55 protein-coding genes, 16 tRNA genes and 1 rRNA gene (2 of these 72 running past the window's edge) are annotated in these 57,671 nt (G+C 44.1%); 9 read left to right on the top strand and 63 right to left on the bottom strand.

What is annotated here, in order from left to right:
- The 22 genes from MKX68_RS16355 to MKX68_RS16250 all read right to left on the bottom strand — a co-directional run.
- Window positions 1-3,282: the 5' portion of an RHS repeat-associated core domain-containing protein gene (locus tag MKX68_RS16355; protein ID WP_340912952.1), read on the bottom strand. 1,554 nt of this gene lie to the left of the window's left edge; only the first 3,282 of its 4,836 coding nucleotides appear in the window; its start codon is at window positions 3,280-3,282; its stop codon lies off the left edge, out of view.
- Between the two features lie 12 nt (window positions 3,283-3,294).
- Window positions 3,295-3,654, bottom strand: a complete 360-nt coding sequence (locus MKX68_RS16350) for a WXG100 family type VII secretion target (protein ID WP_339298013.1) — start codon at window positions 3,652-3,654, stop codon at window positions 3,295-3,297.
- A 12-nt stretch (window positions 3,655-3,666) separates the two neighbouring features.
- A complete protein-coding gene (locus MKX68_RS16345; RefSeq protein ID WP_150364197.1) occupies window positions 3,667-3,942 on the bottom strand; it encodes a WXG100 family type VII secretion target in 276 nt (91 codons plus the stop codon).
- Complete coding sequence (locus MKX68_RS16340; protein WP_340912948.1) at window positions 3,943-4,752, bottom strand: hypothetical protein; 810 nt, start codon at window positions 4,750-4,752, stop codon at window positions 3,943-3,945.
- A gap of 21 nt (window positions 4,753-4,773) precedes the next feature.
- On the bottom strand, window positions 4,774-6,132 hold the full coding sequence (locus tag MKX68_RS16335) for a protein kinase domain-containing protein (protein ID WP_340912946.1): 1,359 nt from the start codon (window positions 6,130-6,132) through the stop codon (window positions 4,774-4,776).
- Between the two features lie 38 nt (window positions 6,133-6,170).
- Window positions 6,171-6,452, bottom strand: coding sequence for an EsaB/YukD family protein (locus MKX68_RS16330; RefSeq protein WP_076210973.1), 282 nt, complete (start codon window positions 6,450-6,452; stop codon window positions 6,171-6,173).
- Between the two features lie 18 nt (window positions 6,453-6,470).
- Complete coding sequence (locus MKX68_RS16325; protein WP_145153652.1) at window positions 6,471-7,220, bottom strand: vWA domain-containing protein; 750 nt, start codon at window positions 7,218-7,220, stop codon at window positions 6,471-6,473.
- Between the two features lie 74 nt (window positions 7,221-7,294).
- Window positions 7,295-7,564 (bottom strand): WXG100 family type VII secretion target, encoded by a 270-nt coding sequence (locus tag MKX68_RS16320; RefSeq protein ID WP_190945006.1) that lies wholly within the window; start codon window positions 7,562-7,564, stop codon window positions 7,295-7,297.
- 128 nt (window positions 7,565-7,692) lie between these two features.
- Window positions 7,693-11,697 carry a type VII secretion protein EssC gene (essC, locus tag MKX68_RS16315; protein ID WP_340912941.1) on the bottom strand — a complete coding sequence of 1,335 codons (4,005 nt, stop codon included), beginning with the start codon at window positions 11,695-11,697 and terminating at the stop codon, window positions 7,693-7,695.
- A gap of 30 nt (window positions 11,698-11,727) precedes the next feature.
- On the bottom strand, window positions 11,728-12,711 hold the full coding sequence (locus MKX68_RS16310) for a hypothetical protein (RefSeq protein ID WP_017692345.1): 984 nt from the start codon (window positions 12,709-12,711) through the stop codon (window positions 11,728-11,730).
- Window positions 12,698-13,246 (bottom strand): hypothetical protein, encoded by a 549-nt coding sequence (locus MKX68_RS16305; RefSeq protein WP_145153661.1) that lies wholly within the window; start codon window positions 13,244-13,246, stop codon window positions 12,698-12,700. The genes MKX68_RS16310 and MKX68_RS16305 overlap by 14 nt, the downstream gene beginning before the upstream one ends.
- Before the next feature lie 13 nt (window positions 13,247-13,259).
- Entirely contained in the window at window positions 13,260-13,640 is a 381-nt protein-coding gene (locus tag MKX68_RS16300; RefSeq protein WP_340912938.1) for a hypothetical protein, read from the bottom strand.
- A 32-nt stretch (window positions 13,641-13,672) separates the two neighbouring features.
- Window positions 13,673-14,167 carry an ABC transporter permease gene (locus tag MKX68_RS16295; RefSeq protein ID WP_145153664.1) on the bottom strand — a complete coding sequence of 165 codons (495 nt, stop codon included), beginning with the start codon at window positions 14,165-14,167 and terminating at the stop codon, window positions 13,673-13,675.
- Window positions 14,168-14,194: 27 nt separating this feature from the next.
- A complete protein-coding gene (locus MKX68_RS16290; protein WP_145153667.1) occupies window positions 14,195-14,671 on the bottom strand; it encodes an ABC transporter permease in 477 nt (158 codons plus the stop codon).
- 18 nt (window positions 14,672-14,689) lie between these two features.
- Window positions 14,690-16,762, bottom strand: a complete 2,073-nt coding sequence (locus MKX68_RS16285) for a hypothetical protein (protein WP_150364189.1) — start codon at window positions 16,760-16,762, stop codon at window positions 14,690-14,692.
- Window positions 16,759-18,666, bottom strand: a complete 1,908-nt coding sequence (locus MKX68_RS16280) for an ATPase, T2SS/T4P/T4SS family (RefSeq protein ID WP_340912931.1) — start codon at window positions 18,664-18,666, stop codon at window positions 16,759-16,761. The genes MKX68_RS16285 and MKX68_RS16280 overlap by 4 nt, the downstream gene beginning before the upstream one ends.
- Before the next feature lies 1 nt (window position 18,667).
- Window positions 18,668-19,507 carry a hypothetical protein gene (locus tag MKX68_RS16275; protein WP_017692338.1) on the bottom strand — a complete coding sequence of 280 codons (840 nt, stop codon included), beginning with the start codon at window positions 19,505-19,507 and terminating at the stop codon, window positions 18,668-18,670.
- 1 nt (window position 19,508) lies between these two features.
- Window positions 19,509-20,192 carry a hypothetical protein gene (locus MKX68_RS16270; protein ID WP_017692337.1) on the bottom strand — a complete coding sequence of 228 codons (684 nt, stop codon included), beginning with the start codon at window positions 20,190-20,192 and terminating at the stop codon, window positions 19,509-19,511.
- 14 nt (window positions 20,193-20,206) lie between these two features.
- On the bottom strand, window positions 20,207-21,241 hold the full coding sequence (locus tag MKX68_RS16265) for an SAF domain-containing protein (protein ID WP_340912926.1): 1,035 nt from the start codon (window positions 21,239-21,241) through the stop codon (window positions 20,207-20,209).
- A 32-nt stretch (window positions 21,242-21,273) separates the two neighbouring features.
- Window positions 21,274-22,533, bottom strand: coding sequence for a hypothetical protein (locus MKX68_RS16260; RefSeq protein ID WP_340912924.1), 1,260 nt, complete (start codon window positions 22,531-22,533; stop codon window positions 21,274-21,276).
- A 14-nt stretch (window positions 22,534-22,547) separates the two neighbouring features.
- Window positions 22,548-23,612, bottom strand: a complete 1,065-nt coding sequence (locus MKX68_RS16255) for a hypothetical protein (RefSeq protein ID WP_340912923.1) — start codon at window positions 23,610-23,612, stop codon at window positions 22,548-22,550.
- A 480-nt stretch (window positions 23,613-24,092) separates the two neighbouring features.
- Window positions 24,093-25,250, bottom strand: coding sequence for a Gfo/Idh/MocA family protein (locus MKX68_RS16250; RefSeq protein WP_340912921.1), 1,158 nt, complete (start codon window positions 25,248-25,250; stop codon window positions 24,093-24,095).
- Between the two features lie 108 nt (window positions 25,251-25,358).
- On the opposite strand from MKX68_RS16250, the gene MKX68_RS16245 reads away from it, so the two are divergent.
- On the top strand, window positions 25,359-26,234 hold the full coding sequence (locus MKX68_RS16245) for an AraC family transcriptional regulator (protein WP_340912919.1): 876 nt from the start codon (window positions 25,359-25,361) through the stop codon (window positions 26,232-26,234).
- 73 nt (window positions 26,235-26,307) lie between these two features.
- On the opposite strand, the gene MKX68_RS16240 is transcribed toward MKX68_RS16245, so the two are convergent.
- Both MKX68_RS16240 and MKX68_RS16235 read right to left on the bottom strand, forming a co-directional pair.
- Window positions 26,308-27,057 (bottom strand): DUF3600 domain-containing protein, encoded by a 750-nt coding sequence (locus MKX68_RS16240; protein ID WP_340912916.1) that lies wholly within the window; start codon window positions 27,055-27,057, stop codon window positions 26,308-26,310.
- Window positions 27,044-27,631: a sigma-70 family RNA polymerase sigma factor gene (locus MKX68_RS16235; RefSeq protein WP_340912913.1), complete on the bottom strand. Its 588-nt coding sequence runs from the start codon at window positions 27,629-27,631 to the stop codon at window positions 27,044-27,046. The genes MKX68_RS16240 and MKX68_RS16235 overlap by 14 nt, the downstream gene beginning before the upstream one ends.
- Window positions 27,632-28,485: 854 nt before the next feature.
- Here MKX68_RS16235 and MKX68_RS16230 point away from each other — a divergent pair.
- Genes MKX68_RS16230 through MKX68_RS16210 form a run of 5 tightly spaced genes read left to right on the top strand, consistent with a single transcriptional unit; the run spans window position 28,486 to window position 32,033 of the window.
- The gene (locus tag MKX68_RS16230) at window positions 28,486-28,989 is read left to right on the top strand and encodes a DedA family protein (RefSeq protein WP_340912910.1); all 504 of its coding nucleotides are present in this window, start codon (window positions 28,486-28,488) and stop codon (window positions 28,987-28,989) included.
- A gap of 45 nt (window positions 28,990-29,034) precedes the next feature.
- Entirely contained in the window at window positions 29,035-29,601 is a 567-nt protein-coding gene (locus MKX68_RS16225) for a class I SAM-dependent methyltransferase (protein ID WP_340912906.1), read from the top strand.
- Window positions 29,602-29,658: 57 nt separating this feature from the next.
- The gene (locus tag MKX68_RS16220; protein WP_340912904.1) at window positions 29,659-30,339 is read left to right on the top strand and encodes a response regulator transcription factor; all 681 of its coding nucleotides are present in this window, start codon (window positions 29,659-29,661) and stop codon (window positions 30,337-30,339) included.
- A gap of 49 nt (window positions 30,340-30,388) precedes the next feature.
- Window positions 30,389-31,432, top strand: coding sequence for a sensor histidine kinase (locus tag MKX68_RS16215; protein ID WP_340912901.1), 1,044 nt, complete (start codon window positions 30,389-30,391; stop codon window positions 31,430-31,432).
- 34 nt (window positions 31,433-31,466) lie between these two features.
- Window positions 31,467-32,033: a class I SAM-dependent methyltransferase gene (locus tag MKX68_RS16210; RefSeq protein ID WP_340912899.1), complete on the top strand. Its 567-nt coding sequence runs from the start codon at window positions 31,467-31,469 to the stop codon at window positions 32,031-32,033.
- 55 nt (window positions 32,034-32,088) lie between these two features.
- Here the strand turns inward: MKX68_RS16210 and MKX68_RS16205 are convergent, their stop codons facing one another.
- The 6 genes from MKX68_RS16205 to MKX68_RS16180 all read right to left on the bottom strand — a co-directional run bounded on the left by MKX68_RS16205 (window position 32,089) and on the right by MKX68_RS16180 (window position 37,493).
- Window positions 32,089-32,871: an SDR family NAD(P)-dependent oxidoreductase gene (locus MKX68_RS16205; RefSeq protein WP_339788979.1), complete on the bottom strand. Its 783-nt coding sequence runs from the start codon at window positions 32,869-32,871 to the stop codon at window positions 32,089-32,091.
- Window positions 32,872-32,958: 87 nt separating this feature from the next.
- Complete coding sequence (locus MKX68_RS16200) at window positions 32,959-33,537, bottom strand: TetR/AcrR family transcriptional regulator (RefSeq protein WP_340912897.1); 579 nt, start codon at window positions 33,535-33,537, stop codon at window positions 32,959-32,961.
- Between the two features lie 61 nt (window positions 33,538-33,598).
- Window positions 33,599-34,597: an NADP-dependent oxidoreductase gene (locus tag MKX68_RS16195; protein ID WP_340912895.1), complete on the bottom strand. Its 999-nt coding sequence runs from the start codon at window positions 34,595-34,597 to the stop codon at window positions 33,599-33,601.
- 191 nt (window positions 34,598-34,788) lie between these two features.
- On the bottom strand, window positions 34,789-35,859 hold the full coding sequence (locus tag MKX68_RS16190) for an alkene reductase (RefSeq protein ID WP_340912892.1): 1,071 nt from the start codon (window positions 35,857-35,859) through the stop codon (window positions 34,789-34,791).
- Between the two features lie 60 nt (window positions 35,860-35,919).
- Complete coding sequence (locus MKX68_RS16185; RefSeq protein ID WP_340912889.1) at window positions 35,920-36,678, bottom strand: SDR family NAD(P)-dependent oxidoreductase; 759 nt, start codon at window positions 36,676-36,678, stop codon at window positions 35,920-35,922.
- Window positions 36,679-36,989: 311 nt separating this feature from the next.
- Window positions 36,990-37,493, bottom strand: coding sequence for an SMI1/KNR4 family protein (locus tag MKX68_RS16180; protein WP_340912885.1), 504 nt, complete (start codon window positions 37,491-37,493; stop codon window positions 36,990-36,992).
- Between the two features lie 565 nt (window positions 37,494-38,058).
- On the opposite strand from MKX68_RS16180, the gene MKX68_RS16175 reads away from it, so the two are divergent.
- The gene (locus tag MKX68_RS16175) at window positions 38,059-38,187 is read left to right on the top strand and encodes a hypothetical protein (RefSeq protein WP_340912883.1); all 129 of its coding nucleotides are present in this window, start codon (window positions 38,059-38,061) and stop codon (window positions 38,185-38,187) included.
- Here the strand turns inward: MKX68_RS16175 and MKX68_RS16170 are convergent.
- Both MKX68_RS16170 and MKX68_RS16165 read right to left on the bottom strand, forming a co-directional pair.
- Window positions 38,180-38,971, bottom strand: coding sequence for a TrmH family RNA methyltransferase (locus MKX68_RS16170; RefSeq protein WP_340912880.1), 792 nt, complete (start codon window positions 38,969-38,971; stop codon window positions 38,180-38,182). The two genes, MKX68_RS16175 and MKX68_RS16170, sit on opposite strands and share 8 nt — an antisense overlap.
- 26 nt (window positions 38,972-38,997) lie before the next feature.
- Entirely contained in the window at window positions 38,998-39,699 is a 702-nt protein-coding gene (locus tag MKX68_RS16165; protein WP_076211287.1) for a potassium channel family protein, read from the bottom strand.
- A gap of 128 nt (window positions 39,700-39,827) precedes the next feature.
- On the opposite strand from MKX68_RS16165, the gene sspI reads away from it, so the two are divergent.
- Window positions 39,828-40,061, top strand: a complete 234-nt coding sequence (gene sspI, locus MKX68_RS16160; protein WP_036673259.1) for a small acid-soluble spore protein SspI — start codon at window positions 39,828-39,830, stop codon at window positions 40,059-40,061.
- 227 nt (window positions 40,062-40,288) lie between these two features.
- Here sspI and MKX68_RS16155 read toward each other — a convergent pair whose 3' ends face one another.
- The 13 genes from MKX68_RS16155 to MKX68_RS16095 form a co-directional block, all read right to left on the bottom strand.
- Window positions 40,289-41,872: a peptide chain release factor 3 gene (locus MKX68_RS16155; RefSeq protein ID WP_091037965.1), complete on the bottom strand. Its 1,584-nt coding sequence runs from the start codon at window positions 41,870-41,872 to the stop codon at window positions 40,289-40,291.
- Window positions 41,873-42,223: 351 nt separating this feature from the next.
- Entirely contained in the window at window positions 42,224-42,622 is a 399-nt protein-coding gene (locus tag MKX68_RS16150) for a DoxX family protein (RefSeq protein WP_024634146.1), read from the bottom strand.
- A 355-nt stretch (window positions 42,623-42,977) separates the two neighbouring features.
- Window positions 42,978-44,528 (bottom strand): glucose-6-phosphate dehydrogenase, encoded by a 1,551-nt coding sequence (zwf, locus tag MKX68_RS16145; protein ID WP_074096424.1) that lies wholly within the window; start codon window positions 44,526-44,528, stop codon window positions 42,978-42,980.
- A gap of 214 nt (window positions 44,529-44,742) precedes the next feature.
- A complete protein-coding gene (locus MKX68_RS16140; protein ID WP_340912873.1) occupies window positions 44,743-45,492 on the bottom strand; it encodes a YwmB family TATA-box binding protein in 750 nt (249 codons plus the stop codon).
- A 450-nt stretch (window positions 45,493-45,942) separates the two neighbouring features.
- Window positions 45,943-46,611: a response regulator transcription factor gene (locus MKX68_RS16135; protein WP_091020933.1), complete on the bottom strand. Its 669-nt coding sequence runs from the start codon at window positions 46,609-46,611 to the stop codon at window positions 45,943-45,945.
- Window positions 46,553-47,668, bottom strand: a complete 1,116-nt coding sequence (locus tag MKX68_RS16130; RefSeq protein WP_339788953.1) for a sensor histidine kinase — start codon at window positions 47,666-47,668, stop codon at window positions 46,553-46,555. Before MKX68_RS16130 ends, MKX68_RS16135 begins: the two co-directional genes overlap by 59 nt.
- A 31-nt stretch (window positions 47,669-47,699) precedes the next feature.
- On the bottom strand, window positions 47,700-48,347 hold the full coding sequence (gene liaF, locus MKX68_RS16125; protein ID WP_036605686.1) for a cell wall-active antibiotics response protein LiaF: 648 nt from the start codon (window positions 48,345-48,347) through the stop codon (window positions 47,700-47,702).
- 150 nt (window positions 48,348-48,497) lie between these two features.
- Window positions 48,498-49,205, bottom strand: coding sequence for a PspA/IM30 family protein (locus MKX68_RS16120; RefSeq protein WP_017692315.1), 708 nt, complete (start codon window positions 49,203-49,205; stop codon window positions 48,498-48,500).
- A gap of 1 nt (window position 49,206) precedes the next feature.
- Window positions 49,207-49,710 (bottom strand): PspC domain-containing protein, encoded by a 504-nt coding sequence (locus MKX68_RS16115; RefSeq protein ID WP_340912870.1) that lies wholly within the window; start codon window positions 49,708-49,710, stop codon window positions 49,207-49,209.
- 17 nt (window positions 49,711-49,727) lie between these two features.
- Window positions 49,728-49,961: a PspC domain-containing protein gene (locus MKX68_RS16110; RefSeq protein WP_017692313.1), complete on the bottom strand. Its 234-nt coding sequence runs from the start codon at window positions 49,959-49,961 to the stop codon at window positions 49,728-49,730.
- A gap of 4 nt (window positions 49,962-49,965) precedes the next feature.
- Window positions 49,966-50,637: a PspA/IM30 family protein gene (locus MKX68_RS16105; RefSeq protein WP_340912865.1), complete on the bottom strand. Its 672-nt coding sequence runs from the start codon at window positions 50,635-50,637 to the stop codon at window positions 49,966-49,968.
- A 35-nt stretch (window positions 50,638-50,672) separates the two neighbouring features.
- Window positions 50,673-50,981: a LiaF transmembrane domain-containing protein gene (locus tag MKX68_RS16100; protein ID WP_017692311.1), complete on the bottom strand. Its 309-nt coding sequence runs from the start codon at window positions 50,979-50,981 to the stop codon at window positions 50,673-50,675.
- 222 nt (window positions 50,982-51,203) lie between these two features.
- Entirely contained in the window at window positions 51,204-51,416 is a 213-nt protein-coding gene (locus tag MKX68_RS16095) for a hypothetical protein (protein WP_340912863.1), read from the bottom strand.
- A 120-nt stretch (window positions 51,417-51,536) separates the two neighbouring features.
- On the opposite strand from MKX68_RS16095, the gene MKX68_RS16090 reads away from it, so the two are divergent.
- Window positions 51,537-53,927: a helix-turn-helix domain-containing protein gene (locus tag MKX68_RS16090; protein ID WP_340912860.1), complete on the top strand. Its 2,391-nt coding sequence runs from the start codon at window positions 51,537-51,539 to the stop codon at window positions 53,925-53,927.
- Between the two features lie 56 nt (window positions 53,928-53,983).
- Here MKX68_RS16090 and MKX68_RS16085 read toward each other — a convergent pair.
- From MKX68_RS16085 to MKX68_RS16000, 18 genes are all read right to left on the bottom strand, one after another.
- Window positions 53,984-54,060: transfer RNA gene (locus MKX68_RS16085), tRNA-Asn, on the bottom strand.
- Between the two features lie 298 nt (window positions 54,061-54,358).
- Window positions 54,359-55,285: a class I SAM-dependent methyltransferase gene (locus MKX68_RS16080; RefSeq protein ID WP_340912857.1), complete on the bottom strand. Its 927-nt coding sequence runs from the start codon at window positions 55,283-55,285 to the stop codon at window positions 54,359-54,361.
- Window positions 55,286-55,449: 164 nt separating this feature from the next.
- A tRNA-Leu gene (locus MKX68_RS16075) sits at window positions 55,450-55,528 on the bottom strand.
- A gap of 6 nt (window positions 55,529-55,534) precedes the next feature.
- Window positions 55,535-55,608: transfer RNA gene (locus MKX68_RS16070), tRNA-Cys, on the bottom strand.
- Window positions 55,609-55,615: 7 nt separating this feature from the next.
- Window positions 55,616-55,690, bottom strand: a tRNA-Gly gene (locus tag MKX68_RS16065).
- A gap of 4 nt (window positions 55,691-55,694) precedes the next feature.
- Window positions 55,695-55,769: transfer RNA gene (locus tag MKX68_RS16060), tRNA-Gln, on the bottom strand.
- A 22-nt stretch (window positions 55,770-55,791) separates the two neighbouring features.
- Window positions 55,792-55,864: transfer RNA gene (locus MKX68_RS16055), tRNA-His, on the bottom strand.
- Window positions 55,865-55,892: 28 nt separating this feature from the next.
- A tRNA-Trp gene (locus MKX68_RS16050) sits at window positions 55,893-55,966 on the bottom strand.
- 6 nt (window positions 55,967-55,972) lie between these two features.
- Window positions 55,973-56,058: transfer RNA gene (locus MKX68_RS16045), tRNA-Tyr, on the bottom strand.
- Between the two features lie 9 nt (window positions 56,059-56,067).
- Window positions 56,068-56,143, bottom strand: a tRNA-Thr gene (locus MKX68_RS16040).
- A gap of 19 nt (window positions 56,144-56,162) precedes the next feature.
- Window positions 56,163-56,238 (bottom strand) — tRNA-Phe (locus MKX68_RS16035).
- 95 nt (window positions 56,239-56,333) lie between these two features.
- Window positions 56,334-56,411 (bottom strand) — tRNA-Asp (locus tag MKX68_RS16030).
- A 26-nt stretch (window positions 56,412-56,437) separates the two neighbouring features.
- Window positions 56,438-56,511: transfer RNA gene (locus MKX68_RS16025), tRNA-Met, on the bottom strand.
- 17 nt (window positions 56,512-56,528) lie between these two features.
- A tRNA-Val gene (locus tag MKX68_RS16020) sits at window positions 56,529-56,604 on the bottom strand.
- A 67-nt stretch (window positions 56,605-56,671) separates the two neighbouring features.
- A tRNA-Glu gene (locus MKX68_RS16015) sits at window positions 56,672-56,743 on the bottom strand.
- Window positions 56,744-56,752: 9 nt separating this feature from the next.
- Window positions 56,753-56,844: transfer RNA gene (locus MKX68_RS16010), tRNA-Ser, on the bottom strand.
- Window positions 56,845-56,847: 3 nt separating this feature from the next.
- Window positions 56,848-56,923, bottom strand: a tRNA-Asn gene (locus MKX68_RS16005).
- Window positions 56,924-56,989: 66 nt separating this feature from the next.
- Window positions 56,990-57,671: ribosomal RNA gene (locus tag MKX68_RS16000) — 23S ribosomal RNA — on the bottom strand (it continues 2,244 nt past the right edge of the window).

The raw sequence follows: 57,671 nt of genomic DNA, 5'->3' as shown, positions 1-57,671 counted from the left end.
CAGGAGATGCCCAAATCCATCGGTTCGCGTAAGCAAGCGTCCTGCCGCATCGTAGGTTCGTTCCTCATGCTGCTCGGCTTCGAGCACACGGGTCACCTGTCCATCCGGCGTGTAGGTCAGCACGATTTCTCCTGCTTCATCCGTGGCACGGATCAGGCGGCCCGCAGCATCATACGCATACCGAGTTTCCTGTCCCTTGGCATCTAGCTTAGCGCTTAACCAGCCACGATTATCATACGTATACGCCGTCCGTGCGCCTGCCGCATTCGTTTCCTGCAACAAGCGGCCACTGCGGTCATACGTTAGACGGGTTTCGTTTCCACTGGCATCGGTGTAGCTCGTATTCCGATCTTCCCCATCCCATGTCTGGCGATAGGTCACTTCATCTGCGCCTTCGCCTTGAATGACTTCGGTCAGACGGTGCGCGGCATCGTAGCGATAATGGCGGGTATGCCCATCCGCGTCAGTATCTTCGACGCGTTGATGGAGGGCATTGAACCGTAGCCGCGTCATGTGGCCGAGCCCATCCTGCCATGCCACGGGGCGACCAGCCGCATCATAGGTCAGTTGCTGGACGGTCCGACCTTCGCCATCGATGACGGAGACCAGACGACCTGCGCCATCATAGTGATACTTCGTGATGTGTCCTGACGCATCGGTCACGGTCTGCAATCGACCAGCGGCGTCATAAGATAACTGCGTGGTTTCGCCGAGGGCATTCGTTTCGGCGATCAGGCGGTTTTCGGCATCATAGGTATACTGCCGGGTGTGACCGAGCGCATCGGTGATAGTGGCCACTTCCCCGTTCAGCGTATACGTATACTGCACGGAGGCTCCAGACGGACGGTTCTCCCGAATGCGCTGCCCACTGGCATCATACACGGTCTGCCAGGTGAGGCCCAGCGGGTCAGTGATGGATGTCAGGCGATCTGCACCATCGTAGCTCCGGCGACTCACACTTCCTGCGGCATCCGTCAGTTCGACCAGTCGGCCTGCTTCATCCCAGCCAATCTGTAAACGTCGACCTTCCGGATCCAGCGTATGCTGCAGCTCGCCTGTCTCGCTGTAAGCATAGGTCCAGATGGCTCCCGTGAAGTCCTGGTACGTAGCCGTTTGTCCGGTTTCGGTGTAGGTCCACTTGGCTGTACTGCCATCTGGACGGCTCACTTCGGCCAGTCGTCGTTGTTCATCGTACCGGTAGCGGGTTACACCGCCTTCGGCATCCGTTTCACGCTCAACTTGGTGGTGCGCAGTATAACTATATTCCGTTTCATGACCTAACGGGTCGATTTCGCGGATCAGATGTCCCTCTTCATCGTAGACATACGTTGTTGTTTCGCCCAGTGGGTTGGTGACACTTTCCATCTGTCCCTGCGGCGTGTAGGTGTATCGAGTTATACCGCCATCTTCGGCATGCACTTCGAGGAGCTGCAAGGCGTCATCATGCACGAGGATGCGCGCCTGACCCAGCCGATTGGTCACAGTGGTCCTCGTCTGACCCGGATGACTCTCGGTATCATACTGGAACTGGAATTTACTTCCGGCCGCATCCGTCTGTTCGACAATTCGGTAAGATGCGTCGAAGGTGTTTGTGAACTGGAGAATGCCACTCTCCGTCAGGGAGATCAACCGTCCATCCTCATCCGAAACCAAGTCGGTTACTACATCACCCGGCTCGATCACGCGAACCAATACGCCCTTCGGGCTATATTCAAATGTTACACGCCGCAGGGCATCCTTCACTTCTTTCAGTTCGCCTGTCGAGGTATAGTCCAGATGCAAGGATCGCTGGGTTGCCCGATCGGTTAGGGTCATCAAGCGACCCGCTACCTGATAAGACATGTCCAGGGTTAGGCCACTGGATTGCGTGTGACTGAGCAGTTGTCCTTCTTCGGTAAATCGATAGATCTCACGCGGCTCACGCGTTGTCAGTTTCCAACCCTCATCTTCCCGTTCGAGCACGTCCCAATACACATCGAGATCTGAACTTCGATAGGTTCCATCGGCTTGATGGACAAATTGGTTATGACGTCCTGCTGTCCAATAGACGTCCACGGCAGGCGCGTGCTCAGCTGAATCTTGGATTGAAGAATGAACATGCAATCGCAGTCCGTATTGGTGCGTCCAGGCAGGTCCCAGTTCCCCTCGTTGCAGCAGGCCTGAGTGGTAGGTCAAGGTCAAGGGCCAATCGGTAGCCCCATGCAGCGTCAAGATATCATGGTTCATAAACTGATAACCGGTAGCCGCATGGATCGGATCACCCGGACAGCTTTCTTTGTTGGATTTGGTTACATTCTGCGTTTCGGTGTTTCGACCCGTAGAGGGGGATTGCGACGAAGTTTCGATATCCTTCGACTTGGGCGTCGTGGTCGTTTCTACGCCTTTGGCGCCTCCAGTATTCGGTTTTTTGTCCAATATCTTGGCTGCAGCTGCACCAGTTGTACTTGCAACGCCAGCCATGCCTGCTTTCTCCCCATCGGTCAGGCCTGAATCGTGGCGTGTGGACCCGGCATCACTTGGCGCATCGTCTGCTTTGCCCGTTGGTTTGTTACTGGTCATCGGCGCATCACCTGTATCCCTGGAGCCCGCAGGGGCTTCGCCTGCCTTGGTCGACTTCGGCGTCGCTCCGGCAATATCCTCTCCGGCTTCTCGGGTCGAGTTCCCGGGCACTCCCGCCTTGTTCGGGCCAGTCGGGATCGCATCGATCGCATCATCGGCGTTGCGACCGACGGTTTTTGCTGCATCTGCGGCGTCGTCCGCATGCTTCACCGCTTTCCCGGTCAGATCCATAGCTTCATCCGCATATTTAAAGAGCGAAGCCGCTTTATTGGCTCCTTTCCCCAGCGGTCCCAGTACAGAGAGTCCGCGCTCATACCATGCGAGCTTCTCTCCCGTGAGCAGATCCCGACCCGTGATGGCCTCGATGATCCCTTTCACATTGCCGACGACAGGCAAGAAATCTAGCACCGTCCCCAATGCAAAGGTGAGGAAGCTCGCCAGCTTCCCCCAGTTGAATTTTTTGCCCTCCCGATCCGCTTGTTCATATTCTTCTCGTTTGCGACGGGTCAACTCCGACAACAGTTCCAGCTTGCTTTGCAAGCCGTCCAGTTCCCGCATCAGGTGGGTGAACGTACTTTGTACCCCACCTTGGCTGAGGGTTTTATAGCTTAGGCTGTTCATGGACCGATTCAGGTCCGCGCGCAGATCCCCCATCTCATCCGCGGCTCCGTTCAGACTTTTTGAGGTCCGCTTCAGGTCAGATAGGCTGACTTCCAATTTCACATTGCTTCCCCCTTATTTCTTCTTCGCAGCAGCAGCGGCTGCCGCTGCGGCCGCTCGTTGTCTTTCGCGCTCCTGACGCTCACGTTCCTGGCGTTCTCTCTCTCTGCGCTCTTCTTCAAGATCTTCCTGCATGAACTGATTGGCTAACGCTTCCAGTCGTCGTGCGAATTGTTCCATTTCATCCGCTGTCTGCCTCATCCGTTGAGTTGTGTCTCTGAAATCATCCATAAAGTGTTGATACACTCTCCCCTTCCAGATCATGGACTGTACATTACTATTAATACTGGAGCGTTCATTCTCCAGCTTGTTGCTGTTGTTGCGTAATTTGGAGGCAATGCTCCGCAGTTTACCGACGTCAGGCCGAATTGGCATATGTACATCTCCTTACTTTATTGAATCTGCCTTACTGAATCTCTCGGAAATGGCTTTAAGCTCGTCCCCTACATCCTTCAGTACAGTTGATACACTTTCCAGCTGAACATGGGCATCTTTGTAAGAGGAATAGAAACGCTCTTGAGATTTCCCCTCCCATTCCCCGGTAATTCCATCGATCAATGACTTCAACTCTCTGGACAAAGCAATACTTTCCTGACTGCTGGCCAGAAATCGGGTAGCGATCTCCTTAATACGTTCAGGTTCAATTTTGATACGGTCTGCCATTTATTTGACCCCTTTCCCATCCAGTTTTTCGATTTGATCCGCAAATCGTAATAATGCTTTTTTCAATATGGCCGGCTTGTATGGCTGGAATTGAAGCGTACCCTCCGTCAATTCAACCGCCAAATACAGCTTGTCTCCCCATTGAGCATAGTGATAATCCTCCTGATGCCACATCAGTCCATGCCTCTTCATAAACATCATGGAGCCTGAGCGCTCCCCATTACTGAAGATGTCTAATGCAAGCTCTGCCTGTTCTTCCGTATGCCCTGCTTGAACCAGTCTATTACGCTGGTCTACTTCGGTAAGCTGATTCCATTGATCCCACGTGCAGTCTTTGATGACCGCCTTTTTGGCCGCACTCTTATATTGAAGTGTCAGTGGAAAGAACCCTTTCATAGCTTCTAACGTTAACTGGGCGTCTGCCACAGGAACAAGGACAATGCCTCCTGATTCATCTACTGTTTGTTCAACAACGATTCGAGGAGTGAAATAGTAGTGACCTGCGTATTTCCCAGTGCCTTCAATCTTCTTACTCACATGCATCACATCGGCACTGCCGCATGCAGCAATGCAATAAGCGAGCATTTCATTCATATCATAGCCAGCCCCCTCTTGCTTCGGAACCAGATATCCTTTGTCTACAAATGTCTTTTCGATCACCTTATATTCCGCTTCCAATTCCTTAGCCAGATACCCGCGATAAGGATCATCAAAGTTAGCTATATGACGGACTCCTACCAACTGAGTCAAAAAGAAAAACTCTTCAGGAGAGAGTTGAAATGACCACTCTTCCGTTAATTCATTTTCCAAGATAAAGCACTCCTTCAATCACTATTTAAATAGACCAATAACATAAATAATCAGTGCAAAAACCAGCGCACCAACTGAAGCACCTATTACATAAATCCACATACGGTCATAGGTGGACTGTTTATTCTGTTGGATCAGTTGATTCCAGCCTTTTTTTACGAGAGTCTGCTTAGGTTCAGGGTTAAAGACAGTCTGATCTATGCCTTCTTGCACCTGCTCCATGGCAATGGAGATTTCAACATGAAATGGCGAACGATCGTTAAATTGCTCAATCAGCTTGCCATATTCCCAGAAGGCCGATGTCAGATTCCCCTGACGTTCCAATTGACGGGCTCGAGCCAATTGATTCTCTTGGGCGTGACTCAAAGCGTTAACAGCATACTCACTCGGCAAGTGATTAGATTCCTCTGCTGGTTGCTCCAACTCTTTTTCCATTTCAGATGTTGGAATCGCCTCTTGCTCCACGAATTGCTTCGCTGAAGCCAGTGCAATCTGCCATTCTCCAAAGGTTGGGCATTGCTGTAGTTGCTCTGCATTCCACAACCGATCTAGCAACGCTGCTACTTCAGGGCCATACTGTTGCTCGAGCGTCGCTTGAAGAAGTACATAGCGCTCACTTTGTTGCTGGATTTCTTGTGGATCAAAATAACTATCTCCCCACGCTTGCTTACATATGTCTGTACTCGACCAAGCCAGCATCTCGGCAAGCAGGATTCCACCAGCAAATCGATCCGCAAGAGGACTCCAGTCCCCATACTCTCTAAGGAAAGTTGCCGTATATCCCGTTGCACCCTCTGGCAGATTATCGGGTTCCTCCAATTGCTTAGCGTACATTCCTTCCACATCAACTAATTCAACAGACATGTCCTCCGCCTCTTGATTAGCGTTGACGATCAGCAGATTAGAAGCTGACAAGTCGGCATGGGCTATGCCAGCTTGCTCCAATACAGCCATGGTAGATACCAAAACCATTGCCAGTTTCATTGATTGTTCCCGAGATAATGCTTCTCGGCCAAGCATTAATTCACTCCATGTCACACCATCAATCCATGGCATATGTGCACCGTAAAGTAATTCAGGATACTGTCCGAGCAACTCCATATCTTCTATCGGATTCAATATCGTTCGTGACCATACGCTCAGTCCCGAGTGGACTGTGAGGTCTGCCATGAGCTCTGTCAACTTCATGACAGATGGCTGTCGGAAGGCTGGGCGGAACACCTTCAAGGCACTGTTTTCTCCCGAGCTGTTAATAAGCTTGTATACTGTGCCTTCCCTGCCCTCCTGACCATAAGGCATGCCTTCGAATTGAGGGTGCTGGACCAGTCTGTAAACTTGGTTTCTGATTCGTAGTTCTGTATTTATATCAGGTGGAAACACGATTCTTGCTCCCCTTTGCACAAAAAAATGATTCGAAATTATATTGTTGAGAAGGAGTTAACCTGCTCAATGCGCAGATAGCTTCCATCCATTGCTTTTACATCCTCCAGAGACTGCTGAAGGTCCATGCTATTCCACTCGCTTCCATCACTGCTAAGATAGTAGCGATAGTTGGATGCTTGAAACGTAAGGGCCATACCTTCATTTAATCCTTTGAGCATGGGTTCAAGTAATTCATGCAAAGGTATCGTATTAGGTAGCTCTATATCTGTCTTTTTTCCAGTAGCATCAATAATTAAGGTCAATAATGTTCGATCCATGTGTTCTCCTCCTTACGGTTACATCGGGGTAGAAGCAGACATCTGCAGCCCTAGTGAAATTAGGTCTTTACTTGTACCAGGCAGCATCATAAGTGCACCCTTCTGAATCGAATATCCGGATTCCATCATCATTTCGCGATAGCTTTCAGGTACAACCGAAGACATTCGTTTTAATTTCTCCGAATAGGGATCCACCACGAAGGAATCCGGCATCATCCCTTTCCAAGCTCGTGTATCGCGAATCCGGCTAGTGGAAGCATCCTCTGTAATAAAAATATTTTCGACCAGCACTTGTCCATCAGGGACAGACATGGTTTTGATCCGTTCAACAATCGGTTCAGGATCTTCCCCTGTGTAAATGCCATCAGTCATATGACAGATCAGAGGGGCAGGACAGTGCTCCATGTTACGAAGCTCAGACTGAATAATCTTCTCCGCTTGTTTGAATGCCTTCGCCGTGTCTGTGAATCGTTTCGGGTATAGCGGTGGCAGACTTCCACGATTAGCAATACGATCAATAGATTTAACACCGTCTAGTAGATCGTATACTTCATCACTGTAGGCAAGAATCGCGATTCGATAACGAGGAGACACTTTTGATCCTTTCGTTGATCGGTAGACGATCTGGCGAATAATCGTCTGAAGTCCCTCGTTAACGATATCCATCCTCCGTTGCCCTTCAAGCTCAAGTGTCATTGAACCGCTAATATCAATTAAATAGATTAGTAGAGCGGGGGTGCTTCCCGTCGCATGTACTGAATAACTCATAGGAATAACCTCACATTTTCATACTCTGGATATAGAAAAAGCCAGGTAAGTTTACCTGGCTTCTTATGTAACTACTACTGTTGGTCTGCTTGTCTGAAGCGAGTTGAGATAGCTTTTAATTCTGTTCCTACTGCACGAAGCATTTCAACATAAACGGTCATGTTCTTCTTATCGGATTCAAATCTGTCATAGAATCCTTGGGAAGTCATACCTTCCCACTGGGAGCGCATGGATTCCATCAAGGAATTCAATTGCTGAGCCAACTGCTCGCTTTCTTGTGCTGCTTGGTCAAACTTCGATCCTGCGTTATCAATTTCTTCTGGTGTAATTAAAATCTTTGCCATTCTTATCTTCCCCTTTATACCATTTTTATAAATTTTACCCATTAACTATTGTATACAAAGAACTAGTGAATTGCCAAACATTTTTTGGGAAAAAAGACTCATATATGAGTCTTTTTTCCTTTAATGTCTTAGTTTACGACAAGAACTGCGTTTCTATTTATTTCTGCTACTTGTTCTTCAACCTGAGCAACCCCATTGGCAAATGCATGTACTGCTTTCACACTTACGAATTTCCGCTTAATATAGTAACCTTCTCCATCCGGCAGTACTCGACTACCTGAGACAAAAGGAACTTTAATATTAAACAGCTCAGTATCTGTAGATTCAGCCGTACCCAACAACCAACCGATCTGACCGGATTTAATCTCTTTCATCCACTCATCATAATTACGGTTAATGGCATTGGCTTGCCCAGAAACGATAATATAGACACCGTGCTCTCGTCCGTTTCGGGTGATGTATTCCAGATGAGCTGTGATCGTTCTGGAGATACGCTTAGCTAGGAAATCAACATCATCCATCATTAGAACCATCTTCGGAGCGAATTCATCTGGATCAGCAACTCTCTCTTCCAGTTTCGTACGTAGATTTTCGATCATTTCTTCCATCGTTGCCTCATTGGTTGCAAATGCCACCGTATGATTTAATTCCTTCAGTGCTCCCAATCCTTGAGGCGTGCGTCTAAAGTCGCATAGATACAGTTCAAGCTCATCCGGCGAATACTTCATGGCTGATATCAATCCTATTGTGACGAGCAATGACGTTTTACCAGATTCCATTCTTCCGGCAACTATGAAATATGGACCATCCGCTTCCATATCCCATCCCAACATTCTCAAACTATCAATGTTCATATGAACGGGTAGCGTAGGGGCAGACACAATATTAATATCTTTCAACACTTCTGTAATAGCAATGACCTCAGGTAATACTCGAATGGACTCTGGTTTAGCAGTCTTACAAGCAGCATCAAGTTCTGCAAACTGTTCTCGTAATAACTTGGCACGGGAAGACTCATTCACCGCATTAATGGATAACGCTGTTTGGAATTCATATGGAGGGATTGTTCCCTTCACAAAGGCCCTTCCTTCCGGCATCTGTGTTGGTGCTTTGTTCAGCCTTCCTACGGCATAGTTATAGTCCCCTGCATCTGCAAGCATATATGAGACAGCATTCGGAAAGTTACTGCGGATTCGTTCCAACATATCGGAAATACGGTTGATCGTTGCTACAAAGTATATGCCTAGTCCCGGACCTTCACGCAGCAGAGGATCCAGCTTCTCATGAAGCTTCTCGAACTGCCCTCGGAAACTAACATAGCTATCGATAATGACTAGTATGGCCGGCAGCGTATTTCCTGTTTCAGCACAGTAAGACAGTCTGGATTTCACTCCTGTTTCAGCAAACAGCGTTTTGCGCTTACTAATGGTCTCTTCCAGATAATTGAACAATCGGTTCATCTTCTCTTCCTGATCATCCTGAATGACATCCGCTACATGAGGTAATAGAGTATAATCCTTCAGCATTCTTCCGAAATCGAGCGCATAGATATTCACATCATCAGGTGTGGTTTCTATTGCCAGTGAATAGAGCAAGGTCTGGATAAATGTTGTTTTCCCCGTACCTGGCATACCATATATTAGCCAATGTCCTGATTCGAGATCGATCCGAAGTGGAAATTGTCTTTGGTTCACTACATCATCAATAAGTCCAACTTGCGGATTCAAAATTTTACCTGGTTCACTGGAACTAACAGCCAGATCTTCCAAGGTCAGATGATTAGGCAATGGCTCCAGCCAAGGACCTGGTAGACGCTGAATACCTTCGCGTTCTGCTTTCATCGCGATATGCTCAATAAGAACGTTTAATTGTTTTTTACTGAGTGTCTTTTCTTCAGCAGGTTTTGTTTCCTGAAGCAACTCGAGCTGGTCTCTTAACTTGGTCTTGCGTCCATCTAATTCATAAGCATACATATTGCGGTCAGATTGCGTAATACTCTGATCTGGTCGATACGGAGCACCGCTCCATGCGAATTGAACGGATTCAAATACTTCATTACTACCGACTTGTAGAAAACCACGACCCGGGTTTGTAATATGAGCAGCATCCGGAATTCGGATCATCTCACGACTATCACTTTCGTCCTGAACTCGAAGGCAGACTTTATAACGGGAGTTACTCCAGATTTTATCATCTACAACGCCGCCTGGTTTCTGGGTTGCCAAGAGCAGATGCACTCCCAATGTCCGACCAATAGCCGCAATGGAAACCAATTCACTCATGAACTCCGGTTGGTCTTTTTTCAGTTGGGCAAACTCATCGATGACGATGAATAGATGCGGGAGAGGATCCCGATCTTTCCACTCTGTAAGATAATATTCGTCAATATGCTGTACATTACCAGCAGCAATGAATAACCGCTGTCTTCGTTTAAGCTCGGCTTTAAGGGAAACCTTAGAACGTTCGATTAATCCTTCTTCTTCGAGATTGGTTACTGTGGCAATAACATGAGGCAATTCCTGGAACGTGTTGGACATGCCCCCACCCTTATAGTCAATCAGCATAAACGCCATATCATGGGGATGATATTCAACCGCGAGTGATGCAATAATGGATTGAATAACTTCACTTTTACCTGAACCGGTCGTCCCTGCCATGAGTCCGTGAGGACCATGCCCTTTACGTTCGATCTTGTCATGAAGGTTCAGAAGAACCGGTTTTTTCCCCCCTCTAACACCCACAGGGAAAGGAAGGGTATTGGGATAACGTGACTTCTGCCAATTGTTTTCCACATGAAACTGTTCTATATTCTGTATTCCAAATAGTTCAAACAACGTCAGTACATTTACAATCTCATCCGCAGAATTCCGCTTGATCCGATACGGAGCAATCTGACGTGCAAATTGATCTGCTTGTTCCAGTGTCATCTGATCTGATTTGAAGGGTTGTACAAATGGGATCTCATCCTTAGGCTTGGCATAGGTAGCATCGCCAGCAGAACCACCCGTTACATTCGTTGAACGCATGACCCCTTCAGCCGAATGTAAATCAATAACAAGTTCACATTCCTTCGGAAGAACGTCCTTGCTCGGTGCAAGTACGATGCTGCAGACACCAATGACCTCTGAGCTCTTCATCATCAAAGGAAGAATAGGTTCATGCTCCAGCATCTCAATGAACGGCAGGAAACAGACGTAAAACGGGAGTGCTTTCTCGCCCTTGTTTAACCATTGACGACGCTGTAACATCGTAAATAATTGCTCCATCAATTGAGGTTGATATCCACGTTCTTCGAACAGATATCTGCCCGAACGGGTGTCGTTCCACACATGGGGAATCCACCTCATCCAGTCCCAATTTTCTCGCTGTATCTTATTCATAAATACGGCCATTTTAAGCTCGTCCGGTGCATGATGTGCCGCAAGTTGGGTCACAACAGTACGACAGAACATATTTAGTTCTTCTTCGTTGCCAACAAGTCCGATAATGCGATATTTACTCAAGTCCAACAAGGCGGGAGCATTCGTAATTGTAGTGAATTTCTCCGTCATTTCCCTCGCTTTTTCAAGCATCGGATCCTTCTCTACCCCGTTTTGCTTAGGTATTGTAATGTCGAAGTTACTTGGCACGGTTCCAATGCCTACGCGAACTTTCAAAAAGTCGAAATCCTGTGGAATTCGCTCCCATACCGAAGAGCTTCGCTCCTTGACCATATTGATACAAAATTGTGGATCCAAATGGGTTTGGTGCCAATTCAAAATCAATTCGTTCTTCCAGTTCTGCAGCGTTTCCCTGTTCTCATTGATATGATTGTCGTATAAACGTTCACGATCTTTAATTTTCTTGCGATGCTTTGCTTTACTCTGAAAATGAACCAGTACAGGAACAAAATACGAAACGACCATCATACAGAGGGAAATCATCTGCACAGTTACAAATTGCCCATTCCCCCGACTTTGGTAAAAAGTCATCATTGCCGCTCCACCTGCAACTGTAACCATGATGGGAACCATAATCGAGATAATGTTCAGTTGTGGTGGTTGAGGAAGTGAAGGCGGGGAGAAAATTTCCACTTCCTCTCCCGATGTTTCCTTAATAATCCTAGGCGATCTCTTATAAAAAAAATGGGACATGCTCAGTCTGCCTCCTCTTCAACGTATTTTTTAGCGATTCATGCAACCCTTCGGATAATAACCTGCTGCTGCTGCATCTCTTTCACTTGAGAAGGTCTCATCTTCCCGATAACCATAAGAACATGTACTAGGGTAGTAGTATTTAATACCGGTTGTCAGATCGACAGCGCCTTTAATCTCTGTTTTCTTGACCAGTCGGCCTCCACCAAGAGCATAGTTGTTATAGAATTGGTCCCCTATCGGAATTCCTTGGATAAATGCCATAATTCCAATGTCATCGATGGAGTTGATCCATTCTTCCTGTGAAATTTGTGGAAGGCTAAAGGTATAATGGACTCCGTACCGAGTCGCGTACTCATTATGTTTGTTTATATAATAAGCCAGATCCTGTTGAATACTTTTCACGATGACACTTTTTCGCATCGCTTCAAAATTGGCTGCATTGTCTAATAAAGGAATGTTGGTTGTGCCCTCCAAATCTTCACGGAACCCTTCAACCCAAGCCTTTGCGTAAGAATCATACGCATATACATAACTGTCCAACGTGAAATTAATACTGTTACCTCTGTCGTCCGAGTACGAATATGGTTTCTTCGGTCTCCACATATGCTTGAATACCCTCTCGCCATTGGCATCCCTGTACTCATCCACTGCGTACAAGTCATAGCCATCGTAATCAATGACGGCAACTGCTGGAATATATCCGGCAAGAGCTCCCTGTCTAACAGGGTCATTGACAACATCAAAATTCAAATAGAGTGTGCGAAAGAAAGTGTCCAGCGCTCTCTCTTTATTCGCAAAGAAGAATTTTCTCGACTGATAACCCGCCTCATATTCTTGGAGTACATTCATATTTAACATCTGAGAAGCATCCTGAACTGCAGTATGCAGTGAAGCTGAATATTGATCAGATAAGGCCTGAGCCGTTTTTTGGTCTCCTGTTCGAAAATCCATGACTAGATAAAAAGGGACAAAGATACAGATAAACAATATTGCCAGATTAGTAATCTTCATTGATTACCATTCCCCCGTAAGGAACATAGACCTTAACGTTGCCATCCGTGATGCCTCCAGTAAAAACATCACTAAGGATTGTAGCCATGGTGCGATTAACATTTTTCACTTTCACGGTGAAGAAGTCACCTACCGCCATGACATATCTACGATTTAGATCAGATGCTGGGCTATTGGGAAACAACCTCTGCATAATTTCCTGATTATAATGACCATCGAAGTAGGTCGTGAAACTATCACGGAATGTAGCCGGATTAGCCGGATCGGTATATTCCGGATTATATTTCTTGTGTAAATGTTCCATCTGGATGTCATACTGATTCCCCGTAGCTCCGAGCTTTTGGTTGAACTCTAGATACATCTCAGGAGTGATATACCCCTTGGTTCTAGCGGAATCCACGAATGTAGTCACAGCTGAGTGAATAACAATCTGAGACAAGTCATCCTGTCTTTGAGCCTGTTGGAACAACGGATACAAGAATAACAACACGATGGCAATGAAAATGCCTAATATTTTGGAGAAAGAGTTTTCCACACTAGCTCACCCTTTATGTAAAAACAATGGTTTGTACTTTGCCTTGACTGTCTCGAATATATGAAACAACATAGGTTCGATTGAGATCGACTCCTGATACATCAATACTTTCAATATCATCTGAACTATAGAAGTATTTATTAACTACACGAATATTGGCGTCCAAGGTTTTCATTTGTCTTATGCTTTGAAGAACCTCTGCACCCGTATAGGTAACTTGCTCCGTAATTTCAAGACTTGTGAACAACCTTCGCTCTTCATTTACTGCGGATTTATGCGTAACGTTAACTGCCGCATCCTGAGACTGAATGCCTCCAAGAGCGAACATACAAGCCACGATCAGAATGCTGATTTCAGCAGCGACCAGTATGAACTTTTCCATCGTTTCGCTCATTGGAGACCTCCTTCGAATTGAGTCAGAACTATCTAATTTTGTTGCACAAATTTAATAGCTCTAATCATATTATTACCATCTCTCACTATACTAGATATAAATTTCCCACTTGGATTAATATATTGGGGACTCGCCTGATCCTCGGCATTCACTAAACTTGTCTTTTTATCTTGATCAATATTCATAGTACTTACTATTCCATTTTCAACTCCAAAAGTATTACCATAATAGTTACCTACGGAGTCACCTGCAGCTCTCTGTTTCCCCGTAATAACCTGGATACCAAACTGTTCCTGATTCATGTATTGTCTAACTGCATTTAGAACCTGACTACCTGATAAGACAGTATTGCTATACGTCTGATACTCCGTATCCGATAGTTGTGTCGTAATCGCGGCCATCTTGGTCTGTCCCTGTTTTGCTGCATCCTGCGATGAAATCGTAATAATAACTACAATTGTAATCAACATAATTGTTAGGAATATGCCCGCCGCCACTCGAATACCGACGCCTGTATTCTCTTCCAAGTTTATCAGCCCTCACTTTTATTTTGGCTATTCTTGTTCAAAAACAATGCCTCTAATCATATTATTCTTATCTCTTACAATAGAAGATCTAAACTTCCCACTTGGATTAATATATTCATTAGCAGATTGCTTCTCAGCATTAGCAAGGCTCAAAATACCACCACTATTGGGAGTTATCTCTCCGATGTCGTTAAATACATCGCCGTAAAAAGTACCTTTAGGCTGTGTAGGTTTTTGTTTTCCCGTTATGACCTGCACACCAAATTGCTCTTGATTCATATATTGCCGCACTGCATTCAGCACCTGGCTACCTGACAAAGTGGTATTGCTATACGTCTGATACTCCGTATCCGACAACTGCGTCGTGATTGCAGCCATCTTTGTCTGTCCTTGTTTCGCCGCATCCTGCGATGAAATCGTAATAATAACTACAATTGTAATCAACATGATGGTGAGGAATATCCCGGCTGCGACCCGTATACCGACGCCTGTATTTTCTTCCATGAAAAAATCAATCCCCTCTTAGATGGTTTGTAATTGTGTTGATATATCACTTAGTTGTTTGAATGACATGTAAAGGAATGGGAAGACCAGATATAGTGCAATCAGCAGTGCACCTGGTGTCCAGCCAAATAACTTGCCATACGATGTTTTCTTTCGAATCAAACGCTCAAGGCGTTCCTTCTTCTGCTCAGCATAGTACTCTTGTTCCATCTCCAGATCGTCAAACGCTTCACGTAACGAAAGCTTATCTACCGCTTGCATTAGACGCTTCACGATTCTACCAAACGAATCGAACGGGGCATCCGATTTCAGCATTTTCAAGGCTTCCTCTGCACCACTATCATAATTGAGCAGACATTTTTGTAGCGCTGGTCTGAAAATGATACTGTATCGTTCCATCCACTCAAGTACGGTCTCCACAGAGATCCGTTCAAATTCACACAGAATCGAGATTAACACATGGAATTGGTCCACTTCATTTTGCATTTCCAATGCGCGTAACCGACGCTGAAATTGTAAAATCCATATGGTGATGTAATACCCTGTAACTCCAAAGCCTATAGCGATAAGGAGTTCCCACCATTTTAGATACTCGTTGTTCACAACAGTTACTTTACCGATAATCCGATTGACAGTATTATTCATAGCCACATCTGTTAATGGCTCATTTGAATGAGTTTCTATGGACTGAACAACCTGTTCTCGCGTCAAATCTTTATTCGTCCGAAGATCTTCGATAATTTGGTTGTCCATTGTCGTTACCTGATTAGCACGCTCCAATTCATCCGCATTCATATATCCAAGAATGTTCGTTGCTTCTGACGTCGGTTTGCTGAATATATGGTGTACGCTGTTGTAATGTAAAAACACAGAGAACACAATTACACCAATAAACGCGGAGACAGAGATAACGATTCGGTGGATATACAACCATTCCAATGTTAGATGAGAGTTTGCCTCTTTGAGGAGCATGTTGGTTCGATGATGCTTCCTCGTATTTGGTGACGGGACCAATCGATCCACGATCCACTTGACCCAAGACCAAGAATATGCTTTCTTTTCCCACTCTTTTCGCGGACCTTTAGCTACATATTTGGCTTCATCATTCTCCGATAATTTACGAATTAGCAAGTAACAGATTACAGCTGAAGCGTATATGAACATTCGAACTAAAAAACCAATTCTGCTGTCATAGAACTCTGTCGTAATTGGAAAATAGTTTTCCGCCCAACGCTGCAACGGAAACGACAGCAGGATTGGAATAAGTGCAAGTAAGGTCAATCCGCCTAATTTGTAACGTAATTTTTGCCTTCTCATCAGGTCATATCTGATCTCTTGCACAAATTTATTAATGGCATTCAGATACATGGAGCCCTTTTGAACGTTGCGATCACCATACTCCATAATTAAATGAGACACTCCGGAAAAAACTTTCAAATAACGGTTAGGCGCAACCGCATAGTATTTTTCCAGCTCTCGAGCAGGGTCCTTGGATGTTAATACTTCGTGAATCCTCTCCGTCTGAAGCTTGATGTCATGCGGTGACGATTGTGCAGCCTGGTACAAGGCCTCATCAACCATCCGTACTTCCTGATAATGATGACGATCATCCTCCAGAACATTCGAGAACTGTTTTAACAGACGATCTTCAACCCGGTTCACAAAAATATCAATGCACAATTCGTTTATAACGATAGCTGCTAACGCTCCAAAGAATAATGCCATCCAACTTTTACTGATTATTGCCAGTACAATAAGACCAATAATGATAGATCCTAGCGTCAAATAGGTAATTCGCATCGTTTCTTTACGCAATGAATACTCATCGTAGGTGTTGATCGCAGTCAGACGTTTACGAATCTTCAGAATCTGTGACTTGACGATCGGAACCTTGATCAGTTGATGATATGATTTCTGGTAAAACACCAACAATTGTCGTGGTGTTTTTCCTGTTACATTTTTAGAAGAAGGCCATACATTCTCACGATTCTTCTTCCGCTTGCGATCTTTGAGAATAAGATAAAGAAGTATTCCGCCCGAAATAAGCAGGGCACCGCCCGCAATGGCAAAAATCCATATCCACTTATTCATTGAGCCTGCCCCCAGTGTGCATTCAGAAACTGTCCGAAGTTCTCACGATCTTCCTCGTTCATGTTAAACAACATTTTTTCGATTTTTTCAGGAGAGATTGGAGACACAGCAACGTATTCACCATTATGGTATTCAATGATATTTCGTGCATTCCATACTCTTCCGCTATTTCTTCTGTACACTTCTCTTTGAAGATTGACCAAAGCGTCCAACTTGCTCTCAATAGAATCATCTTTAGATAACACTTCTTCATGCTCCAACGTATCCGATTCAAATCGAACAGGTGTGATCTCAGTTATTCGCTCAATGTAACGTTTACCGTTCATTTCCTTACGCATGTGAACATCCCATTGCACCGCATTTGCTACCTGTTCTTCTGCGATACGCTCATTCTGGAACACACCGGTTTTGAGCAATGAGTTCCGCAAAGACCATACCAATTCTCGTGCAGAGGTCGCATGATGTGTAAAGATCGTAAACAAACTTGCTACCTGCGACATCTGAATCATCCAAGCTGCCACGGGGTCCGTAGCGACCTCCCCCAGAATGTTTACGGAACCGTCCGTTTTCTTCTGAAGGTCTAGTCCAGCTTGTCCAGCAATGTTCTCGGTTTCTCGCAATGCTAGTGAGTTACGTTGTGGATATAGTCTTCTTAGATGCAGCTCAAATGTCATCTCTTGAATCCTCAAAGTTAACGTAGCGTATATGTATTTAACTGAGGCCATGACCAAAGATGTCTTTCCTGAACCCTGAGGTCCAGTAAATGCAGTAACCTGCGCACCTTTCATCAGATACTTAATCATATCTCTAGCTAATTCAGCATTTACGGCATCTTTGGATGAGATCAGATGATCTAATTTCATATTTGGTAGATCAAACTTCCTAACAAAAAATGCCCAACTCTCTGCAAACGGCGGTCGAACAACCACGACCCTGGATCCATCTTTCATCTCATTTACTTTAAAACCGTTCGTCTCCGTTAGTTGACCTGGATTGTCATACTTATAGATGTTCTGACATACCCTTTTCAATTCTAGGTCGGTTTCAAAACTTAAAAACGATAAATGTATAGATTTACCTCGAAAGAAAATCCATACGCTCTGGTACCCTGGGTACTTGTATTGCTTCATTCCTTGCAGTAATGAAATCTCATCTTCCACAATCTGCATATTGGTAGGAACACCAGATACCCCACCAGATACGCCATCAATGGACATATCACGAATTTCGTCAATAACGCCAAACCCTTTATAATGCTGGTATACACGCTGCACAACGATAGCTAACTTGTCATCAAACTCCAAACCACCACGTGCTTCTTTGACAAAAATGGAGTCAATCTCATCACCCGTAATTACATATGAATCTACCGTTCCATCTTCAATAACTTTTTTTGGTTGATCCAATTGATACTTATCAATTAACTTGGATAGACCTTGAAATCCGTGCTTCTTTTTATATATATGAAGCAAAATATCAAATTTATCTTGTTGTGTTAATTGATCTTCATCCTCAAAAGGAATGATTCTATCGATATTATCATCGTTAAAACCATAATTACGTTCCAAAAGATCAGATATAAATTGCTTAAGATAAATCTTCTCTTGTATGTCACCTGAAGTCGCATTTTTCATGGCACTTCTTAGCTCAGCTACAACTCCCAGACGACGATTGTATTCCTCGCTTGTCATTCCCATATCCAACAAGTTACTGTTTACGTACTCATTAATCATGGTTTTAACGTATTCAAGAAGATAATCAAATTGGAACCGTTCTTCATTTTCATTTTTCTGACGTGTTCCAACCTGACCAGGTTTTCTGTTCAACTTCAAGAATAAATACGCAATTAAAACAGCTACGATCAAAACAATTGCGAGGAAATTAATGGTGAAATTCAGTCCCATCTTAATTCCCTCTTTCAATTCGCTTCAGTTTGGTGTTAATACCAATCTCATGCAGTATTGTTTTTGCAGCACGGCCAACTTCCTGTATAAAGTAATGATTTTCATGACTGCTGCCGACAAATCGATTTCTAGCAAAGAAACCTTTAATGTCACCATCATTTAAATGATCTTTGAAGCTTGTATTATAGGGAATTGTCAATATAGGAGCTTTGAGCTTGTACTTGTTGGCTATATTTTTGATCTTATATTTTGACATAGGATCATACTGCGTCATAAGAAGCAGATGTGGCTTTTCTTCAAGTACCTCTGGCCAATGCTTCCTTTGATTGTCAAAATATTTTTCTAGTACACTTATATTTTGATTCACACAGATAACCACCAAATCTGCATCCCTGATCAGGCTGTTAGAGACCTCGTTATCCTGCCCACTTCTAGCATCCAAAAGTGAAATGCCATAGTATTCTGCCGCCATACGAAATACCATATTCACAGCTTCGATAGAACCCTGTTGTGGTCGATTAAGACGTTCACTTCCCCAAAGAAGGTCCAAACGATTCCGCTCTACCATTAGTGTATAATTTTTAACACTATTGCGTTCAAGCTTACTACTCTTCGCAACACGCTCTAATGAGTCGAGCCCCAATCCACCAATGGCAAAAAATTGCCGATTATATTGATTAATTGTTTTATTGAAAAACCGCTCCATATCCCCGTCCGTCCGCTGCGGCTGAGATACTAAAGTTCTCACATCATACTCCAACCCGATAAATGCAGCCAAAGCAGCGGTTGCACTGGTTACGCCTAATCCATGCTGCATACCCCATAATGCAATTTTACCCATGTTAATTACTCCTTTCGGCCCGCTTCCATAATGCGTTAACTTTTGACGTTTCCAACCCAAGGATGAACTCTATCGCCTGTTTAATGACTAGCTTGTATGAACTGGACATACGTTTGACCATGACTGTATTTTTATATTGATTAATAATCTTCAGTGTCTGATCACGTTCATCAGGATAATAAACAAGACTCTCTTTCCACAATAAAGGTAGTTCATCCAGCAAACTATCCATATATTTTTCGTCCAGATGATTACTAACCTCATAAATAATTTTCGTTACCGGAAGGTTAACAGAGGATAACTTTTCTCCCTGGAAGTACGCGCGAATAAGGTTAACGTTTTTCTGAATAACAGGATTCTCATAGGAAGTCACAACATAAACAAAATCCACTTCTGGCCAATCAACCAACGAAGCCTCGTCATTACAATCTATGAGTACAAAATCATATTTCTGTTCTTCCAGATTATGCATCAGGTCCTCATATGAATGGACATCTTCCATAACATCAAATTGATCATGAGTGTTCATCGTGAGAGAATGATCAATTTTAGGGAATACGAACTCATAATCCTTATTTTGCGTTGCATCTACAATCAGAACCCGATGATCCATTGACAACAATTTACCAAGGTACATCATAAAATCCGTTTTATCATAGTGGCCCATAACAAGTATTTGTTTCATCTTGGTCTCCTTATTTACTGTGCAGGTTCACGTGTATTGCTATCTTTGAAAATACTACCTGAGTCTGAAGTTGAATTTGGTGTATTTCCAGTATTACTTTGCTGATTCATATCCTCTGAATTTTCATTCATCAGAGAATTATCTTGCTGGGATGTTGTTCCGTTCCCTTGTCCTTCTGTCTCAGTAATGTACTCCCTTGAGTTCATCTCCGTCGTATTACGTCCACTGATATACTTTTGTCTATCTTCATCACTCATGGACTGAAGATCTTGTTCTAATTTTGCTCTTACTTGTCGTTCGAGAGCCGTTGTTGCCAATCCAACAATATTAGGATTAGATTCAATGAGATCCAATACTTTAGGATTAGATGGATAGTTGATGATTGCACCATCTTGCATGTAAGGATCAACATAACTTAATGCATAGATAGAGGCATCATTGATGTAAGCATCTACAATAGCACTTGACATCGTCAAAATTTCTTTTTCAGTCATTTTGTACCATATTGTTCCATTATTTAAATCTTCTACTTTTTTCTTAGAAAGTACTATGTAATCCTGACCTGTTGCAAAACGAATCCGAACATCTACAAATTCATCTTTTTTCAACTTTAAAGGAAGCTGTACTAGACTAAACTCTTGGTTTCTAAGGTCATTCGGTGTTATTCCATCTTCAAACAACATTGGTGTGGTGATAATAGAGTTTTTCTGAACATCAATCTTAATCCTTTTCCCTACAATCTCTGCTTGCTCTACTGTATTTTGGGGTACCGTACTAACCGGTACAACTAGAGAACTCACGTCATCTTCTGTAATTAAATCTCCGGCCTTATGATCATCATTCAGTACGATCACTTTCATCTTATCTTCATTCAACTTCTTCTGTGCATCTTGAAGTTGTTGCTCAATCTGAAGTGTTCGCTCAACATATCTTCCTTGAATATAGTCAATAATAAAATAGCCAGCGATAACACATACAAATAAAATGATTGCCCCCCCAATGGAAGCTGACAGAAGCAACTGCTTCTGCCTAAAACGAATCTTAGACATAACGAACTCCTCTCAATCCAACATGATTAAACTTAATTATTCACGACCAATAATATTACCAAAACAATAATAATAACGATGCACAGTCCAAGGACACCATACAATAATGCTTTTGAAGATATCTTCTTAGAGTCCCCCATGTAACTTTTCATCAACTTGTTTAATACCGAGTCTGTATCTCCTTGGTGTTTATAGGGATCAGCATGTGGTGGAATTCGATATACGAGATTCCCTGGAAGATCTTTTCGAATATCTTGGATACTGAGATTTTCAACAAATGGTACACAATAAACCCAATTAGACTGATCCATTTTTTTATGTAAATCTCTAAATCTTCTAATTTTCCCTTGTCGCCACTCGCTACCCGCACCCAACACAATGTTTACACTCGCTCTGTAGAACTCTTTACTCCAGTCACTCTCTTCAAAGCTCCCGATATCTAAAATTAAGTAGTCATGTCCTGCTGTAATCAGATGGTTAATATCCAATTTGTTATTATTCTTGTAATACTCCACGCCCTCTATAGAGAAGTGAATGTTATTGCTTTTGAAATCCTGTGTTCCTTCATACGCGTTCTCAATACTTGTAAAGTCACTTGAACTATTTGCCTCTACTAAACCTACTGAGTAGCCTTTACGTTTTAAATAGTTTGCAATTAATATACTTTGATGAGTTGAACCGACTTTAGATTCAACACCCATAACTCCAACTAAAATCGTTCCGATGATTCGATCTTTTAGAATGATTCTTTCTTGGATCGGCACATCTGGAAGTTCCAAATCCATGACATCTGATGAGTCAAAACTGCCTGCAGAGGTTAATTTCGCTGTATATCGATAAATGCGATCCTTAATCTTCTCAAGATCAGAATCTGTTGATTCCCAATCCTCTTGTCCATTTCCAGTTACCTCGCTTTGATTTGGCAATAAATTGCGCAGTGCTGGAATAATGGACTTTGGCTTCGTTCCTGGCGAGGTTGTAACAACGTTGATCCCCATGTCTGCCAATTCATGAACGACTCCGTCATCCTCATAACGATCAAGAGCAATGACAATAATTCGAGTATTTGAACGCACTGTTCGATATTGACTAATTCCACGTAGAAAAGTATTTGAATCGGTGCAGTCTAAATCAGTTATAAATGCATTGATGTTAATTCTAGCTACAGCTTCGCAAAATTCGATAAACTGACCACTCTCAAAGCGACCTACTTTTTCAAAACTAACATCTGTATTCCCTATGGCTTCATGTACTAGTGTAGAAGCTTTACTGGAAATGATAACCGCATTCACTATGTTTGCCTCCATTAATCCGCTAAAATTTTACTTTGGTCTAGATCAAAGATTCTATTAAGCCCACTTTGCTTCGTTCGAATAGCTCCTTCTTTCGCCTCACGGATATGATCATCCAGTGTAAATTCAGGCTTAGTGTCAATATACCCAATCAGTACAGTACTTGAGGCTTCAACATCAATTTTCATCCTTATGGAGTTAGCCAGCTCTGCTAATGGTAAATTAGAACTTGTTATAAGAGCTACAATGACATCACTTTGGTAACGTCCAGCAAATCCACTACCTTCCAAAGCCCTGCCCACGGCTCTTCCCGCTCTCTTAAAGGACTCTTCCTCCGAAATGTGGGTTGGATTCTGAATTTCTATGTATAATACCCCTACTGTCTTCCCTTTGGATAAAGCTTGATTAGCTTGATGAATAAAATGTTTTTGCGTGAACAAACCTGTTACTTCATCACGTGTTGATGTGTATGTCGCTGCTTGCATAACCCCAATAATTTTTTCGAAAATCATCGTGAACACTATGAAGCTAACAAAAACACTCAAAATCAAACTAAGTTCTGCCAATAGTTCATAACCTGTAAATGCGCCCGAAAGATGCAACAATAGCTGCATTGCAAAAAGGATCGTTACCATAAAATACTGTGGATTTAGCCCGACATCCGGAAAAATCTTGATGAGTGTGTACAATGTCACACCTACTACAGAGAGAAACACTAAAAAGGAACTCATTTGTACGGGTAAGAACAAAGACATTGCGGCAGTAATCAAAGTAACCGCAGTTCCGCCTAAATGTACATAAAGTTTGTCTGTTCGTTTGTTGTAGTAAAGTCGAAATATCCCGATTTGAGCAATTATCATTCCAGCTGCATAGAGTGATATGAAAAACATATATGCAGACATGAGCTTATGAGGCATCAGAGCCATACCCGCATTTGCGAATAACATTAAAGAAAAAGCTCCCAAAAACTTTAAGTATGTTGGGTTTCGCCATTTCCTGTACATTAAAAATCCAATGATAAATAAAACAATATTAATAGACAACATAGAACCGATTGTTAACTTCCCAAAATCCCCCATGTAGTTCTTTTAACCCACTTTCTTGAAAATTATGTAATTTCATGAATTTTACAATTCCAATTTTTCATTCATTTTTCCCATTTTAAATATAATCAAATTCTTATCTAATTTGGTTCTTAGTACCTAGCATTTGGATAAATAAGTAACAGTAGATTAAATAATAGACCCATTTCAGCAATTTTACAACATATTTTTGTTATATATGACCAATTGTACCTAAGAATATAGTCCTTTATTTTCACAACAGTCCTAGACATTGTTTAGTTCAGATCCGAAATTCCCTTTTTCATTTCCAATTAAATTGAGAGGTAATGAAAAACAAGAAAATTTCCAAGTATGTAGCCAACCAGAAAAAACTGCCAGATCAATTGATCTAACAGCGTTTTCTTGGATATATCACCCACTTGTTCTATAGTTTTTCATATTGCTCTTATCACAAAAAAAATGATTAAATAGTCTAAAAAATACTAGAAATTTGCATTAAAAATCCAACTTGCTCCCGGGTGTAATACTCGAATCCTCGAAGTTGTCCACCGTCGTCTTTTTTTCATAAAAGTGTACGGCATGTTGCATAATTCCTTCTCTTGTGTAAAACGCGTCTTCCGCCCCTATTGGAAATATAACCTTTTCTCCTGTGCTTGCCGACTTATAGATACCCACAATCAGTTCAAGCGTATTTCGACCACTTTCTCCGTCCACCAGAAGGGGAGATCCTGTCTCAATAGCATTTAACAAATTCTCAACTTGCCCAGCGTGACCGACATGAGTAACATCCGGTAATTCGTCAGCGAACTTCTGAATCTGGTGTTCCAACTCTCGATTCGGTTCCGGAAATCCGTTATTTCGCGCGGTAGAAGCAACCACTTTCCAAGGTGCAGATACCCGGGCTTTTTTCCCCTGAAAAATTAACTGCTGCTCCTCTCCGTGATGTACAACTGAACTGGTAATCATGCCAAGCGCCCCTTCCTTGAAGCGAAGCATCGCCATGGATATATCCTCAACTTCGGCATTATCATGTGCGGTATTCGCCATCATGGCCTGCAATTCCACTGGAGGTCCCATCATCCAGAGCATGGCATCAATATGATGCACCGCATGATTGAGGGTGCAGCCTCCGCCTTCTTTTTCCCATGTCCCGCGCCACCACAGATCATAATAATTGTGACCCCGCCACCAGAAAGAATCAACCTGCACATGTACGATGGGGCCCATCCGTTTACTGTCCAGCACACCTTTCAGTTTCATCATTGGTGTTGTAAACCGGTTCTGTGCTACTACAGATAGTAACTTGCCACTTTCTTGCGCTGCTCTCAACATCAGATCCGCTTCCTCCAGGGAAGAGGCCATCGGTTTTTCGACTAACACATGCGCACCTGCATGCATGAAATCACATGCAATTGGGGCATGGGTATACGGCGGTGTACAGACTGATACCAGATCAATGTTTTGAGCAAGTAACTCTGTGTAATCCGTGATAGCTTGTGCACCTTTCAGACCATATTCATTAATTCGCTTCTGTGCTTTTTCCACGTAGATATCGACCACAGCAACAATCTGACATCGCTCAGGGAACGCCAAATATGCTGAGATATGTGCTCCACTAATTGCACCTGCTCCGATAATCGCTACTTTTAACATCGTTGTATACCTCCCTTATTCCCTTCACAATACACAATAATAAAGCGCTTTTATGCGTTCATCTTGTGCTAAAATAAAACTATCTTGCGCATGATAAGGGAGGCATTCATGAAGTCCATCTTTCTGGGAGAACAATTTAATCTGGTCTGTCGTCGTACATCCAACACTACGTCTCGCGAAGTGTTCCATGCTCATTCGCAGCTGGAGATAACCTATATTCACGAAGGATATGGGCAGTTGATAACCGAAGGTCAGGTTTTCTCCCTTGAACCCGGTATACTCATGATTTTTCGACCTTTTCAATTGCACCACATCCAGATTCAAGTATCCAGACAGCAGCCTTTCATTCGAAATGTACTCATGGTTGAACTTGATCTACTGAAGGCACATTGGCCCCAATTTATTGTTACTCACGACTTCATACAGGATCTGCTGGAAAAGCAATCCCCCATTCAGCCCATCCGACTTGCTGCGACATCCCCACTCGTTCAACGAATGGAACAATATGCAGATACGTATCCAGGTCTGCTTCCTCACGAAATAGAAGAGGATACACGCCTCTTTTTATTGGATCTGCTCGCACAACTTCGCTATCTGTGGCAAGACGGGCAGCAAAGCCGTTCCCAAGATGTACTTTCGTCCAGTGCAAACGTTCTTCACCCTCATGCCGAAGCCATCATGCAATGGATTGAGCAGCATTACCAAGAGCCTTTTCGTTTGGAGCATATCGCAGATACACTTCATCTATCCCCCTATCATCTATCTCATGTATTCAAAAAAGCGACTGGCACCACAATTGTTGCTTATGCTCAAGCCACCCGCATTCGTCATGCCTGTGTGTTGCTCACCCGTTCCTCGCTCACCGTTCCCGAAATCGGTCACCGTGTTGGTATGACCAGCCCCTCCTACTTTTGCAAAGTATTCCGTACTACCACAGGCTCTACACCGCATCAATATCGGCTGAAGGTGCAGGGGAGGAAGTAACAGTCACAACAACAAGATCGAAGCGAAAAAATTCACTTCTCCGCTTCTTCTCCACTTTCACAGTTCACCCGAATTAACGCAAATTGAGCTCTAACCGTTTCAAATAGGGGATTAGGCGTCTCTCTAGCTGGTTTAAATCATCCTTCTGCTCCGCCGACAAACGTTCCTCATGAATACTTCCATCCTTGTCCATCACCATAACTTTGTATTTCTTCATTTGTTCATAGACAGACTTGAACTCACGATATTGTTCCTTGGTAAATGTCTTCTCTGCCTGTTCCAACTGTTCCGTCCAAAATTGCTCCTCGTCCATCCGTTTTTTGGAGGACCCTACACTCACAGCTTCCAGCTTCTCGAAAAACGGTTCCAGCTCAGCTGCAAGAAGGTTATATCGTTCCTGCTCCACTGTACTCCACTGCTCTGGATGCATATTGCCTTGAGAATCGGCATGCTTCAGAGCCATTTGCCCCATTTGCTTCAGCAGGTCCATATATTGAACAAATTCTTCTTCGCTGAAATGGGCCTTGGCCGTCTGCAGCTTCGCTTCCAACCTCATATAATCCTCAGCTGTTCCCCCCATAGCAGCAACATTTTCCTGTGAACCATATATTCCGTCTGCGAGATAGGTGTACCCTGCGTAGGCTCCGGTGGGAACAATTAGTACAACAGCCAATAGCCCAGTGACCAGCCATTTTTTTCGATTTCTCCTGATGTGTGAATCATTTCGAATACTATCCATCATTTTGTGTTTAATACTCGCAGAGATGGACCAGTCTTTGGTTTCTTCCTGGTAGGCTGTTCGCAACTGTTCATCGAGTTTCATGCAGATCCTCCACCTTTCCCCGCAATCTCGGATTCATCTTCTCTTTCTGTCTCAACTTCGCCAGCGCCGCATGTATACGCGATTTTACGGTTCCAAGCGGAATCTCTAATATGTCAGCAATCTCCTCTTGCGTGTATTCATTTAAATAATGAAGGGTGACCACCTGCTGCAGCTTGTACGGCAAACGGCGGACCAGTTCCAGCAGAGGCCGATTCGCCAGTTTGTTGACCAGATCAGTGGAAAAATCATATTCTAGTCCCACGTCAGATTTTTCGATCCGCTTGCCAAACCGAAACTGCATCAATCTTTTGCGTCGATAACTCTGGACCTGCCGCATCGTCACACCCATTAACCAGGGACGAAAAGCACGCTCCGCATCATATCGCGCTAATGATCGATACGCCTGAATGTAAATCTCCTGTACTACATCCTCCGCGTCAGACTTGTCCTTGATGAGAAATCGCACAGTTTGATATACCCCCGTCACTGTTTTCTCATATAATTCTCCATATGCTTCTTCACGCCCAGCCCGTATTAACGTTACAAGTTCTATGTACTCATCATGCTCACTCATTATCCATCTCCCTCCTCCTTACACTATATATTGGCATTACAGCATTATTTCGTTCGATTTATTTATTGAATGAGTAGGTATGGCTGAATCTGATACAAAAAGGTCCTCTGGTGTTTATCATGATATAATATACCTAATTTTGATATAATTGGAGGTTCTGCATCTGAGTTATAAGATCACCTTTGGTCTTTTGCTATTATCTTATTTCGATCATCGGATCGGTAATCGCCAGAAGCAACCTCGAGGCCTACGCCACGGTATACAGACTTATTGGGATCTTGGTCGTCTCTTTTTCTTTCGAAAGCGGATATAAGGGAGTAACTTAGCAGGGGTGGTCACTACTGTAATGAAACTTTTCAGCAAATTGTACTCGGAATATTTACTGATTCCACGACCTTTACGTTTACTGTTTCTATGGGGATGGATTGTTTTGTTTTTTGTTGCTGGTACCAAATTCAGATGGTTCTACTTCCTACATTAAACTGACTTCAAAGAAGTCTGATCCCCTGGGACATAAAAAAGAGCTGAGTCGTCATTATGACGTCTCGGCTCTTCTTTGATGCTCATCCTCTTCCTTGCAGATAAAGATATAGATAATCAACTCGGGCCCGCTTATACCGTTCCTTTTCGAGACTAACTTTACTTGATATTCAGAAATTCATATCACTTGATCACCGCTCCTGAGTATATCCACCTGTTCAAGTCTTGCCAGTACGTTGGCAAGGCTTTTTTCTCTTTAACGTAGTTGTGTGGCTTTGCTTATGTATTCTTTAGATTTTCTTCAGATTTATGCTCATTAATTCCTTAGTTTTTTTCATTAAGATTGCTATATCAACAAGAGAGGAGGCAAAACAATGATCAGTAATACGATTTTAGAGCTACTTCATCAGTATGGATATCTGATTTTTTATTTTGCCTTCTCATTGGGGCCTTTCGGGATTCCAATTCCAAATGAGATCACGATTATCAGCGGTGCCATTTTGAGTCACACAGGAGTTATCAATTCATGGATCACATACTTCTGTATTTTATCCGGACTATTAACAGCCATTACCTTTGCTTATTTTGCAGGGAAGTTATTTGGAACCAAGATAACACACAGATTTCAACATCATAAACACTTCGTCAAGGCTGAACTGATTCTAAATAAGAGTGGCAATTGGGCGATGTGCATCGGTTTGTTCATTCCAATCGTTCGATATGTTCTCCCTTTGGTCATTGGACTGAGCGGCGTGCAGTATAGAAAATTTGCTCTTATCTCTTATTCAAGTGCTTTGTTATGGACCATAACGTATTTTACAGCGGGAATCTACTTCGGCGGTCCCATTCTTTCTACGCTCCAATTATTACATTTCTAACTGGTTTTGATAACAGACCATCACATATACGGAGGAACCACAATCATGAATTCCAATGAACCTATTTTATTCCTGAAAAGCTTTCTTCAAAGCCCTAAACATGTCGGTAGCATCATACCCAGTTCCCGGTTTCTCGCCAGTAAAATGGTGAAGCAAGCCTCTTGGCTAGAGGCCAAAGCAGTCGCCGAGCTCGGATCGGGTACAGGTGCTGTCACTCGTTATATTCAACAAGAGGTGCAGGGTTCAACGAAAGTGTTCTTGTTTGAGATGAACGAAACGATGAGGAATACTCTTAAGACGGCATACCCGGAGTTCTCCTGTTATCCAGATGCCGCTCGATTAGTAGAATCCATGAATCAAGAGGGCGTTCAGCAACTGGATTACATTTTTAGCGGATTGCCCTTCTTCAACTTTGAGCCTGAATTAAGAAATACGTTGGTAGACCAGATCTATAAGGCACTCAAACCTGGAGGGTTATTCATCGCTTTTCAATATTCACTTCAAATGAAAAAAACATTATCCGAGCACTTTATCATCCAAAAAATAGAATTAGTGCCTTTGAATATCCCACCTGCGTTTGTTTATGTCTGTCGCAAAAAGGAAACAATTTAAACATCTTGGGCTATCGTTTACACTGATATTATCCTAATTTTTAAGGAGTGTTGAATTGTGAATACTGTTCTCGTGGTTGATGATGAACCCGATATCCGTGATGTCATTCATGTCTATTTACGTAACGAAGGATATCAGGTCATTGAAGCAACCAATGGTGAGGAAGCGCTAAATATTATCAAAACAACATCGGTCCAACTCGTAATACTGGATGTCATGATGCCCATCATGGACGGAATCAAAGCCTGCTTCAAAATAAGAGAAGTATCATCCACTCCGATTATAATGCTATCCGCCAAGGAAGAAGACATTGATAAAATCACTGGCCTGACTACCGGGGCTGACGATTACATGGTCAAACCGTTTAATCCGCTAGAATTACTGGCTCGTGTTAAAGCTCAGTTACGACGTCAAACACTGATTGGCAAAGCTGAATTCAATTCACTTATCCTGATCAAGGACCTTGTCATTGATACAAGTAAACATTCCGTGAAGCTCAAAGAAAATGACATTTCGCTTACTCCACTGGAGTTTTCTATTCTGGTGTTGCTTGCCAGCCATCCTGGACAAGTATTTAGCTCCGAGAAGATTTACGAAACCGTGTGGAAAGAACCTTACGGGTATTCCGATAATACGGTGATGGTTCATATTCGTAACCTGCGAGAAAAGCTGGAAGTGAATCCACGGGAACCTCAGTATATTAAAACGGTATGGGGAGTGGGTTATAAAATTGATTAAACGATTACCACAGTTTAAAAAAAAGATACAGATTAACATCCTATATCGAATGTTGATCAGTTTATTGATTTCGTTTGTTGGTTCTGTGGGTGTAAATAATATGTTGATCATAGGTGCCGCAAAAATTAGTGAAAAATTTAATTGGCCTTCACTTCTCTACATCTTTCCTTATGTCCTAACACCAATTTTTATCGTAATTTTCACGTTGATTTTTTTGTTTTCTACACGAAAAATTGTGAGAGATCTCATTACTTTAGAGCAAGGGCTTCAATTCATCTCAGAAGGCAATCTGGACTATCGGGTGCCTGTCAATCGACAAGATGAACTTGGACGCGTTGCTTCCAACATCAATCACATGACTGAACAGTTGCAGCTGCAGATCATCAAAGAGCGCGAGCTGGAGAAATCCAAGATGGATATGATTACGGGGATCTCGCATGACCTGCGCACACCGCTTACCAGCATCATCGGGTATATTGAGCTTCTAAGAACAGAATCATTTCAAGACAAAGCAGAGTATGACCGCTTCATTCAAAACGCCTATAACAAAGCAACGCATCTAAAGAAGCTGCTCGATGATTTATTTGAATACACACGTCTAACCTCAGTAGATACCCAATTGGATTTGAAAAAGGTTGACCTATATCAGCTGTTAGACCAGTTGTTGTTTGAATTTGAACCTTTAGCTCAGGAGAATGGTATTCATATCGAGAAAGAGATCGGTAATGCCCCAATTATGGCCTACGTGGATAGTGATAAGATTGCTCGTGCTATTGATAATCTTCTCATGAACGCCCTGAAGTATTCCTTTAAACCTGGTGTGATTGACATTCGAATGAGTATGCACCATGAGCACATTACCATTCAAGTCGAAAATAAAAGTGCGCCGCTCACAATGGAGCAAAAAGATAAACTGTTTGACCGTTTTTATAAGGTGGATTATTCAAGAAGCAGTGAAGGCATTCAAGCGGGGTCAGGTTTAGGTCTTTCGATAGCCAAAAATATTGCAGAGCTACATCAAGGCACCTTGACGCTTCAACATACGCATAACGTATTTACATTCGAGTTAAACTTGCCTTCCAACATCAAGTGAACCATCAATGAATTCAACCATGGAGGATACCGCGATGAAAACATCCGAACCATTTCTTTTCCTGCAAGGATTTCTGAGGAATCCCAAACGAGTAGGCAGTCTCCTGCCCAGTTCCAAATTTCTAGCCCGTAAAATCGTCCATTCTGTACGATGGGAGGAGGTTAGAACCATGGCTGAGCTGGGGCCAGGAACAGGTGCCGTCACACGTCTCATGAGATCACATTTACCAAAATCCGCAACCGTGTTTTTATTTGAAAGAGACCCCAAAATGAGAAGTAATCTGAAGAAAACATATCCTGAATTCATGTTCCATTCAAATGCCTCCTATCTGTTGAAAAGGATCAATCAAGAACATATCCATCAGTTGGATAGCATCATTTGTGGACTGCCATTTTTTAATTTCTCCAGAGAAATGAGACAAAACATCCTGTCACAGATTCATACAGCGCTCCGACCTGGAGGCACCTTAGTTTTGTACCAGTACTCACTTCATATGAAGAAACAATTAGCTGAGTTATTTGAGATGGAGAAAATTCAATTTGTGCCTTTCAGCTTTCCTCCTGTTTTTGTGTATGTTTGTCGTAAAAGAAAAGAAGAATGAAGAACAACGTGAAGCGATCGACTTGAGGAAGACTTGATTTATCCTCTTTATATGTTTAATGTCCTGTCTTGTCCTGTGAGGATCTAATCATGCGAGTCATCATCTTACGCGGCAACAACCGCGGCATAAACGCGATGAATCGGTTTCGAGCACCAGGCATAATCAACGTCTTGCCACGTAAGAAACCTCGATACCCTTCTTCGGCCACCTGTCCGGCTTCCATGATCGGGCCCTGCAACATCTTCGAGACACCCATACCCGAACGATCCACAAACCCGGTGGATGTCAGGCCTGGACACAGTGCCGTTACCGTAACGCCAGTTCCACTTACTTCATTCTCCAAAGCCTCGGTGAATGATAGCACATATGCCTTTGTTGCATAATATACCGACATCATCGGTCCTGGGAAAAAACCTACCAACGAAGCCACATTCATCACACCGCCGTGTCCACGTTGGATCATATCCGGCAAGAATAGCTTTGTCATGATGGTTAAAGCTTTGATATTCACGTCAATCATATTAACTTCTTGCTCCATATCCGTTTCCATAAACGTCCCGAACAGACCGAAGCCTGCATTGTTTACAAGATAGTCAACAACAATCCCCTTTTCCTTCAGCTCATTATAAATCTCCTGTGGTACCCCAGGTGCTGCTACATCTTTGGCAATAACCGTCGCCTGAATGCCATACTTTTTCTGATACTCCTGAGCTAGATCCTGTATTTTACCCTCACTTCGTGCTACCAGCACAATATGATGTCCACCTTTGGCAAACCGATCCGCTAACTCTTTACCGATCCCACCCGATACCCCTGTGATTAGAACTGTCTTTCTCATATCGTTACCTGCCTCTCTTTTCTATAAATATATTTCATCTGGAACACCCATATTAGAACGAACATTCTTTTAATGTGAAAAAATAGACTACCTTCGTATGAGATCCATCGATAGCATCGCTATACGAAGCAGTTTTTCCTTGGTCATCGAGGTCTTGGACATCCCCCTTAACCCAATGCTAACGTTATGCAGATATTCCGCCAATACCTCGGCGTTGTACTCCGTTGTGAATTCACCTTCTTGCTGTCCCCACACAATAATGTCCTTGATTAGTTTCTCCGTATTTGCAAACATCTCCGTCGATCGGTGGTTCATGTCTTTATCGCGTGCCGCCAATTCTACCGTCGAATTAACAATGAAGCAGCCTGATGCTGGAGATTCCTCTCCATGAATTAAAGAAAGAAATATAAACTGAAGTGCTTCCGTTGCCGTTTGAGAACGCTTTACGCCTGCTGCAAGGGCTGAGCTGATTTTGTGATCATACAGATCTACTGACTTTAGAAACAAGGTATGTTTGTCGCCAAATGTGTCATACAAGCTTTTACGATGAATTCCCATATGATTAACCAGATCCGTCATAGACGTCTTCTCATATCCTTGTTCCCAAAAAAGTCTCATCGCTTTATCCAGTACAACAGACTCTTCGAACTCTTTGCTTCTCGCCATTGGCTTCCCTCCTGTTCAGAAAACGAACATTAAATAGCATGAGCACCATCTTAACGAGCCTTTAAAAGGTAACAATGACTTTGCCCTGAGAGTGACCCGTGGATACTTTAATCAATGCCTTTTCAATGTCGTCAAACGTATACGTAGAATCAATCGAGGGTTTAATGTCTTCTTTTTCTACAAGAGCTGTGATTTCTTGCAATTGAATCCCACTGGAATGCACAAATAAAAAACGATATTCATTTTGATTCTTACGCGCTAAAGAATCCAGGCGTGCACCTACGAGACCAAACAATGCTCTTTTCCACAACGGGAATTGACTGTCCACTGCAAAGCGATAATTGGGTCCCGCCTTCAAAGAAACTAATTTGCCCTGTGGTTTCAAAATACTCAATTCAGCTTTGATCTCATCCGCACCCAAGGTATCGATCACATAATCGATATCGGACAGAATATCAGCATACTGCTCGGTCTTATAATCAATGAATTGATCTGCTCCAATGGATAAACTACGTGCTCTGCCCCTCTCACTGCCACTTGTAATAACCGTTAATCCCATGGACTTGGCAATCGGGATGGCCATCGCACCGAATCCACCAGTTCCGCCAGGTATAAACAACTTTTTATTCGGTTCAGCTCGGAGTACATCATGCAATGCTTGATATGCGGTCAAGGCAGTAAGGGGTACCGCAGCAGCTTCGGTAAAAGAAAGATTTCCAGGCATCATGGATAAGGCATCCTCATGTACAGCGGCATATTCAGCAAAAGCACCAATTTTATTCAGTGGCAACCTGGTATAAACCGAATCCCCCACTTTAAAATTCAAAACATCATCACCGACGGCTTCAATGACACCCGATAATTCATTCCCTAAAGTTAGAGGTAGCTTATAGTCGGCAATCATCCGAACACTGCCATTCATATTCAAGATATCCAGCGGATTTACACCCGCAGCTTTTACTCTGACAAGGACCTCATGGCTATGAATCTGAGGTATCTCAATATTATTGATTTCCACTTGGATTTTTTTAGAGTATTTCTGTATTTGAGCTGCTCTCATCATTTATCCTCATCCTTTGCTTGTAGACTATAAAAGTTGAAGTCAAGATTATTTACACTGACACTACGATGACAGAACAACCTTCCAATCGCTGTTATCGTGTAAAATGATTAGTCCAACTTATGTAGGAACATGGCGCGCAATGTTCAGTTGTACGCCATGCTCTATGCTTTGTGCTAGTGCTGCCCCTCTTATGACTGTAATTCTTCCAACGTGGGATAATCTGTGTAGCCTTTACTTCCCAATCCAAAGAATGTTGTCGGATCTGCTTCATTCAGTGGCGCACTTTGTTGAAGTCGTTCCACCAAATCTGGATTAGCTAAGGACCATACACCTACAGGTACCACATCAGCGAGACCGCGATCTAAATCGACACTGAGATCATCCAACGTTCTTCCAGCCCGATTGACCAGCAATGGATTTTGCCAGATCGAACGAATGTCTTGGAGCAGGTTCTCATCTCCAAGATGCATAACATGAAGGTAAGCCAAATCCAATTGAGCTAATTCTTTTACAAGGTAGCGATACAGATCAGGACCTTGTTCGCCATCTTGAATTCCACCCAGCGGTGTCCCTGGTGAGATACGGAAGCCTGTTCGTTCTGCCCCTATTTCCTCCACGATGGCTTTGGTTACTTCAATCGCAAAGCGAGCACGATTTTCTATAGATCCGCCATACTCATCTGTGCGTGTATTCGAATTTTCACCCAAAAATTGATTGATCAAGTATCCATTCGCTCCATGAATTTCGACGCCATCCGCCCCTGCTTCGATCGCTGCGGCAGCTGCTTTTCGGAAATCGGCAATGGTCGTTTGAATATTTTCCTGACTCAATTCCCGGGGAACGAGGATATTCTGCATCCCTGTAGCCGTAAACATTTCTACACCCGGTGCGATTGCAGATGGAGCAACCGGTTGACGATGATGCGGGGTATTATCTGGATGTGACATGCGACCCGCATGCATTAATTGGATATATACATATCCGCCAGCTTCATGCACCGCATTCGTTACCTTTTTCCATCCTTCAATATGCTTATCGGTGTAGATGCCAGGTGACCACAAGTATCCCTGTCCATCATCAGATGGTTGTGTTCCTTCCGTAATCAGAAGTCCCATCGTTGCACGCTGAGCATAATAAAGTGCCGCCAACTCTCCAGGTGTACCATCTTCTTGTGCTCGACTGCGTGTCATAGGTGCCATCGCTAGTCGATGAGGCAATTCCATGTTGCCAATCTTTGTTTTACTCCATATCTTTTCCAATGGATTGTACTCCTCTTCTTATTTGAGATTTTGTAGATGTATCCTCTAGATTCTGCTGTATTAATTCAATTCTGAAATCACCGGGTAGATTGCACCTGTCAGTTGGAACTCATAGTTCTGGTCTACAATCCCTACAACCACTTCATTGTGATCATACAGATCGATCATGAAGCCTGCCATTTCTTTAGCTGTGTGATATTTAGGCATATTCGCTTTGTAATCAAATCCTTCAGCATCTATTGATTTTTGTACAAATTCTGTTTCCGTGATCGCTGGTGCCAGGATCTTCGCTTTTAGTTTTGCACCTTTCAGTTCCAGTTCTTTGGCAAGACCTTCTGTGAAGGCACTAACGTAGTATTTCGATGCAGAATAAGCAACACTGCCTACAGCAATGGCATATCCGAGTGCGGATGAGACGTTGATCAATTGAGTGCCTTCCACATTCGCATAATCTCGCACATACAGTGTAGATAGAATGGTCAAGGATTCAATGTTTACACGCAGCATGGTCTCCACTTTATCCAAATTCTGTTCAGCAATGAACGAGCCTTCTCCAAGCCCGGCATTATTGATCCAAGTCTCAATTTCATATTCCTTCAAATCGTTATATAGCGTGTACGCCTCTGTGGTAACAGACAAGTCGCTTGTATGAACGACAACATTTATTTTAGGGTCGATACCCTGAATAGTTGATTTAAGGTCTTCAAGCTTATCCAATCTTCTAGCTACCAAGATCAAGTTTTTACCCCGTGCTGCAAATGCCAATGCTGTTTCATATCCAATTCCTGAACTTGCTCCTGTAATCACTGTGTATTTCATTATATTCTCTCCCTCATATTCTTTAGATTAGTGTAATTCCGTTTTTTAGAACGATCGTTCTTTAATGTGTAAAAAAAACAGTTAGATCTAACTTGCTGTTAGCATATCATTTCTAGAACGAACAGTAAAGAATTATTTTATATATAAAAAATATGCTTGGAACATACTTAAATGAGAATAAAAACACGCTATATAAACCATTTTTATATCATAAATTGAGAATTCCTATATCGTTTCATAAGTTCTTTCATTGAATAATCTAATGTCAGGCCGCTGGCCACAAGTATAACCATCAACCTTTCCTAGCTACGCTAATATGAATTCGACATCATCCATGCCAGAAATTCTCCAAACGAATCGGATACCTTTTCAACCTCTTCAAATTCAGGCTCACATCCACGGACAATAACTCCACTGTCGGTTGTTAAGTCAATGGCATAGAAGGAATATCCATCCTCCACAGACATTACGATCGGCAAGTGATGATCCCACCAGGCCGTTATCTCTGACTGCCAAATAGAATCACCCTCTGCCGCCTCCAAACTAAGCATTTCAAATTCATTCCATTGGAATGCGGTCTCCGTGCTATTGTTAAACTCAGCTTCACAAATAAACCAGGTTTGCTCATCCGGTGCAACGCATTTTTCAACTACATTTAGAAATTCTAAATATTCATCTGGGAGTCCTTTATATCTTGAAGTAATGCCGCTGTTTAAATGTAGCTGCGAATCGGATTTACTCATTATGTCCCAGCCCTTTTCCCCAGCCCAAGTCATAAATTCCCTAAAGAGCGTGTTTCCTTTTCCATTATTCATTTCCAAAATGAACACCTGCCCATCAGCTTAAGAGATAGAAACTATATCACCTATTCGGGATTTAAATGGTAATTCCCTGCTGTGGTGCTTCAAATAGAAAGACAAAAAGACTGGAAACATGGCCCGAGAAAAGCGGCAACCAGGTTCCAGCCTTTGGTGGTTGGGGGAAAGTTATTATTAGTTAATTAAACATCCTGTAAAAAACTAAAAATAACTGTCCCCACCACTAAATCCCCCAATCCCTTACCCCACAAGGCTTCACCGCCATTTCCGAGATAAAAATAACTGTCCCAAAAATGCTGAGGAAAAGACCTGAAACCTGGAAAGAAACTGGTTCAATTGTGAACGAAAACAACTAATAATTCGTGTCCTTGCAAGGATCGAGAAGTGCCTGAGAAAAGCAAGGATTAGCATTTAAAACGCCTGGGTAAGAGCCTGGGAAATGCCTGAGTAAAAGCTTGAATCAACTGCTTTCAATTCCCCAAAAGCCTTGAGTATCCTGGGTTTCTGCTTGATTATCTATTCGGGATTTAGATGAGAATTCCCTGCTGGGATGCCTCAAAGCATGAGAAAAAGACTGGAGAAATGGTTGGGGAATAGCAACAACCAAGTTCCAGTCTTTGGTGGGTTGGGGACAGTTAATTTTAGTAGGGACGGTAAAAATAAAATTGGAAAGGAATTATTAGTTAGTTAAACATCCGCTGTCTCATCGCCTCAAACAGCAAAATCGTCGCCGCCATTGCCGCGTTGAGCGACTCTGCCTGTCCCTGCATCGGGATCGTAATCGCATCATCCACCAAACGTGCTGTAGCGTCTGAGATTCCTTTGCCTTCGTTACCGATCACAAGCCATACCGACTGCGTAAAATCATAGCTATAACATGAATGCTCTGCCTGCAAAGAAGTACTTACCAGCTTCACGCCCGCAGCCTTCGCTTCGGGAAGCAAGGATTCCAACGGGCCCTCCACAATGGGCAAATGAAACAATGACCCCATCGTCGAACGAATCGTCTTCGGGTTATATACATCAGCACAGCCAGCACCAAGTACAACCCCCGCGGCTCCAGCTGCGTCCGCACTACGGATGATTGTCCCCACATTCCCTGGGTCCTGCACCCCATCCAGTACAACAACAAGCCCACGCGCTCCGGTAATTAGGCTTTCCAGTGGCTCACTGCCTTTACGCACAATCGCGAATACAGGCTGTGGCGTCATCGTATCCGTACATTTGGCGATAACCGCTGGAGATACACTAACCCACTCCACACGCTGTAGCGGGTTCTCAAGTCCAGCCAGTTCGCTAGGTACGCCTTGCTCTCCATCGTACACGATGCACTCCAGATCTGCTCTGGCACGCAGTGCTTCCTGTACCAGATGAATGCCTTCAATGATATATTTATGTTGACGGGTACGATGCTTTTTCTCCAGCAACTGCGCCCATTCTTTTACACGTGTATTTTGCGGTGATACAATCTCCATCTTTCCATCCTTCCCATCTGCATCCATCACTTCGGATACGCAAGCTCCATTTTCGTCAAATGATCCTTGTGACCTACAATGATCAGCACATCTCCAGCTTCGATCCGGTCCTCCGCGTACGGCGAGATGTTCATCGAATTCCCACTGCGAATCGCCATCACGTTACACCCGAAACGTGCCCGGATGTTTAATTCCATCAGGTTCTTACCGATCATTTGCTCGGAAGCTCTCATCTCCAGAATGCTGTAATCCTCAGACAACTCAATATAGTCTAGTATATTCGGCGAGGTCAGATGATGGGCTACACGTAGTCCCATATCCCGCTCAGGATAGATCACCTTGTCTGCCCCAATCTTCTGCAGCACCTTACCATGAAGCTCATTTTGAGCTTTTACGATCAGCACTGGTACACCCATATCTTTCAATATCAAGGTTGTCAGAATACTCGCCTGTATATCTTCACCAATTGCCACAACGACAACATCGAAATTCCGTATGCCCAGCGCTCGCAGCGCTTCTTCATCTGTTGAATCTGCCGATACCGCATGGGTCACCACATTGGACATTTCCTGGGTCCGCTGCTCGTCCGCATCAATTGCCAGCACGTCAAATCCCATACCACTCAGTGCATTGGCAACACTTGATCCGAACCGTCCCATGCCAATTACGGCATACTGTTTCTTGGCCATTAGGGTCTTAACCTCCCGCTGCACTTCAGCATGACGCATCATTACGGATACCCATGCTAACGTAAATAATCCTTCGTAGTATACCACAAAGCCTGATAAACTTGAATGCGCTCGCGCTTCCCAGGGAACAGTATTAGAGCAGCCGAATATACGAGGAGGGAATTGCGATGCCCATTACATTAAGCCTGCGTGAAGCGATTGTTCATAAAGTTCATGACAAGAGTGATGATCAGCTCCGGGAGATGATTGAAGGTTCAGTAGATGGACCGGAAGCTGCATTACCCGGACTTGGCGCCATTTTCGAGATGATCTGGAAGAACACAGAACCTGCCAAGCAGGAAGAACTCATTCAAATCGCGCAGGAGCATCTGCACACCATTCCCGTTCAACCGCTTCGCTAATCGAAGCATTGAAGGGTAAGGTAACCATCAAACCGTTTGTTCTGTCTGCAAAAGAAAGCTTTCCCTTATTCGGCTGGATCATACCCGCCTCCAGGTAAGGTGTATAGCAATAGATCCCTCCGCCAATTGGCGGAGGGATCTTATTTTTAACAAGCTCTATCTCATCGTATGAACTTGTCACGTTTAACTAACACTTCCATGATTCCCGAGGAATATGTCAGCCTTACTTAAGGTGCAGTCTCCAAGAATTTAGCAGTAGGATTTTTATCCATAGCCGTTCTCATGGCATACTCATTTTCGAAGAGCACCACATAATTCCCTTTTTTGTCTTTTACAAGCGCAGAGTTAATCCGGAATTTGCTTGGGTCCAGATTCTCGTCCACGATCCAGCGAGCGAACTGATAAGGCATACGCTGCAATTGCACGTCTACCCCATATTCACCTTTCATCCGGTATTCAAATACCTCAAACTGTAGTTGACCAATTACGCCGAGGATCGTCTCGTCGAAACTTGCCGTCTGGAACACCTGAATGGTTCCTTCCTCCGTCAACTGGTCAATTCCTTTTTGGTACTGTTTATGTTTCAACGCATTTTTAACGGTAACTTTAGCGAAAATCTCTGGCGAGAACGTTGGCAACTCTTCAAAGATAACCTCGCTGCCTTGGCTCAGTGAATCGCCAATCCGGAAGATACCCGGATCGAACAAACCGATAATATCGCCGGCATACGCCTCTTCCACAATATCCCGATCTTGTGCCAGGAATTGCTGTGGCTGTGACAGCTTGATCTCTTTACCCACACGAGTATGCTTCACACTCATTCCACGTTGGAACTTGCCTGATACAATACGCAGGAACGCAATACGATCCCGGTGTGCCGGGTTCATGTTCGCCTGAATTTTAAATACATAACCGCTGAATTTCTCATTCGTTGGCTGAATCTCTCCTGCCGTACTGCGACGTGGTTCAGGCTTCGGTGCCAGTTCCAGGAAATTCTCCAAGAAGGTCTGCACGCCGAAATTGTTAATCGCACTACCGAAGAAAATAGGGGTCAATTCGCCGCGTTGAACCTTCTCCATATCAAACGGATCTCCCGCAACGTCCAAAAGCTCCAGATCCTGAATTAACTGATCATGCAGATATTCTCCTGCCATCTCACGGATAATTGGATCTGTATAACCATTTACCTTCTGAACTTTAATTGTCGAGTGATCGTCCCCTTGGAACAACTCCACCTGATTTTTCATCCGGTCATACACACCGCACAGCTCGCGACCTGTACCAATAGGCCAGTTCATCGGAACTGAACGGATACCCAGTACATTTTCAAGTTCTTCCATTAGGTCAAATGGGCTTTTACCCTCACGGTCGAGTTTGTTGATGAACGTAAAGATTGGAATCCCACGCTTCGCACATACCTGGAACAACTTGATCGTTTGTGCCTCGACACCTTTTGCCACGTCAATCAACATCACCGCGCTGTCGGCAGCCGTCAGTGTACGATACGTATCTTCACTGAAATCCTGGTGACCCGGTGTATCCAGAATGTTGACGCGATGGTTCAGGTAATCAAATTGCATTACGGAAGAGGTAACCGAGATCCCCCGTTGTTTCTCAATTTCCATCCAGTCACTGGTTGCGTGTTTGCTGGCTTTCCGAGCTTTTACCGTTCCCGCAAGGCGAATCGCGCCCCCGAACAGCAACAGTTTCTCGGTTAATGTGGTTTTACCCGCATCCGGGTGAGAGATAATGGCAAACGTCCGGCGTTTGTCCACTTCCTGTTGAAGAATATCATTTGCAGCTTTGCTCATAGGTTTAATCCCTTTCGTCCGTTCATTCACGTTAATCCGGCATCGCCGGTCCATCATTCAATCTTTATGCAATCCGGCGAGGCCGGTTGATTGTACACGAGTTTTTACGTACTAGGTATTTACACACTAGATTAATTTTACACATTTACAATGGAGTTCATCCTCCTCAAATCTGTGCTTTCATGTATACCGTGAACTGCTTCTTAACCCAACTCTCCTATTGTACCATAATCTGTACCGAAAATAACCGATTACTAACGCAGATTCTTCTCTTTTCACTTGCAAAAAAAAGCACCCTTCAGCCATTTCCATGGCATCCAGGCACTCCTCATTCATTTTTATTTATCGGTTTTAGAAAATCAATGCATCCAGCGCGTATTGTCCGCCACCTGTCAAGGCCAGCGCTACACCAATCACCAGAATCGCGAGATTATATTCGAATCCGTTCTGTGTGGACCAGTATCCGTTCGCACCATGGACTTTCACAATCGCAATGACCATCGTCAATGCAATCAGAATGCCACCTACCGGTGTGAGCAGACCCAGAGCCAGCAGCAATCCGCCACCAAATTCCGCGAGTCCAGCCAGCAGCGCCACCAATGCACCGGGTTTCATGCCCATCGACTCAAACCAGCCGCCTGTACCCTTGATCCCGTAACCTCCGAACCAACCAAACAGCTTTTGAGCCCCGTGCGCCATGAACGACAATCCAATCACCAAACGAATCAACAACAACCCTACATCCAACATCATTTTCTTTTTCCTCCATTCAATATATACAAAATAGTATTCTCAGATTAAAGATATTATGCATATTTTTTTCATGATTCTCTGTGACGCAAACCCCTTCAACTGGTTTACATTTTATCTCATGAATGATACTTATCCGAAACGTTTGCCCGGATGAAGTTTGTCATTTGCGTAACTCTTTAACTCATGTGTTGAGTATAAGTTACATACTTACTTTTTGTCAACAACTTAATTTAAATTACTTATTTCCTTATGATGGATACCTCCCTTTTACCCGCTAAAAAGCCCGGAGACACCGCAAATTTGCGATATCCCCAGGCTTAGTCATGTTGTTTATGTTGTTAATTCCCTTAACCTAATCGTTCACTTGCCAGATCACGCTGTCCTCGTCCTGACCATTCACCGGCCACCAGTGGAATCCATCCTGCTCCAGCAGCTTATCTGTCGCTTCTGGTCCCCAAGTTCCAGCAGGGTACGTATGAAGCTCTCCTTGATTCTGCCCCCAGGCTGCTGCGATCCGATCCACAAAGGACCAGGCTGTTGCCACTTCATCCCAACGGGTGAAGTACGTAGAATCACCCTCTGCTGCATCGTGCAGCAGACGTTCATACGCTTCAGGCGAGTTAATTCCAATCATGCAGCTCTGACAGAAATCCATTGCAAGCGGCTGAATTTCGGAATCAGAGCCTGGTTTCTTGGCATTAATTTTGATATATATGCCTTCCATCGGATTCACCCGAATGACCAGCAAGTTCGGTTCGAGCTTATATTTTTTCCCAAGGTACACGTTGTTTGGCATCGACTTGAACTCAACTACGATCTCAGTCGTTTTCACCGGAAGACGCTTGCCTGTCCGAATGTAGAATGGAACACCCGCCCAGCGGAAATTATCCACGAATACACGTGCTGCAAAATAAGTCTCCGTATTCGACTGTGGATCAACCTTGTCTTCCTGGCGATACCCCGGAAGCTGCTTGCCACGGTACTCCCCTTCGGAATACTGTCCCCGCACAACGTTGTTGCTCACTTCCTCATCCGAAGTAAAGGCCCGCAATGAACGCAGTACCTTCACCTTCTCATCCCGAATGTCCTCCGGGAACAGGCGACTCGGTGGTTCCATCGCAATCATCGTCAGCATCTGAAGCATATGGTTTTGCCCCATATCACGCAGTGCGCCAGAGTGATCATAATAACCACCACGTTCTTCCACGCCTACCGTCTCACCCAGCGTAATCTGAACGTTGGCAATATGTTTGTTGTTCCAGAGCGGTTCAAAAAAAGCATTTCCAAATCGAATGACTTCGATATTTTGCACCATTTCCTTGCCCAGATAATGATCAATCCGATAGATTTCCTCTTCACGGAATACCTCACGAATCTGCTCATTCAGATGTTCGGCCGATTGCAGATCATAACCAAATGGTTTTTCGATCACCAAACGGTTCCACCCCTGACTTTCCAACATACCGCCGTCCCGCAAACTGTACGAGACACTGCCAAACAGCTCAGGTGCCAATGCCAGATAGAACAGCCGATTACCCGGCGTGTTAAACTTCGATTCTAGATGCTCCGTCTGCGCACGCAGCTCTTTGAATCCTTCCACATTATTGATATCAAGTGCTTTGTATTCAAAATGATCGACAAAAGCGTTCCACTCATCAGGTTCCCCCGCTGGATAACGGCAGAACTCTTTAATGGATTCATAGATGTCTTCCCGGAATTCTTCTGGGGACCTCGGACGACGTGCTACGCCAATAACCGCAAAGTCTTCGGCAAGCTTGCCTTCACGGTAAAGACTGTAGATGGCCGGAAACAGCTTCCGGCGGGCCAAATCACCCGTTGCTCCAAAAATGAAAAATACTGCGCCTGGTGTCTGTACTTCATCTTGCGATTGTTTTTCGACCATGGGCTCCTCTTTCTTCCGGGAAGATAACCTTCACGCTCTCCCCGAGCTATGTAATGGTGTTATATATGCACGACATACAACTGTCAATTACCAGCAAGTTCCTTCTTGGATGTGATGCCATTTTAGCATATCAACTGAATGGATGCACTATTTCAAACTCATTTTTCTGATAAAGATTCTCACTAGCGGCTCCAAATTCATAAAAAATTCATCCTTAATATTCAATCGTAATCACCGGAAACCCCACTGTAATTCGATTGTCGACTTCATCACCAATCTGGTGAACTGCGAGTTGCATATTCAACATGTGCGAGCCACTCTTGATCGATAGGGGCAGCTCAGCCGCCTCATAAGAGACACTTGCGCTGGCTACATCCGTATAACGTTCAACGGAGGCGATATCCACATTTTTGGACAGGTCTTTCTCGATGAGTGCTAACTGCTGACTCGCATCACGTTTAATAACATTAGCTGCAGTACCTTGCACAGACATATTCCAGTTTGCCTTCATCCCTGAGTCTACAAGCAGTTGACCGATCTGTTCATGTACTGTCATTAATGCCTTCCGATCCGTGTGTGCATCCCCTGAAAGTTGTACGATGGCGTAGTAACCGTTATCTCCAGTCTCGACGACATTGACCAACATACCTACGCCACCATTAGCTGTACCTACAACCAGCTCACTACGGTACACATCATGGCCCGTCTGGCGTACCCGTACTGGTTGTTCCAGACCCAAGTGACTGGCCAGTAATGCTGCTTGTGCTTGTGCATCTCCCCGGCCTTCTCCTTGCCATTTAATCACCAGACGATCAACATTATCAATCACGCTGTCAGCTGTATAGATTAGTTGTTCCAGTTGGGCAGCTTGGGATTCGTTCTTCTCTGCATATACCTGTGTCACACCGATAAGAATAATGATTGCTATTGCCAAGATACCTGCTGTCATCCAACGATTTAACATTTGAATCCCCCGCTTCTTTCTTGCATTCTATGAATCTATCAACAGCATGCCCCTTTCCCGCATTAGCTATACTTCTTCTTCACACAACAAAAAAGCCCCACCCGCCACATCCATGGCAGATCGGAGCTTTCTATTCATCCTTTTCTAGATAAATTGAACTAATCAATATTTACACTCGCACTCCGCTGACAGAACAACCTTCCGATCGCTGTTATCCCCAGATTTTTTGATTCCCTTTTTCAAGGTGAAAATTCGGGCATAAAGGCGAAGTGTATGCTTCCGAAGTAGCTTTCTTTCAGAAAGCTTTTAGCTTCGCTTCTTCAGGTTCTTTCTGTCCTCTCCGTTTTGTGTAAATCTTTAATTCAATTTATATAATCATTTCTTATCTATAAATTCCGCACATTAATGCACGGTTCTTTGGCTTGATTATGATATTGCATATGATCCTGCTTACTCTGCAAGTCCGTTTTTATAAGCATAGATCGCGGCCTGTGTACGGTCGTCTACGCCCAATTTTGCCAGTAGGTTGGTAACATGGAATTTGACTGTCTTAATACCAATGATCAGATCATCAGCGATGTCCTGATTCGATTTGCCTTTAGCAAGTAACCGGAGCACATCCATTTCACGGTCCGTCAATTCATCGTGCAAAGGAGCTGCTGCCTGTGGCTGTCGGAATCGATTCATCATTTTCGAAGCGACCTGTGACTCCAGAACGGATTGCCCGCGAGCGGCTGCGCGAATCGCATCTGCCACTTCATTGGCTCTTGATGTTTTCAACAGATAACTGAATGCGCCTGCTTCAATGACAGGATACATTTTTTCATCATCCAGGTAACTGGTCAATACGATGACTTTGCACTCCGGATACATTTTAAGTACCTGACGAGTAGCCTCAATGCCATCCATGCCTTCCATAACCAGGTCCATCAGAACAACATCAGGCTTATACTCCTGTGCAAGCCGAATACCTTCCTCTCCACTACCTGCCTCACCAACAACTTCAATTCCATCTTCGGTATCCAGTACCGCTGCAAGACCAATACGTACCATCTCATGATCATCCACGAGCAATACTTTGATCGACGTTTCCGTCTCCGTTTCGACTTCCGGTTCCATTGACATGTTCTTCCTCGCTTTCATCGTTCATCAAAGGTATCGTAATCTCAATCCGCGTTCCCTTACCAGGCGCTGTTACAAATTGTATGGCCCCGCCAATCTCCGTAACACGTTCACGCATGTTAGCCAGACCGTAGGAAGCTTGTTTATTCTCATCCAGATCGAAGCCTTGCCCATCATCACGAATCAATACCCGGATCGCATCAGTACGGCGCTGGATCCGTATCTCCATTTTTTCCGCTTTTGCATGTCGTAACGTATTGGACATAGCCTCCTGAACAATCCGGAACAGATGATTCTCGATGCCTTTGATCAGATCAATGTCTTCGTCCATTTCGAGCACAATGTCCATGGGTACTTTTGTTTTCAGTTCCATCACCAGATCACGCAGACCTTGTTCGAGATGTTTACCCTCCAGATAGACTGGCCGCAGATGTAACAGTAACGCACGCATCTCGGACTGGGCTACCGAAGCCATCTCCTCAATCAAAGCCACCTGCCGCTGAGCACGTTCAAAATCCTTCTCCATCTTCCGTCCAACGGCTGTTGCTGTCATGGATATCGCGAACAATTGCTGTGATACCGCATCATGCAGTTCCCGTGCCAAACGTTGCCGCTCTTCCACAATAGCCGTAATTCTGGCTTGTTCAGCAAGCTGTGCATTATGAGTAGACAATCGCTGGAGCGAAGATATCTGATCTTCCCACTTTTTGCCGATTCGTCCGAGTTGCTCACTTAAACGGCCCACATCATCATCGCCCAGATCAGGTACAGTGCGTGATAGAGAGCCCTTCTCCCACAGTAGAAGTGTTTCCCGCAGCAGTTCGAGCCGGCGTTTAACCCGGTAACTCTGATAGAACCCAAAGACCGCACCGATTCCAATCAGAAGCAGCAATAAGGCCAGACCCGATTGAATCAGATGACGCCAACCTGTAAACGGAGCAAGATAACCATATGTATACAATACATACAAAATAACAGCGAGCACAATGAAAACCAGGAGGATCCCTTCACCCATACTTCGGGTTACCATGTCGGTATGTCGTTTTGTCTTCATCGGGGTCTCCTCCTTCTCTTCATCTATTTTACTACGGATTACTGATGTTTAGGTCGCCAACAATATAAGAAATGACAAATTTTGCTTTATGTTCACTGGATTCATATCCAGGTGTTCTCCATACTAATTTGTTCATCATGCCGCTATCTTGTTCTCCAAGAAGATTAATCCGGCCGAAAAGAACCGATGCTTCAATCTCCACACCATAATCTTCTGGTAGTGTAAGGCGAACATTACCCATAACTCCTTGCAGCAGCACAATCGTTTGTTTCTCCTCCGGAATCGAAAGAGATAGATCGGCGTTAACCTCACCTATGGCATGCCACAGACTCATACTACGTAACGTCCAGGATGATTGATCCCAGTAGTAACGAGCCATGAAATTCTGTTTCTTCATAACGCCTTCGTCCAGATGAATCTTTTTGTTTTTTGAATAAAAGTAAGCTAAAGACGCAAGTACAATCAAAAATACAATCATTAAATTATCCAGCAATAACAGTGCCGCACCAATGCCAAGATACCGATGACCTTTGCGGGTATCCCCATTGCGGACTTGAAGCATTCCAACCGTTAACAGAATGAGTGCGGCAGCGGTCAGGAAGTTAATATTGTCATTCAATAACATCATTGTGCCAATAATCATAATGACAACTGCAAGCCATTTACTCTTTTGATTCATCCCCGCCGCACCTCCTCTGTAAGTTAATCTCTCTTTATTCAACGGAAAAGCCATACCAGGCAATGAAGTCCTGTATGGCTTAACTTTTGTTCTACCAACCGTACATTATACACGATTTATAGAATATCATATTGTCCACTAAGCGAACAGTTATTCTTTTGAAGTTCCGTTCGCTTCATTCTTGGAACCATTGCCCATTTTATTTTTGAGGGCTTGTAATTGCTGATCCACTTTGAACTGTTTTTCCACATCTACAGGATTCGTGTACGTGGATGATGTGTTGCGATAAGGTGCACGAGCTACGTCAGCTTCAGCTTCCAGCTGCATGATTTTCTCTTCCATGCGGTGGAATCCAAGTGATGCGCCGCCACTTTCGATCGAATGCAAGCTGTTGATGGAAGACATTTGTTTTTTAGCTTTTGCCATTTGTGCACGGGATACAAGTTCATTACGTTTGTTACGCATTTTGTAGAACTCATCTTTCATATCATGCAACTGTTGCAACAGATCTTTAGCTTGTGCTTCGGACTGTGCGTGCAGTTCGCTGTACTCTGTAATTTTTTGATCAAAGTAGATTTTCTCTTCCAACAATTTGCGTGCCACTTCTTCCTGACCGTTAGACAGAGCAGCTTCTGCTTGGGACTCACGTTGTACCGAAGTACGCTCCGCTTCATCCAAACGTTGTTTCATGCGACGCTCATTTGCCATTTGTTTGGCAACAGTTACCTCTGCCTCATGAATCTCAGCCTCCATATCACGCAAGTACTGGTTCAACATTACAATCGGATCCTCTACTTTATCCAACATATCATTTACCGATGCTTTCGTCATATCCTTAATCCGTTTAAATACTCCCATTTTACTTTTCTCCCTTCTCGTAACGAGATAATTTTTGGCGAAGCTCTTCAACTTCTTTTTTCAGTGCTTTTTTCTCGATATCTTTCATCATGGAATCAAGTTCACTTTCTTGCGGTGCTCCTGCTCCGTAGGCGTTGTTGTCATAAGAACGGGGACCAGATTGAGGTCTGCTGTTGAATCCAGGGCCGGGACCGAAGTTACCAGGACCTTGCTGGTTGTGATTATTTTGAAAAGGACCTCTTGGTGGCTGATGATCATAGTTGTCGTATCCTCTGCCAGGGCCTGGGCCCGGACCGTAGCCATATGGATCATAAGGCGGATACGGTTCTTTTGGTACCACCAGTGCTGCGATAAAGTAAATTAACAACGACGTGCCGCCAGTTACGAAGATACTGATAACAAAGATGATACGCAGCAGGGTGGAATCCATTCCGATGGTTTCGGAAATTCCGCCGCACAAGCCGGTTAACATCCGGTCACGCGTTGAGCGGTATAATTTGCTCATGTGCTTGCTCCTTTCGTTTACTTGTATCCTCTTACGTTGGAATCATAAGCATATGGATCAACGTGATTGGATTCCTTTGGTACCACTAATGCAGCGATGAAGTAGATCAACAATGATGTACCTCCCGTAGCGAAAATACTGATGAAGAAAATGATACGTAGCAGCGTGGTACTCAATCCGAGATTTTCAGAAATGCCGCCGATCAAACCTGTTAGCATTCGATTACGCGCCGAGCGGTATAATTTACTCATGTGACTACTCCTTTCTGTCATTGTTCAATTTCTGTCTTAAGCGTTCCAGTTCCTTATCCAGCGTAGAGGATGACATGCTGCCAGTCACTCCTGAACCATCTTGATTCATCCGCCGGATATCGCGGAGACTTTGTGCTTCATATTCGAGATCAGAGACTTGATCATCTAGTCGGTTAAACATACCGGGTACATTCTGACCGTTGTGATTACCTCTCTGGTTCATACGTTGTTGTAACTGAATCGTCTGCATACGAGCGTAGTAATATTGGCGTTTGCTGTATACATTCTGATATTCAACCTTCAGCTGGTCGATCTGTTCATCCAGCTCCTGTAATGCCGCATAACTTTGTGCATACAATTCATTGTACTGTTCCATTTTTTCCTCGTGGAGGATTTTCTCCTGCAAGGCCAGCTTAGCGAGATGTTCTTCCCCTGCTTTCAGAGCCATGGAAGCCTGTTCTTCCCGTTTGTTCACCATACCTGCTGCCTGATCGGCTTGTTGTTTCATTTGTCTGGTATGGCTTGCATATTGATGACGAAGTTTCTCGGCTTCACCGATGTCTTGGCGGGTCGAGACCAGGAACTGATCAATCAGTTTGACTGGATCCTGACTTTGCTCCAAATGTTCGTTCAGATTGGCTACGGTAATATCCCGCATTCGACGAAATACACTCATTATGTTCTGTCCCTCCTTTTCATAATCGTGAAAACTTAGTACCGACCACGACGACTGCGGTTATTGCTTAGCATTGAGATACCAAAGATGATTAACCCGATCGCGATGATCGGTCCGATCAACCATGCCAGTTTACCCATCAGTGAGATGATACCGATGATGAGAACAATCCAGCCAAGCATCACATTCCCTCGTTTAACTCCGTAGTATCCCAGTGCAATCATCAGGACCGGAATCAGATAACCCATTAAGTGTCCAAGAAGTGGAGTTAACTTTCCGAAGAGGAGTAGTGCACCCAGTGCAATCAATACAATCGCCCAGCCATTTCCCTTATTCAATCTCATAATTGTTGTTCACCACCCTTTCCATTCGTTCATTTTAATGTGTTGAGTCATTTGTTCGTTTGTTTCTTGTTTTTGTTTCCGTGTTTCTTGTTTAACCTTATGTCCTTATTCTAGGGGATTTCGCGACTTTTCAAAACAGACCGTGGACGGTTTTTCATCCTAGACTCAGGTCGGGGATCTAGTTGGACCTTTGACTGTCCCTGTATAAGACCAACGTTCCACCTAAGCTGAATAACACTCCAGATACCTTCCATTACCCGTATTCAGGCTGCCCTTTAGCCGATATCGACCTGTAGAGAGAATGATGTCCATGTCTCTATTTACGTTCACACTGCAATTTCGTTTCTCATGATTCCGTTCAGGATAGTCAGTCCAAGCCGTTTCACTAGCCTTTTCTGCAAGATCATCTGTCAGCAATCCCTTATCTCTGCCCATATACCCTCTCGTTAAATTACTTTTTTATCCAAATAAACAAATTTTAGATTGTTCTATATGTAAGCGTTTACTAAAATAGAAAGTGTTACTATTTCTAATGTCAGGGGTGGAACTGAAACTGTGCGACCAATCAGCTATCTCCATAAAATGATCATCTTCGGAATCCTGTTAAGCACTCTGCCCATTTTGTTAACTGGAATTGCCGCATTTATCTATTCATCAAACCAAACTGAGCTGCATCGTACACAGGCCAACAGACAGTTACTGGAACAAATGCAATCCAACGTAGAGCACAAACTCGCTACAGTCAGTTATATGCTTGATCAGGCCGTTCGCTCTCCAGTAACCCTCCGTTCCCTGTCTGCTTCTTCTTCATTACAAGGGAAAGGACCTTTACTTGCCGACAAGCTGCAGAGCGAATTTCAGAATATGAGGTCATGGGAACCTTTGTTAGATATTACCCTGGTGAATCAATCTCAGAATTGGCTTATTGATCATGCCGGATTATATCGTAATACGGATTTTCCACTGGCTCTTCCCATGAAGGAATTGATATCGGATACGCTAACCTCTGGATGGCAGCTCTCTCCTTCATCGGTGTTCAGCAATGATGAGCGGTCACCCGGTACAGGCTGTATCTATCATATTGCCCTTGCGAGGTCTATTCCGAATCTGAATACGTCATCCGATGCTGCCCTGATTGCGGGAATCCCTGCATGCTCATTGCAAAATACACTAGGAGAAGCCTCCTTAGGCAATGCTGCCTCAGGACTGATCATTTTGAATCGGGAGCAACGTATCTTGGTCCACCCCGATCCTGTATACATTGGACAACCGTTGTCTGCCATTGGATTACACGATGTGGATACGGAAGCCAACATAACCAAACTATCACCCATCACATTTTCAACAGGCTTTGAAAAACGGGAAGTTAAGATCGCCGATACACATTATACTCTGACGTATAGCCCTTCTACCTTAAAAGGATGGACTTATGTTCTAATCTCACCTACCAATATTCTGACACAAGAATATATCGATATCGGATTACACACCTTGTATATCAGTATCTTCTTACTTTTACTTTCATTATTACTCGCCTGGATCGGCTCCAAGCGAATGCATGTCCCGATTCGTAAACTTTTAACCCAACTTGGTGACAACCACCTGTCCAAAGAAGGAAACACGGTAGCTCAGCAATCACCACCATTTTCTGATGAGTTCGAACAGATCAGAGCAGGGGTCTCACAATTATCTGCCTCTCGCTCCCAATTAGAGAACACACTTAATGTGCATCTATTGCAGATTCGCAATCATTTTATGATGAATCTGTTCCAGGGTAAGATCCCTGTTCATACTCTTCATGACACCCTGAATGAATATGGCTACACGCATCAGGTTCGGGAATGGCAACAAATTGCTGTTATTACATTACAGGCCGATCTTGTTAATCATACAAAATATAGATCTAGTGATCGTGACCTCTTATTATTCGCTATTCAAAATATATTGGCGGAAACTGTTGTGCATAACCAACAATTGCTTCCCATTGTGCTGGAACATACGGTAGTCACGGTGATTGGGACCGTTGAACAGGATCAGTTTATTTTTTCACAGCAACTATATGTATTAACAGACCAGTTACAACAACAGATGGATAAGATTCTAACTCTTCAAGTCAGTATAGGATTCAGCCAGCCGCACAGCTCTTTATATCACATCCCTCAAGCTTACACAGAAGCCATGGAAGCACTAAGGCATCGGATGAAGCTGGGAACAGGCATTATTTTTCAATATGAGAACATAGATTATTACGCTTCCACTTGGTCCATGACCTACCCGGAATCATTGGAATATTCGTTGATCCAAGCTATTCAAAATGCGGACGAAGTCCAGGCCTCTGCTTTTTTGCAACAACTGCTTGAAGTGATCTTTGGTATGGAGGTTACACCCGAGGAGTATGAGGTGGCTCTTACGAGGCTACTCACGCATATTTTGCAAATGACTCAGGAATCCGGCATACGACTCGGACAGATCTCCCAAGGTCGTGGCTCGATGTTTCATGAACTTCATGGTTTGCAGTACGCTGCTGAAGTTGAGGATTGGTTTAACCATCAAGTCATCTTGCCCGTCATTCAGGTTTTTAAAGCGAGACAGTATGCCCAGTATCAGCATATATCTGAGAAAATGATTGCCATGATTCATCAAGATTATGATAAGGATCTGACGCTTGAGGAATGTGCTGTTAAGCTTCACTACAATGCCAACTACTTAAGTAGTGTTTTCCGCAAAGAGACAGGCTGTGCATTTAGTGAATATCTGACCAAGTACCGATTTAATATCGCTAAAAAATGGCTGGATGAGAGTGATTTAACCGTTAAAGATATCGCAGCACGGCTTCGGTACAACAATCCGCAAAACTTTATCCGATCATTTCGTAAGTGGGAAGGAATCACACCCGGCCAGTACCGGGAGCGTAAGCAGAAAGTAGAAGTGTCGAACAGAAATTAGAAAAGGAGCACGATTGTAAGTCGTACTCCTTCGGCCAGCTTGAATACCTCTCCATATGGCTCCCCTAACAGGGCTCGGACCTGTGACAACTCGATTAACCGTCGAGTGCTCTACCAACTGAAATAACAGGGAATATGCTTATGAGATCACTCTCTGAAAACGAGGTATGTGTTTTGTTTTTCGTTGTCTCGAACATCTCTAAATAAACGAGGGTCTGGTTCAAAGCGGTCGATATAAGTGCTTCAAAAAAGAGGGAGCACATAACCTGCTCCCTTCACTTACAACTTCACTTCTGCAATCTTAACTTCATATGTTTCAACCTTTCATCTTTTGGCACAGCATTGTGATGCTTGCTAGCGTCATCTTAGACGTTAGACTACATTGTCCGCCTCAATTCCCGTTTATTAGTACACGTGCCGAGCTTATCCGATTTATCGCTTATCCTTAGTACGAACTGTTTTCATATTGGGCTGTTCCAGTTGGATTAGAATTTTACCAAACCTTGCTCCGCGTGAGAAGGTCACCGTACTATCCTTGTACGTATCCCGTATATACTTCTCAGCCAGTCTGAGAGAATCTTCATCCGATGGTAACTCATACGTATTAAGCCATTCTGGCAGCTTCTCTACAACCTCTTCCACCGGTATTTCAAATGAGTTAACTTCTTTCGTAATGATCATGGTGTATGAATACCCCTTCAGATACAACAATTGTTGGATATACCCCATATCGCCGACCTTGTGTGAAGAAGTTACACCCAGTACATCCTTAAGTTCATCCATTAGTGTGTGTTCCTTCTGTCCCGCCATAGTACTTATATACACATACTTCCGGGCGCAATTAATCGCCTGCTCAATCGTTTCCCAATCCGACATTGCTGGACACATGGATGCAAATGCAAAGTCATAATTTTTCTCCCAACCCTTATCCTTAATGGAGATTTCCTCATATCGTTCGTTTACGATTTCGATATTGGATTCCAAAGATGAAGGTATCGTCTCTTTCATAAGGGAGACAAGCAACTCCGAAGGCTCAACTGCGGTCACACTTGCCCCCTTTTCCGCAAAAGGAATGGTAAATATACCTGAGGCTGCTCCAATGTCCAAAATGGATAACCCTGCAAATTCTACACCCTGATTCTCAATCCAGCCCATAATGCGCTCAGAACGCTGCTTTCCTTCTTCAGTGAACGACTGTGCATGATAATCTCTGGCCCACCGCTCAAATGCTTCTTCTGTATTAGAGGGGACGCTTTTCTTATAATAATTTGAACTTCTCGGACGATTCTTCCATGCCTCTTCCCATACAGAAAGATCAAATAACAGATCGGTATCCGATACATTTTTTCCATTAGTCACTCTACTTCACTCCTCTACATTAAAGACTTTACTTATCTACAATATACTTTATATAATCATACGTCAATCTTTAACTCTAGATTTTCTTACTGCACATAAATCGTTTCATATAAAATAAAAATAGCCCTACACATTGCATAAGCAACATGTAGGGCTATTCAATATACCGGCGAGAGGACTCGAACCTCCACGGTTTCCCACTCGATTTTGAGTCGAGCGCGTCTGCCATTCCGCCACGCCGGCATATGCTGGAGGCGCCACCCAGATTCGAACTGGGGATAAAGCTTTTGCAGAGCTGTGCCTTACCACTTGGCTATGGCGCCATATTTTTGGAGCGGACGACGGGAATCGAACCCGCGACCCTCGCCTTGGCAAGGCGATGCTCTACCGCTGAGCCACGTCCGCATAATGGCTGGGGATATAGGATTTGAACCTATGCATGACGGAGTCAAAGTCCGTTGCCTTACCGCTTGGCTAATCCCCAATAAAAAATGAAAAAACAAAGGGGCGATCGAGGGGAATTGAACCCCCGAATGCCGGATCCACAAACCGGTGCGTTAACCACTTCGCCACGATCGCCACAAAAGGTTATTTTCTAAAAGTTAATTGGCAGGGGCAGCAGGAATTGAACCCACACCAACGGTTTTGGAGACCGTTGTTCTACCTTTAAACTATGCCCCTAAAAACTGGTGGAGGATGATGGATTCGAACCACCGAACCCGTACGGGAGCAGATTTACAGTCTGATGCGTTTGGCCACTTCGCTAATCCTCCAGGATTACATGGTGCCGGCGAGAGGACTTGAACCCCCAACCTACTGATTACAAGTCAGTTGCTCTACCAGTTGAGCTACACCGGCGTATTAAATTGTTTTAAAATGGTGGCTCGGGACGGAATCGAACCGCCGACACGAGGATTTTCAGTCCTCTGCTCTACCGACTGAGCTACCGAGCCATAATAAAGTCTAATCTTAATTCCTTACACTTTATATAGGGCATCAGTGCCATACAGCAGATGTAGTGAACAGTTTGCCTCATGTAAAGATTAAATGGCGGAACCGACGGGATTCGAACCCGCGATCTCCTGCGTGACAGGCAGGCATGTTAGGCCAACTACACCACGGTTCCAGATCACTTTCTCAAGGAAAGTATAATTGCGGGGGCAGGATTTGAACCTGCGGCCTTCGGGTTATGAGCCCGACGAGCTACCGGGCTGCTCCACCCCGCGTCGTTATAAAAGTTATATGGTGGAGGCTGAGGGGATCGAACCCCCGACCCTCTGCTTGTAAGGCAGATGCTCTCCCAGCTGAGCTAAGCCTCCGAACAACACATTTATGATCATACCATAATCTTGTTGTAAAAATCAACTTCTTTTTTTGAAGTTATTATGACCCGTAGGGGATTCGAACCCCTGTTACCTCCGTGAAAGGGAGGTGTCTTAACCCCTTGACCAACGGGCCTTAATATTATGGCGGAGAGAGAGGGATTCGAACCCTCGAGACGCTTGTGACGCCTACACGATTTCCAATCGTGCTCCTTCGGCCAGCTCGGACACCTCTCCATATGGCTCCCCGAACAGGGCTCGAACCTGTGACAACTCGATTAACAGTCGAGTGCTCTACCAACTGAGCTATCAGGGAATATGCTTCAGAGATCATTCTCTGAAAACTAGATTCGAAACGAAACACGCCAATTACAACTTGCTATTGGATAAGCCCTCGACCGATTAGTACTGGTCAGCTCCATGCATTGCTGCACTTCCACCCCCAGCCTATCTACCTCGTCGTCTTCAAGGGGTCTTACATACTGGGAAATCTCATCTTGAGGGGGGCTTCACGCTTAGATGCTTTCAGCGTTTATCCCGTCCGTACATAGCTACCCAGCGGTGCTCCTGGCGGAACAACTGGTACACCAGCGGTACGTCCATCCCGGTCCTCTCGTACTAAGGACAGCTCCTCTCAAATTTCCTACGCCCACGACAGATAGGGACCGAACTGTCTCACGACGTTCTGAACCCAGCTCGCGTACCGCTTTAATGGGCGAACAGCCCAACCCTTGGGACCTACTTCAGCCCCAGGATGCGATGAGCCGACATCGAGGTGCCAAACCTCCCCGTCGATGTGGACTCTTGGGGGAGATAAGCCTGTTATCCCCAGGGTAGCTTTTATCCGTTGAGCGATGGCCCTTCCATGCGGTACCACCGGATCACTAAGCCCGACTTTCGTCCCTGCTCGACTTGTAGGTCTCGCAGTCAAGCTCCCTTATGCCTTTGCACTCTTCGAATGATTTCCAACCATTCTGAGGGAACCTTTGGGCGCCTCCGTTACTCTTTAGGAGGCGACCGCCCCAGTCAAACTGCCCACCTGACACTGTCCCCGCACCGGATTA

The sequence above is a fragment of the Paenibacillus sp. FSL M8-0212 genome (genome assembly GCF_038004645.1).
In the GTDB taxonomy this organism is placed as follows: domain Bacteria; phylum Bacillota; class Bacilli; order Paenibacillales; family Paenibacillaceae; genus Paenibacillus.
Note: the sequence above shows the minus strand (reverse complement) of the source record. Positions and strands in the feature narration are given on the sequence as shown.

Coding starts and splice junctions, on each gene's coding strand:
- MKX68_RS16350 (WP_339298013.1), bottom strand. CDS start 3,654: ATGCCAATTCGGCCTGACGTCGGTAAACTGCGGAGCATTGCCTCCAAA.
- MKX68_RS16345 (WP_150364197.1), bottom strand. CDS start 3,942: ATGGCAGACCGTATCAAAATTGAACCTGAACGTATTAAGGAGATCGCT.
- MKX68_RS16330 (WP_076210973.1), bottom strand. CDS start 6,452: ATGGATCGAACATTATTGACCTTAATTATTGATGCTACTGGAAAAAAG.
- MKX68_RS16325 (WP_145153652.1), bottom strand. CDS start 7,220: ATGAGTTATTCAGTACATGCGACGGGAAGCACCCCCGCTCTACTAATC.
- MKX68_RS16320 (WP_190945006.1), bottom strand. CDS start 7,564: ATGGCAAAGATTTTAATTACACCAGAAGAAATTGATAACGCAGGATCG.
- essC (WP_340912941.1), bottom strand. CDS start 11,697: ATGTCCCATTTTTTTTATAAGAGATCGCCTAGGATTATTAAGGAAACA.
- MKX68_RS16310 (WP_017692345.1), bottom strand. CDS start 12,711: ATGAAGATTACTAATCTGGCAATATTGTTTATCTGTATCTTTGTCCCT.
- MKX68_RS16300 (WP_340912938.1), bottom strand. CDS start 13,640: ATGAGCGAAACGATGGAAAAGTTCATACTGGTCGCTGCTGAAATCAGC.
- MKX68_RS16290 (WP_145153667.1), bottom strand. CDS start 14,671: ATGGAAGAAAATACAGGCGTCGGTATACGGGTCGCAGCCGGGATATTC.
- MKX68_RS16285 (WP_150364189.1), bottom strand. CDS start 16,762: ATGAATAAGTGGATATGGATTTTTGCCATTGCGGGCGGTGCCCTGCTT.
- MKX68_RS16280 (WP_340912931.1), bottom strand. CDS start 18,666: ATGGGACTGAATTTCACCATTAATTTCCTCGCAATTGTTTTGATCGTA.
- MKX68_RS16275 (WP_017692338.1), bottom strand. CDS start 19,507: ATGGGTAAAATTGCATTATGGGGTATGCAGCATGGATTAGGCGTAACC.
- MKX68_RS16270 (WP_017692337.1), bottom strand. CDS start 20,192: ATGAAACAAATACTTGTTATGGGCCACTATGATAAAACGGATTTTATG.
- MKX68_RS16265 (WP_340912926.1), bottom strand. CDS start 21,241: ATGTCTAAGATTCGTTTTAGGCAGAAGCAGTTGCTTCTGTCAGCTTCC.
- MKX68_RS16255 (WP_340912923.1), bottom strand. CDS start 23,612: ATGGGGGATTTTGGGAAGTTAACAATCGGTTCTATGTTGTCTATTAAT.
- MKX68_RS16250 (WP_340912921.1), bottom strand. CDS start 25,250: ATGTTAAAAGTAGCGATTATCGGAGCAGGTGCAATTAGTGGAGCACAT.
- MKX68_RS16245 (WP_340912919.1), top strand. CDS start 25,359: ATGAAGTCCATCTTTCTGGGAGAACAATTTAATCTGGTCTGTCGTCGT.
- MKX68_RS16240 (WP_340912916.1), bottom strand. CDS start 27,057: ATGAAACTCGATGAACAGTTGCGAACAGCCTACCAGGAAGAAACCAAA.
- MKX68_RS16235 (WP_340912913.1), bottom strand. CDS start 27,631: ATGAGTGAGCATGATGAGTACATAGAACTTGTAACGTTAATACGGGCT.
- MKX68_RS16230 (WP_340912910.1), top strand. CDS start 28,486: ATGATCAGTAATACGATTTTAGAGCTACTTCATCAGTATGGATATCTG.
- MKX68_RS16225 (WP_340912906.1), top strand. CDS start 29,035: ATGAATTCCAATGAACCTATTTTATTCCTGAAAAGCTTTCTTCAAAGC.
- MKX68_RS16215 (WP_340912901.1), top strand. CDS start 30,389: ATGTTGATCAGTTTATTGATTTCGTTTGTTGGTTCTGTGGGTGTAAAT.
- MKX68_RS16210 (WP_340912899.1), top strand. CDS start 31,467: ATGAAAACATCCGAACCATTTCTTTTCCTGCAAGGATTTCTGAGGAAT.
- MKX68_RS16205 (WP_339788979.1), bottom strand. CDS start 32,871: ATGAGAAAGACAGTTCTAATCACAGGGGTATCGGGTGGGATCGGTAAA.
- MKX68_RS16200 (WP_340912897.1), bottom strand. CDS start 33,537: ATGGCGAGAAGCAAAGAGTTCGAAGAGTCTGTTGTACTGGATAAAGCG.
- MKX68_RS16195 (WP_340912895.1), bottom strand. CDS start 34,597: ATGAGAGCAGCTCAAATACAGAAATACTCTAAAAAAATCCAAGTGGAA.
- MKX68_RS16185 (WP_340912889.1), bottom strand. CDS start 36,678: ATGAAATACACAGTGATTACAGGAGCAAGTTCAGGAATTGGATATGAA.
- MKX68_RS16180 (WP_340912885.1), bottom strand. CDS start 37,493: ATGAATAATGGAAAAGGAAACACGCTCTTTAGGGAATTTATGACTTGG.
- MKX68_RS16175 (WP_340912883.1), top strand. CDS start 38,059: ATGAGAAAAAGACTGGAGAAATGGTTGGGGAATAGCAACAACCAAGTT.
- MKX68_RS16170 (WP_340912880.1), bottom strand. CDS start 38,971: ATGGAGATTGTATCACCGCAAAATACACGTGTAAAAGAATGGGCGCAG.
- MKX68_RS16165 (WP_076211287.1), bottom strand. CDS start 39,699: ATGCGTCATGCTGAAGTGCAGCGGGAGGTTAAGACCCTAATGGCCAAG.
- sspI (WP_036673259.1), top strand. CDS start 39,828: ATGCCCATTACATTAAGCCTGCGTGAAGCGATTGTTCATAAAGTTCAT.
- MKX68_RS16155 (WP_091037965.1), bottom strand. CDS start 41,872: ATGAGCAAAGCTGCAAATGATATTCTTCAACAGGAAGTGGACAAACGC.
- MKX68_RS16150 (WP_024634146.1), bottom strand. CDS start 42,622: ATGTTGGATGTAGGGTTGTTGTTGATTCGTTTGGTGATTGGATTGTCG.
- zwf (WP_074096424.1), bottom strand. CDS start 44,528: ATGGTCGAAAAACAATCGCAAGATGAAGTACAGACACCAGGCGCAGTA.
- MKX68_RS16140 (WP_340912873.1), bottom strand. CDS start 45,492: ATGTTAAATCGTTGGATGACAGCAGGTATCTTGGCAATAGCAATCATT.
- MKX68_RS16135 (WP_091020933.1), bottom strand. CDS start 46,611: ATGGAACCGGAAGTCGAAACGGAGACGGAAACGTCGATCAAAGTATTG.
- MKX68_RS16130 (WP_339788953.1), bottom strand. CDS start 47,668: ATGAAGACAAAACGACATACCGACATGGTAACCCGAAGTATGGGTGAA.
- liaF (WP_036605686.1), bottom strand. CDS start 48,347: ATGAATCAAAAGAGTAAATGGCTTGCAGTTGTCATTATGATTATTGGC.
- MKX68_RS16120 (WP_017692315.1), bottom strand. CDS start 49,205: ATGGGAGTATTTAAACGGATTAAGGATATGACGAAAGCATCGGTAAAT.
- MKX68_RS16115 (WP_340912870.1), bottom strand. CDS start 49,710: ATGAGCAAATTATACCGCTCAACGCGTGACCGGATGTTAACCGGCTTG.
- MKX68_RS16110 (WP_017692313.1), bottom strand. CDS start 49,961: ATGAGTAAATTATACCGCTCGGCGCGTAATCGAATGCTAACAGGTTTG.
- MKX68_RS16105 (WP_340912865.1), bottom strand. CDS start 50,637: ATGAGTGTATTTCGTCGAATGCGGGATATTACCGTAGCCAATCTGAAC.
- MKX68_RS16100 (WP_017692311.1), bottom strand. CDS start 50,981: ATGAGATTGAATAAGGGAAATGGCTGGGCGATTGTATTGATTGCACTG.
- MKX68_RS16095 (WP_340912863.1), bottom strand. CDS start 51,416: ATGGGCAGAGATAAGGGATTGCTGACAGATGATCTTGCAGAAAAGGCT.